General features: G+C 70.2%; 35 protein-coding genes and 1 pseudogene. 20 read left to right on the forward strand and 16 right to left on the reverse strand.

Annotation, left to right across the window (positions count from 1 at the left end; translation table 11 throughout):
• Positions 1-159 precede the first annotated feature (159 nt).
• The 9 genes from AB0M70_RS37390 to AB0M70_RS37430 all read left to right on the forward strand — a co-directional run bounded on the left by AB0M70_RS37390 (position 160) and on the right by AB0M70_RS37430 (position 13,800).
• The gene (locus AB0M70_RS37390; protein WP_365827474.1) at positions 160-2,970 is read left to right on the forward strand and encodes an AAA family ATPase; all 2,811 of its coding nucleotides are present in this window, start codon (positions 160-162) and stop codon (positions 2,968-2,970) included.
• Between the two features lie 225 nt (positions 2,971-3,195).
• A complete protein-coding gene (locus tag AB0M70_RS37395; RefSeq protein ID WP_365827476.1) occupies positions 3,196-4,254 on the forward strand; it encodes an LLM class flavin-dependent oxidoreductase in 1,059 nt (352 codons plus the stop codon).
• A 72-nt stretch (positions 4,255-4,326) separates the two neighbouring features.
• Positions 4,327-4,803 carry a flavin reductase family protein gene (locus tag AB0M70_RS37400; RefSeq protein ID WP_365827478.1) on the forward strand — a complete coding sequence of 159 codons (477 nt, stop codon included), beginning with the start codon at positions 4,327-4,329 and terminating at the stop codon, positions 4,801-4,803.
• A 46-nt stretch (positions 4,804-4,849) separates the two neighbouring features.
• Entirely contained in the window at positions 4,850-6,337 is a 1,488-nt protein-coding gene (locus AB0M70_RS37405) for an AMP-binding protein (protein WP_365827480.1), read from the forward strand.
• Positions 6,338-6,506: 169 nt separating this feature from the next.
• On the forward strand, positions 6,507-8,801 hold the full coding sequence (locus AB0M70_RS37410; protein ID WP_365827534.1) for an MMPL family transporter: 2,295 nt from the start codon (positions 6,507-6,509) through the stop codon (positions 8,799-8,801).
• A 227-nt stretch (positions 8,802-9,028) separates the two neighbouring features.
• Positions 9,029-10,363, forward strand: coding sequence for an NAD(P)/FAD-dependent oxidoreductase (locus tag AB0M70_RS37415; protein ID WP_365827482.1), 1,335 nt, complete (start codon positions 9,029-9,031; stop codon positions 10,361-10,363).
• Between the two features lie 2 nt (positions 10,364-10,365).
• Entirely contained in the window at positions 10,366-11,694 is a 1,329-nt protein-coding gene (locus AB0M70_RS37420) for a cation:proton antiporter (protein ID WP_365827484.1), read from the forward strand.
• 104 nt (positions 11,695-11,798) lie between these two features.
• Positions 11,799-13,271 carry an AlkA N-terminal domain-containing protein gene (locus AB0M70_RS37425; protein WP_365827536.1) on the forward strand — a complete coding sequence of 491 codons (1,473 nt, stop codon included), beginning with the start codon at positions 11,799-11,801 and terminating at the stop codon, positions 13,269-13,271.
• 25 nt (positions 13,272-13,296) lie between these two features.
• Positions 13,297-13,800, forward strand: a complete 504-nt coding sequence (locus tag AB0M70_RS37430) for a methylated-DNA--[protein]-cysteine S-methyltransferase (protein ID WP_363209459.1) — start codon at positions 13,297-13,299, stop codon at positions 13,798-13,800.
• A gap of 22 nt (positions 13,801-13,822) precedes the next feature.
• Here AB0M70_RS37430 and AB0M70_RS37435 read toward each other — a convergent pair whose 3' ends face one another.
• Positions 13,823-14,314 carry an NUDIX hydrolase gene (locus AB0M70_RS37435; protein WP_365827487.1) on the reverse strand — a complete coding sequence of 164 codons (492 nt, stop codon included), beginning with the start codon at positions 14,312-14,314 and terminating at the stop codon, positions 13,823-13,825.
• A gap of 63 nt (positions 14,315-14,377) precedes the next feature.
• Positions 14,378-15,439 carry an ADP-ribosylglycohydrolase family protein gene (locus AB0M70_RS37440; protein ID WP_365827491.1) on the reverse strand — a complete coding sequence of 354 codons (1,062 nt, stop codon included), beginning with the start codon at positions 15,437-15,439 and terminating at the stop codon, positions 14,378-14,380.
• 283 nt (positions 15,440-15,722) lie between these two features.
• Between AB0M70_RS37440 and AB0M70_RS37445 the strand changes: the two genes are divergently transcribed.
• On the forward strand, positions 15,723-16,874 hold the full coding sequence (locus tag AB0M70_RS37445; RefSeq protein ID WP_365827493.1) for a glycerate kinase: 1,152 nt from the start codon (positions 15,723-15,725) through the stop codon (positions 16,872-16,874).
• A gap of 158 nt (positions 16,875-17,032) precedes the next feature.
• Here the strand turns inward: AB0M70_RS37445 and AB0M70_RS37450 are convergent, their stop codons facing one another.
• Complete coding sequence (locus AB0M70_RS37450; RefSeq protein WP_365827495.1) at positions 17,033-18,232, reverse strand: helix-turn-helix domain-containing protein; 1,200 nt, start codon at positions 18,230-18,232, stop codon at positions 17,033-17,035.
• A 264-nt stretch (positions 18,233-18,496) separates the two neighbouring features.
• On the opposite strand from AB0M70_RS37450, the gene AB0M70_RS37455 reads away from it, so the two are divergent.
• The 5 genes from AB0M70_RS37455 to AB0M70_RS37475 are packed head-to-tail and all read left to right on the forward strand — an operon-like array spanning position 18,497 to position 23,381.
• A complete protein-coding gene (locus tag AB0M70_RS37455) occupies positions 18,497-19,309 on the forward strand; it encodes an ABC transporter ATP-binding protein (RefSeq protein WP_365827497.1) in 813 nt (270 codons plus the stop codon).
• Positions 19,306-20,124: an ABC transporter ATP-binding protein gene (locus tag AB0M70_RS37460; protein WP_365827499.1), complete on the forward strand. Its 819-nt coding sequence runs from the start codon at positions 19,306-19,308 to the stop codon at positions 20,122-20,124. The genes AB0M70_RS37455 and AB0M70_RS37460 overlap by 4 nt, the downstream gene beginning before the upstream one ends.
• Entirely contained in the window at positions 20,121-21,011 is an 891-nt protein-coding gene (locus tag AB0M70_RS37465; protein ID WP_363209452.1) for a branched-chain amino acid ABC transporter permease, read from the forward strand. The genes AB0M70_RS37460 and AB0M70_RS37465 overlap by 4 nt, the downstream gene beginning before the upstream one ends.
• A gap of 46 nt (positions 21,012-21,057) precedes the next feature.
• Entirely contained in the window at positions 21,058-22,119 is a 1,062-nt protein-coding gene (locus AB0M70_RS37470; RefSeq protein WP_365827538.1) for a branched-chain amino acid ABC transporter permease, read from the forward strand.
• On the forward strand, positions 22,116-23,381 hold the full coding sequence (locus AB0M70_RS37475) for an ABC transporter substrate-binding protein (RefSeq protein ID WP_365827502.1): 1,266 nt from the start codon (positions 22,116-22,118) through the stop codon (positions 23,379-23,381). The genes AB0M70_RS37470 and AB0M70_RS37475 overlap by 4 nt, the downstream gene beginning before the upstream one ends.
• A 79-nt stretch (positions 23,382-23,460) precedes the next feature.
• Here the strand turns inward: AB0M70_RS37475 and pssA are convergent, their stop codons facing one another.
• The 9 genes from pssA to AB0M70_RS37520 form a co-directional block, all read right to left on the reverse strand.
• Positions 23,461-24,315, reverse strand: a complete 855-nt coding sequence (gene pssA / locus AB0M70_RS37480) for a CDP-diacylglycerol--serine O-phosphatidyltransferase (protein WP_249586749.1) — start codon at positions 24,313-24,315, stop codon at positions 23,461-23,463.
• Positions 24,302-24,958 carry a phosphatidylserine decarboxylase gene (locus AB0M70_RS37485; protein WP_365827504.1) on the reverse strand — a complete coding sequence of 219 codons (657 nt, stop codon included), beginning with the start codon at positions 24,956-24,958 and terminating at the stop codon, positions 24,302-24,304. The genes pssA and AB0M70_RS37485 overlap by 14 nt, the downstream gene beginning before the upstream one ends.
• A 169-nt stretch (positions 24,959-25,127) precedes the next feature.
• Positions 25,128-26,333 carry an acyl-CoA dehydrogenase family protein gene (locus AB0M70_RS37490; protein WP_160508249.1) on the reverse strand — a complete coding sequence of 402 codons (1,206 nt, stop codon included), beginning with the start codon at positions 26,331-26,333 and terminating at the stop codon, positions 25,128-25,130.
• Positions 26,334-26,335: 2 nt separating this feature from the next.
• Positions 26,336-26,863: a MaoC family dehydratase gene (locus AB0M70_RS37495; RefSeq protein WP_363209449.1), complete on the reverse strand. Its 528-nt coding sequence runs from the start codon at positions 26,861-26,863 to the stop codon at positions 26,336-26,338.
• A 1-nt stretch (position 26,864) separates the two neighbouring features.
• A complete protein-coding gene (locus AB0M70_RS37500; protein WP_363209448.1) occupies positions 26,865-27,830 on the reverse strand; it encodes a CoA ester lyase in 966 nt (321 codons plus the stop codon).
• The gene (locus AB0M70_RS37505) at positions 27,827-29,854 is read right to left on the reverse strand and encodes a protein meaA (protein WP_365827508.1); all 2,028 of its coding nucleotides are present in this window, start codon (positions 29,852-29,854) and stop codon (positions 27,827-27,829) included. Before AB0M70_RS37505 ends, AB0M70_RS37500 begins: the two co-directional genes overlap by 4 nt.
• 17 nt (positions 29,855-29,871) lie before the next feature.
• Positions 29,872-31,209 (reverse strand): crotonyl-CoA carboxylase/reductase, encoded by a 1,338-nt coding sequence (gene ccrA, locus AB0M70_RS37510; protein WP_365827510.1) that lies wholly within the window; start codon positions 31,207-31,209, stop codon positions 29,872-29,874.
• Positions 31,210-31,610: 401 nt separating this feature from the next.
• Positions 31,611-32,414 carry a TetR family transcriptional regulator gene (locus tag AB0M70_RS37515; protein ID WP_237330317.1) on the reverse strand — a complete coding sequence of 268 codons (804 nt, stop codon included), beginning with the start codon at positions 32,412-32,414 and terminating at the stop codon, positions 31,611-31,613.
• Positions 32,415-32,559: 145 nt separating this feature from the next.
• A complete protein-coding gene (locus tag AB0M70_RS37520; RefSeq protein ID WP_365827512.1) occupies positions 32,560-34,341 on the reverse strand; it encodes a 3-hydroxyacyl-CoA dehydrogenase family protein in 1,782 nt (593 codons plus the stop codon).
• 346 nt (positions 34,342-34,687) lie between these two features.
• Here AB0M70_RS37520 and AB0M70_RS37525 point away from each other — a divergent pair, with 346 nt between their 5' ends.
• Positions 34,688-35,272 (forward strand): adenylosuccinate lyase, encoded by a 585-nt coding sequence (locus tag AB0M70_RS37525; protein ID WP_365827514.1) that lies wholly within the window; start codon positions 34,688-34,690, stop codon positions 35,270-35,272.
• Here the strand turns inward: AB0M70_RS37525 and AB0M70_RS37530 are convergent.
• Positions 35,269-35,661 (reverse strand): RidA family protein, encoded by a 393-nt coding sequence (locus AB0M70_RS37530; protein ID WP_365827516.1) that lies wholly within the window; start codon positions 35,659-35,661, stop codon positions 35,269-35,271. The genes AB0M70_RS37525 and AB0M70_RS37530 overlap by 4 nt on opposite strands.
• 22 nt (positions 35,662-35,683) lie before the next feature.
• Positions 35,684-36,727, reverse strand: a complete 1,044-nt coding sequence (locus AB0M70_RS37535) for an Rv2578c family radical SAM protein (RefSeq protein WP_365827518.1) — start codon at positions 36,725-36,727, stop codon at positions 35,684-35,686.
• A gap of 153 nt (positions 36,728-36,880) precedes the next feature.
• On the opposite strand from AB0M70_RS37535, the gene AB0M70_RS37540 reads away from it, so the two are divergent.
• The 4 genes from AB0M70_RS37540 to AB0M70_RS37555 all read left to right on the forward strand — a co-directional run bounded on the left by AB0M70_RS37540 (position 36,881) and on the right by AB0M70_RS37555 (position 43,347).
• Complete coding sequence (locus tag AB0M70_RS37540; RefSeq protein ID WP_365827520.1) at positions 36,881-37,324, forward strand: SRPBCC family protein; 444 nt, start codon at positions 36,881-36,883, stop codon at positions 37,322-37,324.
• A gap of 216 nt (positions 37,325-37,540) precedes the next feature.
• On the forward strand, positions 37,541-39,952 hold the full coding sequence (locus tag AB0M70_RS37545; RefSeq protein WP_365827522.1) for an MFS transporter: 2,412 nt from the start codon (positions 37,541-37,543) through the stop codon (positions 39,950-39,952).
• 149 nt (positions 39,953-40,101) lie between these two features.
• Entirely contained in the window at positions 40,102-42,528 is a 2,427-nt protein-coding gene (locus AB0M70_RS37550; RefSeq protein WP_365827524.1) for a SpoIIE family protein phosphatase, read from the forward strand.
• A gap of 93 nt (positions 42,529-42,621) precedes the next feature.
• A complete protein-coding gene (locus AB0M70_RS37555) occupies positions 42,622-43,347 on the forward strand; it encodes a class I SAM-dependent methyltransferase (RefSeq protein ID WP_365827526.1) in 726 nt (241 codons plus the stop codon).
• A 32-nt stretch (positions 43,348-43,379) separates the two neighbouring features.
• On the opposite strand, the gene fdxA is transcribed toward AB0M70_RS37555, so the two are convergent.
• On the reverse strand, positions 43,380-43,700 hold the full coding sequence (fdxA, locus tag AB0M70_RS37560) for a ferredoxin (RefSeq protein WP_365827528.1): 321 nt from the start codon (positions 43,698-43,700) through the stop codon (positions 43,380-43,382).
• Positions 43,697-44,062 (reverse strand): annotated as a pseudogene (locus AB0M70_RS37565) (2-oxoacid:ferredoxin oxidoreductase subunit beta); the annotation flags it as partial. The pseudogene AB0M70_RS37565 and the gene fdxA, both read right to left, overlap by 4 nt.

Raw genomic sequence — 44,062 nt, forward strand, 5'->3', positions numbered from 1 at the left:
TGGCTTCGGTCTTTGTCACTCGCGGTGAAGTGCTTTTGATCAACACGGCAGACTTCAGGTCACGGTGCTGGTCTCCATCCACTGTCACATCGGCCGGTCATGTCTGCCAAGAAGTGTCCAAGCCGTAGGAACGGGGGAGCCATGGGGCAAGCTGGATTGATGCTGGAGCTCACGGAGCGTGATGCTCCGTTCATGGAACTTCATCACTTACTGAAGCGGAGTATGGCGGGACAGTTTTCGGTCGCCTTGGTGAGCGGTCCGTTGAGCAGTGGAAAGACAACGTTGTTGCACACCTTCGCGGAGTACGCGGAGAGCCGCGGCGCCGCCGTCCTGAGCGCCAATGCCTCACGCGCCGAACAGTCCATGTTCCTGGGCGTACTTGAACAGATCTTCCAGGCCTGTGAAACGTGCGCGCCGTGCATTGAGCAAGCCATTGTCAGCTGGATGAAGGAGACGTCCGACGGCCTCATGCCGGACCGGGCCGCACCCGGCGGACGATGTAGCACCATGTCGCTCTCTCGCGTCGTGTGCGAGGCGCTCAGGGACCTGGCCCGCAGCCGGCCCGTCGTCATCCTCGTGGACGACGCCCAGTTCGCGGACGACGCCTCCTTGCAGTGCCTGCTCCACCTGGCCCGCCGACTCCACTCGGCCCGGGTCCTGCTCGTCCTCAGCGAAGCGGAATTCCTCGCCCCGATCCCGCGTGACGTCAGGTCCGAGCTGCTGCGTTCCCCCGGCTGCTCCCGCGTGGCGGTCGAACTCCTCACCGAGGCGGGGGTCGCGGCCACCATCGCCGGAGAGCTCCTGCCGAGCACGGCCGGCCACCTCGCAGGACCCATCCACCGGATGAGCGGCGGCAACCCGCTCCTCGTCAAGGCACTCATCGACGACTTCCAGTCCAAGCCGGACCTGATATCCGGGCTGCCCGCAGCGGGCAGCGCCCACCGACGTGCCGTACTCGACCTGCTGCACCGCAGTGACTCACGCCTGGTCCAGGAGACGGCCCAGGGCATCGCCATCCTGGGTCAGCAGGCGACACTCCCTCTGCTCGGCAGGTTCCTCGGCCAGGACCTCTCCCTGCTCGCCCAGGCCGTCGACGTCCTGCGCTCCACCGGCCTCGTGGAAGGCTGCCGCTTCCGCCACGGGGCCGCGCGCTCCGCCGTGCTCAGCAGCATGAGCGGCGGTGAACGCAAGAAACTCCATACACAGGCCGCCCACCTGCTGCACGAGGCCGGTGAAGCCGCCTCCGTCGTCGCCAGGCACATCCTGGCCTCCGGCGAACAGCAGCCCTGGTGTGCGGCCACCTTGCGCATCGCCGCCGAACAAGCCCTGGCGGAAGGCCGGTCGAGCGCCGCCGTCCGCTATCTGCGCTGCGCCCATCGCGCCTGCGGCGACCCCGCCGAGCGTGCCGGGCTCGCCTCCATGCTGATCAGCGCCGAGTGGCGCAGCAACCCCGCGGGTGCCGTCGAGCGCTATCTGCCGGAGCTCGTCGAGGCCGTCGGCGCGGGTGTGCTCACCGGCGACGACGCCGTCCGCACCTTCCACTATCTGCTGTGGGACGGCCAGTTGGACCAAGCCCTGGAGACCCTGCGCGACATACGCCGCAACGGCGAGGCGGCGACCGGGCACCCCGACGGGCTGCCCGAACTCGACTCGGCGGCCCTGTGGCTGCCGTACTTCTTCCCCGGCCTCGCCGACGAGGTGATGGGGAGCCCCGCGCAGCCGCCGCACCCGTCCTCCCCGGTCGCCTCCTCGCTGTGGGCGCCGCAGCACCAGACGGTGGCCATGCTCGAAGCCGTGCTGCGTGAGGGCCATCTGGAAGCGGCGGTGCAGAAGGCCGAGCAGATCCTGCTCACCACACACCTCGACGACAAGACGCTCCTGCCGGTCACCTCGGCGCTGATGACGATGGTGTTCGGTGATCGCCTCGACGTGGCCGCCTCCTGGTGCGACTCCCTGCTCGGCGCCACCACCGTCGAACACACCCCGATGTGGCGGGCGCTGTTCATGACCCTCAAGGCGGCCGTGCATCTGCGCAGGGGCGAGCTGGCCGAGTCCGCCCAGGTCACCCAGGCCGCCCTCGCCCTGGTGGCCCCCGAGAGCTGGGGCGTGGTCATCGGTCTGCCGTTCTCCCTGCTCATCCAGACCGCCACCGCGATGGGCCACTACGAGAAGGCCGCCACGTATCTGACGATGAAGATGCCGCCCGCCGCGTCCCAGACCCTCTTCGGGGTCGCCTATCTCAACGCACGCGGCCACTACTACCTGGCGGCCAGTCAGTTCAAGGCGGCATTACGGGACTTCAACTCCGTCGGCGAGACGCTCGCCCGCTGGCGCTTCGACAGCCCCGCGGTCTTCTCCTGGCGCACCAGCGCCGCCCACGCACACCTGTGCCTGGGGGAGACGGAGCAGGCCGTCGCCCTCCTGAAGGAACAGCAGAGCCTCCTGGGGCCCGACCAGCACGAGGCCTGGGGGCTGACCCTGCGGGCCTGGGCGGCGACCAAGGACGCACGGGCCGCCGTGACCCCGCTCAAGGAGGCCGCCAAACGGTCCCAGCACGTCGGCAACCGTCTGGGTCTCGCCCAGGCGCTCGTCGGCCTCTCGCACGCCTACAAGGCACTCGGTGAGCACGACCACGCGGAGGTCACCGCGGCGCGCGCCCTCAAGCTGGCCAACCAGTGCGGCGCGGGACCGCTCAAGGCCATGCTGATCCCCATGACGGGCGGCGCCGAACGCCCCGGTGCCGGCCCCGCCGCCGCGCCGGAGACCTCCACCGTCACCGTCCTGAGCGCCGCCGAGAAACGCGTGGCGGTCCTCGCGGGCCAGGGCCACACGAACCGCCAGATAGCCGAGAAGCTGTATGTCACCGTCAGCACCGTGGAGCAGCACATGACCCGCATCTACCGCAAGCTGTCGGTCAAGCAGCGCTCCGACCTCGGCCCCGCCCTGCAGTCGGCCATCCCGGCCGAGTAACCCCCACCTTCCCCCACCCTCTTCCCCTCACCGCCCCCCAGCCCCGAACCCCTGTGCCGCACGCGGCAGTTAAGGGGGTCCTGATTCCCCGGTAGGGGGCTGACGGGGCCACCGTGGCTGCATAGGTTCGCCTGGCGTAGCCGAGGCTTCCGCCGGCGACATGGCTGTGCCGCCCCCGACGTGCCGGCCCGCAGATCCGACACCCCGCGCCCCCAGGAGGGTTCGATGAACTACGGCATCTCGCTGCTTCCCGACTGCCGCCCGGAGGTGCGCTCGGCTCCCGAGTACTTCGCCGACGTGCTGCGCCTCGCGGAGCTCGGCGACGAACTGGGTTTCTCCCACATCAAGATGACCGAGCACTACCTGCACGCCGCGGGCGGCTACTGCCCGAGCCCCCTGGCCTTCCTCTCCGCCGTCGCGGCCCGCACCCAGCGCATCCGGCTGCTGACCGGCGGCATCCAGGCCTCCTTCCACCACCCCATTCAGATCGCCGCCGAGGCCTCGCAGGTCGACGTCATGAGCGGCGGCCGCCTCGACGTCGGCTTCGCCCGCGCCTTCCTGCCGTACGAGTTCGACGCGTTCGGCGTGAGCATGGACGAGAGCATCGTGCGCTTCCGTACGACGGTCGACTCCGTCGTCCGGCTGTGGACGCAGGAGAACGTCACCGAGAACACCCCGTACTACCGCTACGAGAACGCCAATTCCTTCCCCGCCTCGGTCCAGCGCCCCCACCCGCCGGTGTGGATCTGCGCCATCATGTCGGAGAGCAGCTTCCGCTGGGCCGGTGAGCAGGGCTACAACCTGCTCGTGACGGCGTCGCCCCAGCCGGAGACGTTCAAGCACGTCAACGGCCTGGTCAGCGCCTACCGCGAGGAGTTCGAGAAGCACCACGGCCACACCGGCCGTACGCCGCAGACCGCCATGGTCGTGCCGCTGGTCCTCGCCGACACCGACGAGGAGGCCATGGAGTCGGCCCAGCCCTACCTCCAGGAGTACATCGACGTCTGGAAGGAGGCGGCCGAGTCGGTCCTGACCGTCGACTCGCCCGACTACAAGGGCTACAGCCAGGCCCTGTCCAAGTCCGTCGAGGCCGGCGGCAAGGGAGCGGGCGGCAACGGCATCATCGGTTCACCGGAGACCGCGGCCCGTCGCGTCGACGAGATGCAGAACGCCCTGGGCATGGACACCATCCTGTGGCAGGTCGACTTCGGCGGCCAGCCCTACGCGATGATGGAGCGCACCCTGCGCCTCTTCGCGGAGAAGACCCGGCCGATGCTCGGCTGAGCCGGGCCCACGCCGCCGAGGAGAGGACCCACGTACGTGCCACAGCCGGACATGCGCGGTGCATCGCGCCAGATGACACCCGTCGTGCCACCCCCGCACCTGCGTTCCGTGCTCCGCAGCCTCGCGACGGGCGTGACCGTGGTGACGACCGACACGCCGGAAGGACCGGCCGGCGTGTCGATCAACTCCTTCACCTCGGTCTCGCTCGAACCGCCCCTGGTCCTGTTCTGCATCAGCAGGACGTCACGGACCTGGCCGGCCATCGAGGCCGCCGGCCACTTCGCGGTGAGCATCCTCGGCAGCGGCCAGGAGCGGATCGCCCGCCAGTTCTGCGCCACCGGCGTGGACCGGTTCGCCGGCCAGCGGCTGACCACCGCCTGGACCGGTGCGCCCGTCCTCGCCGACGCCGCCGCCTACCTCGACTGCACCCTCGCGCGCGTCGTCGACGCCGGTGACCATCACATCGTCATCGGTGAAGTCGTCTCCGCGGGCGCTCTCGCCGACCAGCGGCCGCTCGTCTTCGCACACAGCCGGTACGGCACCTGCTGACCTCTGCAAGTGCCGTACCCATCAAGCGGATTGGGCTGACTCGACCGTGCCGTCCCTCACCTTCCTCGCGTCCTTCAAGGAACACGCCGGGCGTACGCCGACGGCCCCTGCGCTGATCACCTCCGCCGGAGTCGTCACGTACGGCGAACTGGCCGCGCAGGCAACGGTGTTCGGGGACGCGTTGCGTGACGCGCACGTCCCCGCCGACGCCCCGGTCTGTGTGTACGCGCCCACCTCGGCGGCGACCGTCGGGCTGACCATCGCCTGCCTCGCCGAGGACCGCCCGGTGCTGCTGCCGTCCGCGGAGCTGGGCGAGGACACCTTGGGCGAGCTCGTCAGGAGGGCGGGAGCGGAGTGGATTCTCGCGCCCGAACCCTCCGGTCGCATGGGTGATGTGAACGTCCGGCAGGTGGAGCCGCAGCCGGATCATGCCGCCGGACCGGCCGTGCCCGGCGGGGTGGGTCTGATGCTCACCACGTCGGGGTCGACCGGTGTGCCGAAGGTCGTCCCGCTGCCCCGCGACGGCGTGGAGGCGTTCATCACCTGGGCGGCCCGGCGCTTCGGCATCGGGCCCGGCACCCCGGTGCTCAGCTATGCCCCGCTCAACTTCGACCTGTCCCTCCTGGAGGTGTGGGCGACCCTGGCCGCGGGCGGCAGCGTCGTGCGCGTGGACGCCGACCGGGCCGGGGACGGCACCTATCTGCGGAATCTGATCGACGGGCACGGCGTCCGGCTCGTGCAGGGCGTCCCCATGCTCTACCGGCTGCTCCAGGACGCCGAGCCCACCGCGCCCGCACGGCTCACCGCCCCGCGCCACGTCCTGTTCACCGGCGACACGATGCCGCCGAAGGTGCTCGCCGCCATGCCGGACCTCTTCCCCGAGGCCCGCTTCTGCAACGTGTACGGCTGCACGGAGACCAACGACAGCTTCCTGTACGAGGCCGACCGCACGGCCATGAGCGCGGGGGAGCCGCTGCCGCTCGGCACTCCGCTGCCGGGCGTCGACGCGCTGGTCCTCGGCGCGGACGGGCTGCCGCTCCCCGGTGAGGGCACGGGCGAGCTCGTCGTCCGTACGCCGTTCCAGGGCCGCGGCTACCTCGGCTCCGGCGCGGCGAAAGGCGGCTTCGTCACCCGTGACGACGCGGCCGGTGTGCCGCGCGTGTACTTCGCGGGCGGTGACGTCGTGCACCGCGACGCCGACGGGTGCCTGACCCTCGTCGGCCGCAACGACTTCCAGGTGAAGGTGCGCGGCACGCGCGTCAACGTCCAAGAGGTGGAGCAGGTCCTGCTCGACCATCCGGACGTGGTGGAGGCCGGGGTCGTCGCCGTCCCCGACGAGCTGGCCGGACACCGGCTGCGCGCCTTCGTCCGCGCCGTCCCCGGCGCCGGCCTGGGAGTGCTGAAGCTGCGCCGGTACTGCGCGCAGCGGCTCACCCGGGCCGCCATCCCCGAAGACCTGCGCATCGAGCGGGATGCCCTGCCCCGGGGCGCGACGGGCAAGATCGACAGGGCTGCGCTGCGGCAGCTCCCTTAGCCAGGGCTTTCCCCTTGTTCACCCGCCTCGGCGGGTGAACTCGTATGTCCTGAACCGATCATGACGGCACGTCACATTTTATTTCTTTCCTGCCTGACGCCTTACCGGGCGTCAATTATGAGAGTAGGCTCCGAAATGACTGTTCACTAGCTATCGATGGATGGGTGTTGTGTCTACCTTCCTCTACAGGCTGGGCCGCCTGTCGTTCCGGCGGCGGAAACTGGTTGCACTCGTGTGGCTGGGGCTGCTCGTCGCCGCCATCACCGGCGCCGTCACCCTGTCCGGCCCGACCTCGGAGGAGTTCCGCGTCCCTGGTACGGAGTCGCAGAAGGCCAACGACCTGCTCGCCGAGCGCTTCCCGCAGGCAGCGGCGGACGGGGCCACGGCCCGCGTCGTCTTCGCCGCCCCCAAGGGCGAGAAGCTCACGGACGGGCCGGAGGCCAGGGCCGCGATCGACGAGACCGTCGCCACCCTCAAGCGCGCCCCCGATGTCGCCAAGGTCGACTACGCGAGCGATCTCGTCTCCAAGGACGGCCGCATCACCTTCGCGCAGGTCAGCTACAAGGTGCCGGCCGGTGACCTCACCGAGAAGGACAGGGACGCCCTCAAGGCGGCCCCCGACCCCGCCCGCGACGCGGGCCTCCAGGTCGAGATGGGCGGCGACGCGATCAAGCCGCAGGGCAGCGGCCTGACCGAGATGATCGGCGTGGTGGTCGCCGCCGTGACCCTCATCATCGCCTTCGGCTCGCTCGTCGCCGCCGGACTGCCCCTGCTCCTGGCCTTCGTGGGCCTGGGCATCAGCGTCTGCGGCATCTACGCGGCGACCGGGTTCATCGACCTGACCGAGGACGCCATGGTCCTCGCGATCATGATCGGTCTCGCGCTCGCCATCGACTACTCGCTCTTCGTGATGTTCCGCTACCGCCACGAGGTGCGTTCGGGGCGGACACCGGAAGAAGCCATCGGACACGCGGTCGGCACGGCGGGCACGGCCGTCGTGTTCGCGGGCCTCACCGTGATCATCGCCCTCTGCGGCCTGTCCGTGGTCCAACTCCCGCCGCTGACACAGATCGCGCTGTCCGCCGCGGTGTCCGTCGCCATCACCGTCTGCGTGGCCCTCACCCTGCTCCCGGCCGTCCTCGGCTTCGCGGGCAAGAGGGCCATCGCGGGGCGGCGCGCGGGAGCCCGCGCGAAGAAGGCGGAGCAGAAGGATGGCGCGGGGAAGACGGTTGCCGAGACGGCGCGGGACAAGGACCAAGTCCTGCCCGGCGGCACGCTGTTCAACTTCACGCCGCCCCTCGGCAAGCGCTTCGGCAACCTGATCGCCCGGCGCCCCCTGCCGATCCTCCTGGTGACCCTCATCGGTCTCGGCGCCGTCGCCATCCCCGCGTTCTCCATGCGCCTTGGCCTGCCCGACGAGGGCACCGAACCCGCGCACACCACCCAGCGCGAGGCGTACGACCTGCTCAGCGACGGCTTCGGCCCCGGCTTCAACGGCCCGCTGCTCATCGCCATCGACAGCCCGAAGGGCACCGACGCCAAGTCCGTCGCGGACCGGATGCACGACGACGTCAAGGGACTTGACCACGTGGCCGCCGTCGACCGGGCCGTCGTGAACGAGGCCGGCGACACCGCCCTGCTGACCGTCGTGCCGACCGGCGGCCCCACCAGCGAGTCCACCAACGACCTCGTGGACGCCATCCGCGACAAGGGCAGCGCGGTCCAGGACGAGACCGGGGCGGACGTCGCGGTGACGGGCAAGACGGCTCTCAACATCGACATGTCCAAGAAGCTGTCGGACGCCCTGATGCCCTATCTGATCCTGGTGGTCGGACTCGCGTTCCTGCTCCTCATGATCGTGTTCCGGTCGGTCCTGATCCCGCTGACCGCCGCGCTCGGCTTCCTGCTCAGCGTCGGCGCCACCTTCGGCGCGGTCGTGGCCGTCTTCCAGTGGGGCTGGCTCACCGACGTCCTCGGCATGAGCTCCCTCGGCGTCACCGTCAACCTCCTGCCGATCTTCATGATCGGCGTCGTGTTCGGACTCGCCATGGACTACCAGGTGTTCCTGGTGACCAGGATGCGCGAGGAGTACGTGCACGGGGCGGGCACCAAGGAATCCGTCGTCGCCGGATTCTCGTACAACGCCCGTGTGGTGACGGCCGCGGCGGTCATCATGATGAGCGTCTTCGGCGGGTTCACGCTCGCCGAATCGACCATGGTCCAGGCCGTGGGGTACGCACTGGCGGCCGCCGTCTTCTTCGACGCGTTCGTCGTCCGCATGGCCATGCTGCCCGCCGTCATGTGCCTGCTCGGCCGCGCGGGCTGGTGGCTCCCCGGCCCGCTGCAGCGCCTGCTGCCGGACGTCGACGTCGAAGGCCGCGAGCTGCGCAAGCTGGAGCAGCTGCCACAGCAGCCCGCGCGCGCCGAGCCCGCGGTCACCTCACCGGGCGGCGGACGCGAATAACCGCACCGTCCCCACCTTGTCGGCGCCCGCCCCACATCCCCCGGGGGGCGGGCGCTTTTCATGCCCTCCCCCTAAAGGAAATGGGCGCCCATTAGGGGCGTGTGCCGAGCTGTTAGGGGCGCTCGCAGACCTGTTAGGGGCTGACGGCCCCAAGTCGCCATCCTACGATCAAGGCGTTGTCGAATAAGGGCCGTGCGCCTTCGATCCCGGGAATGGAAGCAGGTTTTATGAACGCGGATTTCGACGTCCTGATCGTGGGCGGCGGACCGGCCGGTTCTTCGGCCGCCGCCTACCTCGCCAAGGCCGGTCTTTCGGTGGCCGTGATCGAGGGAGAGAACTTCCCGCGCCCGCACGTGGGCGAGTCCCTGGTGCCGGCGACCACGGCGGTGCTCCTGGAGACCGGTGCGATGCCCGAGGTCGAGCGCGCCGGATTCCCCCGCAAGTACGGGGCGGCGTGGACGACGGCCGAGGACCGCGAGATCCCCACCAACGGCTTCACGGGAATGTCGTACGACTGGACCGCCCAGGTCAGGTTCGGTGAGCGCGCCCAGCCCGGCGTGGACCGCGAGTACACCTTCCACGTCGACCGCGGGAAGTTCGACCTCATCCTGCTCAAGAACGCCGAGAGCCTCGGTGCCAAGGTGTTCCAGGGCGTCCGCGTGACCCGCGCCGACTTCGACGACCCGGACGGCGTCAGCGTCATGTGCCGTGCGGGCGGCAAGGAATTCCCGATAACCGGCCGCATGCTGGTCGACGCCACCGGCCGGCAGACGCTGCTCGGCCGTCAGCTGAAGCTGAAGGAACCCGACCCCATCTTCGACCAGTACGCGGTGCACGCGTGGTTCGAGGGCGTGGACCGCAAGGCACTCGCCATCGACCCCGAAGAGATCGACCACATCTTCGTGCACTTCCTGCCGATCAATGACTCGTGGGTCTGGCAGATCCCCATTACCGACAGCGTCACCAGCTTCGGTGTCGTCACGCAGAAGAACCGCTTCAAGGAAGCGAACACCGACCGCGAGAAGTTCTTCTGGGACTGCGTGAAATCACGCCCCGACCTGTACGAGGAACTCCAGAAGGCCGAGCGAATTCGCCCCCTCAAGACCGAGGGCGACTACAGCTATCACCTGAAGCAGATCTGTGGCGACCGCTTCGTCATGATCGGCGACGCCGCGCGCTTCGTCGACCCCATCTTCTCCAGCGGCGTGAGCATCGCCCTCAACACCGCGCGCCTGGCGTCGAAGGACATCATCGCGGCCTTCGAAGCCGGCGACTTCTCCCACGAGCGCTTCAAGCAGTACGAGAAGGCGCAACGCCAAGGCGCACAGAACTGGTACGACTTCATCTCCATCTACTACCGCCTCAACGTCCTGTTCGCCGCCTTCGTGCAGGACCCGCGCTACCGCATCGGCGTCCTCAAGCTGCTGCAGGGCGACATGTGGGAGGAGGACCCGCAGATCCTGCGGGAGATGCGGGAGTTCGTCGCCACCGTGGAGGACGACCCCACCCACCTGTGGCACCCCTACCTGGGCAGCCTCCGCGCCTCGGCTCCGACCATCTGAGCATGCTGACCGCATCCGGCCTCGTGGCACCGCTCGGCCAGCACCAACTCGTGGTGCTGCTGCTCCAGGTGGGCCTCCTGCTCCTGCTCGCCCTGGCGCTCGGCCGCCTCGCCCGCCGTCTGGGCATGCCGTCCATCGTGGGCGAGCTCTGCGCGGGTGTGCTCGTCGGCCCCTCGGTGCTGCATCAGCTCTGGCCGGATCTGTCCGGATGGCTGTTCCCGACCGACGTGAACCAGGCCCATCTCCTCGACGCGTTCGCGCAGTTGGGGCTGGTCCTGCTCGTCGGGCTCACCGGCATCGAGCTGGACTTCGGGGTGGTGCGGAGGCGGGGCAGAGTGGCCGCGCAGATCAGCGCGGCCGGCTTCCTCGTCCCGCTCGGCCTCGGCGTCTTCGTCGGCTACCTCCTGCCCGGCGAGCTGATGCCCGACTCCACCGACCGCACGGTCTTCGCGCTCTTCCTCGGCGTGGCCATGAGCGTCAGCGCCATCCCCGTCATCGCCAAGACGCTGTTCGACATGAAGCTCCTGCACCGCAACGTCGGGCAGCTGATCCTCGCGGCGGGGGTGGTCGACGACGTCGCCGGGTGGATCATGCTCTCCGTGGTGTCCGCGATGGCCACCACCGGGCTCGCCGTGGGGGACCTGGGCCTTCCCCTGACCTTCCTGGCTCTCGTCATCGCCTTCGCCGCCACCATCGGCAGACCCGTCGTACGCAGGTTCCTCACCCTGCTCGGCAAGGGACAGGAGCCGGGCGTCAGGGCCGCCGGAGTCGTCGTGGCCATCCTGCTGGCCGCGGCCGCCACCCACGCGATGGGGCTTGAGGCGGTCTTCGGGGCGTTCGTCTGCGGCATCCTCATCCGCTCCAGCGGAGCCGTGGACGGGGTCGCGCTCGCGCCCCTGCGGACGGTGGTCCTCTCGGTGCTCGCCCCCGTCTTCTTCGCCACGGCGGGCCTGCGCATGGACCTGTCCGCCCTCGCCGACCCCACGGTCCTGCTCTCGGCGGTCGTGGTCCTCTTCGTGGCCGTCGTCGGAAAGTTCGCGGGCGCGCTGATCGGCTCGCTCGCGGGCCGGCTCAGCCGCTGGGAGGCGATCGGCATCGGGGCGGGCATGAACGCGCGCGGGGTCATCGAGGTGATCGTCGCCATGGCGGGCCTGCGGCTCGGTGTCCTGACCGAGGAGGTCTACACGATCGTCGTCCTGGTGGCCATCGTGACCTCCCTGATGGCGCCGCCCCTCCTGCGGCTGGCCATGGGGCACGTGGAACACACGGCTGAGGAACGTCTCCGTCAACGTGATATGACCCCGGTCCCGACCCGGGAAGAGGCCCCCTGACCGTACCCCGGCCCCCTGACCTCCATGTCGGATTTTCGCCAGCCACCTCCCTCCCCATGCCCGATCCTTGAGGCATGACCACGAGCTCTCCGCCGCTTCCCTCGATGCACGCCGACGCCGAGCGCTGCGTACGTGCGGTGCAGTCGAAGGACGCCCGGTTCGACGGCTGGTTCTACACCGCCGTGACCACCACCCGTATCTACTGCCGTCCCAGCTGCCCCGTGGTCCCCCCGAAGCCCGAGAACATGAGCTTCTATCCGAGCGCGGCAGCCTGCCAGCAGGCGGGATTCCGGGCCTGCAAGCGGTGCCGGCCGGACAGCAGCCCGGGGTCCCCCGAGTGGAATCAGCGCGCCGACCTCGTGGCCCGCGCGATGCGCCTCATCGGTGACGGCGTGGTGGACCGCGAGGGAGTCCCCGGCCTCGCGGGGCGCCTCGGCTACAGCACCCGCCAGGTGGAACGCCAGCTCCTCGCGGAGCTCGGCGCGGGCCCCCTCGCCCTGGCCAGGGCCCAGCGCGCCCAGACGGCCCGCCTGCTCATCGAGACGACGCCGATGCCCATGGCGGAGATCGCCTTCGCGGCCGGGTTCGCCTCGATCCGCACCTTCAACGACACCGTCCGCGAGGTCTTCGCCCTGGCCCCCGGCGACCTGCGGGACCGCGCCCCCAAGGCCGCCGGCAGGCCGTCCGCCCCCGGCGCGCTCTCGCTGCGCCTCCCCTTCCGCGCCCCGCTCAACCCCGACAACCTCTTCGGCCACCTCATCGCCACCGCCGTACCCGGCGTCGAGGAGTGGCGCGACGGCGCCTACCGCCGCACGCTCCGCCTCCCCTACGGCCACGGAGTCGTCGCCCTCACCCCCGCTCCGGACCACGTCGCCTGCCGCCTCAGCCTCACCGACATGCGCGACCTCACGATCGCCATCAGCCGCTGCCGCCGCATGCTCGACCTGGACGCGGACCCGGTCGCGGTGGACGCCCAGCTGAGCGCCGACCCGCTGCTCGCCCCCCTGGTGGCCAAGGCGCCGGGGCGCCGCGTGCCGCGCACGGTCGACGAGGCGGAGTTCGCCGTACGCGCGGTACTGGGCCAGCAGGTGTCCACCGCCGCCGCCCGCACCCACGCCGCCCGCCTGGTCACCGCACACGGCGAGCCGGTCGACGACCCCGAGGGCGGCCTCACCCACCTCTTCCCTGCGCCGGAAGCCCTGGCCGCGCTCGACCCGGAGGCCCTCGCGCTGCCGCGCAGCCGCCGCACCACCCTGACCACGCTCGTACGCCACCTCGCCGACGGATCGCTGCGGCTCGGCGTGGAGAGCGGCTGGGAGGAGGCCCGCGCCCGGCTCACCGAACTGCCCGGCTTCGGCCCCTGGACCGTCGAGGTCATCGCCATGCGGGCACTCGGCGACCCCGACGCGTTCCTCCCCACCGACCTGGGGATCCGCCGCGCGGCACAGGAGCTGGGTCTGCCGCACACCCCGGCCGCGCTGACCGCGCGGGCCGCGGCCTGGCGCCCGTGGCGGGCGTACGCGGTCCAGTACCTGTGGGCCACCGACGCCCACCCCATCAACCACATCCCGGCCTGACCGCCGCCCCGAGAGGACAAGCCCCGTGCACCGTCAGCACACCCTCATCGACAGTCCCTACGGCCCCCTGACCCTCGTGGCCACCGACGGGGTCCTCAGCGGCCTCTACATGACCGAGCAGCGGCACCGGCCGCCCGAGGAGACCTTCGGCGACCGCGACGCGGGCCCGTTCGGCGAGACGACCAGCCAGTTGGAGGCGTACTTCGAGGGCGAGTTGAAGGAGTTCGACCTCCCGATGCGCCTGGACGGCACGCCGTTCCAGCGCACCGTCTGGCAGCAGCTCCAGTTGATCCCGTACGGCGAGACCCGTACGTACGGCGAACTCGCGGCCCTGCTGGGCAAACCCAACGCCTCACGCGCCGTCGGCCTCGCCAACGGCAAGAACCCCATCGGCGTCATCGTGCCCTGCCACCGGGTGATCGGCACGGGCGGCTCCCTGACCGGCTACGGCGGCGGCCTCGACCGCAAGCAGCGGCTGCTGGCCTTCGAGGGCGCGACCACACCCCGCAAGGAGGACGCCCTCTTCTGACGCTGACCTCGACATCTCTGGTTCAGCCGACCCGTACGCCGTTCTCCAGCTCCACGGTCCCCGTCCCCGCGTCGAGCGCCTCGAGCGCGGCCCGCACCCGCAGCCCCAACTCGCCCGGCAGGAACCGGGGCAGGTCCTCGCGGGACACCAGACGCCAGGAGAGCAGCTCGTCCTCCTGGAGTCTGATCGACTTCAGCCGGTCGTCGCCGAGCACCCCGCCGTCGTACAGATAGGCGACCAGCGGCGGCCGTGCGACACCCGGCACCCAGTCCACCGCGAGCAGCGCGCCAAGATCGACGTCCAGGCCGATCTCCTCCGCGGTCTCGCGGCGCGCGCCCTGCCGCGGTGTCTCGCCCTCGTCCGACTCGACGGTGCCGCCGGGCAGGGCCCACCCGTCACGGTAGTTGGGCTCGACGAGCAGGACCCGCCCCTCGGAGTCCCGGAAGAGCGCGGCGGCCCCGGCGATGATGCGGGGCAGGCCCGCGATGTACGTGGCGTAATCCTGAATGGTCACGTGAAAAGGGTAGACGCGGCGCAGGTCCGGCCCCGCGCCGACGCGCCCCCCGCGCCCCCCGGCCTACTCCTGCACCAACTCCACGGTCCGCGCGGCCAGTTCACTGATCCGCGCCCCGTCGAAGCCGAACACCGCGCTGCGCACCCGGTCCTCCAGGGGGTCCCGCCACTGCGCCGGGATGGCCTTGGCCCCGCACAGCACGCCCGCGACGGACCCGGCGGTCGCGCCGTTCGAGTCGGTGTCGAGTCCGCCGCGCACCGTGAGGGCGATGGTGCGGGTGAAGTCCCCGTCGCCGTACAGGAGTCCCGCGGCCAGGACGGCCGAGTTGGGCACGGCGTGGATCCAGCCGAGTCCGGTGGTCTCCGATTCGGCGGTCGCGAGGGTCTCCTCCCAGCTGAGCCCGGCCTCGTGGAGCGTGACGACCCGGCGCACCGTACGGGCGAGCCGGCAGCTGGAGGGGATCACGCCGAACGCCGTGTCCAGGGCGGCGCGCGCGGTGGCGGCCGTGAACGCCGCCGAGACGAGCGCCGCCGCCCACATCGCTCCGTAGACGCCGTTGCCGGTGTGCGAGAGCACCGCGTCGCGGCGGGCGAGGGAGGCGGCGCGGCGCGGTGCTCCGGGGTTCGTCCAGCCGAAGATGTCGGCACGGATGAGGGCGCCGATCCACTCCTGGCAGGCGTTCTCGTACGTCGCGGTGAGCGGCGGCTTGAGTCCGTTGGCCAGATTCCGGTACGCGGCGCGCTCCGCGGTGAACGTCTGCAGATAGGGCAGGCGCAGCAGCCACAGTTCGCCGACCTGTTCGGTGCTGAACGTGAATCCGTGTGTCTCCAGGAGGTGCAGTCCGAGGATCGCGTAGTCGATGTCGTCGTCACGGCAGCTGCCGTGCACCTTGCCGCGCACGCACTGCTGCCACTCGGGCCGCAGCTGGAACTCCTCCACCCAGGAAGGGGGTTCGGGCAGATAGTCGGTGAGCGGCATCGCGTCGGCCTGCCGCAGATAGCGCGCGATGCGCTCGCGCGTCCAGTAGTCGCCCCGCTCGATGGGTTTGCCGAGCATGTTGCCCGCGATCCGCCCGATCCAGCCGCCGAGAACACGGTCGGCGAGTTCCGTATGTGCTGGGGTCATGCGTCCGGTCTACCGAATCCGCGGCGGATGTGCGCGGTCAACGTGACGGGTTCGGCGCGGAGCGTGACACGTTTGTCTGGTTCTCGAAGTCGACCGCGCGGCCCTGATCGATCATTCAGACGAACTCAATGGCACCCTATCGACCTTTTTAGGCGGATATAACGATGGGGTTGGGGGCTCCGATATGCGGACGGCCATGGGCAGGCGGCCCCTCCTGCGGTTATGGTCGCAGCGGCGCGACTGCCTTGACTTGAGCAAGGCCCGGAAAGCAAGGGGATGCAAGGTGGCGGACGCTGCTGGGACGGCGGGGCATGTGCTCATCGCCGCGGACAAGTTCAAGGGATCACTCACGGCCGTGCAGGTCGCGGAGCGGGTGACGGCCGGGCTGCGCCGCGTCGCGCCGCAGGTGGAGGTCGAGGCCCTGCCGGTGGCCGACGGCGGTGACGGCACGGTCGCCGCGGCGGTCGCGGCCGGTTTCGAGCGCCGTGAGGTACGAGTGACGGGGCCGCTCGGCGACGAGGTCACCGCGGCGTACGCGCTGCGGGACGGCACCGCGGTGGTGGAGATGGCGGAGGCGTCCGGCCTCCAGCTGCTGCCCGAGGGTGTCTTCGCACCGCTCACGTCCACGACGTACGGCTCCGGGGAACTGCTGCGGGCCGCGCTCGACGCGGGCGCGCGGACCATCGTCTTCGGCGTCGGGGGCAGTGCGACGACGGACGGCGGTGCCGGCATGCTGGCCGCGCTGGGCGCGGTCTTCCTGGACGCGGCGGGGGCGCCGGTGGCGCCGGGAGGCGGTCCGCTCGCCACGCTGGCCTCGGCGGATCTGTCCGGGCTCGACGAGCGCTTCGCCTCGGTCGACCTGGTGCTCGCCAGCGACGTGGACAACCCGCTGACCGGGCCGAAGGGCGCTCCGGCGGTGTACGGCCCGCAGAAGGGGGCGTCCCCGGAGGACGTCGCCGAGCTGGACGCGGCCCTCGCGCACTTCGCGCAGGTGCTGGCCGAATCGGTGGGTTCCGCTGCCCTGAAGCACGCGGAGTCCCCGGGAGCGGGGGCGGCGGGCGGCATCGGCTACGGGGCCCTGGTCGGGCTCGGCGCGAGCTTCCGCCCCGGGATCGAGGTCATGCTGGACGTCCTCGGCTTCGCGCCGGCGCTTGCGCGGGCGTCGCTGGTGATCACGGGGGAGGGGTCGCTGGACGAGCAGACCCTCCATGGCAAGGCGCCCGCGGGCGTCGCTTCGGCGGCTCGCGCGGCGGGCGTCGAGGTGGTGGCGGTCTGCGGCCGCCTGGCCCTTCCGGCGGAGGCACTGGGCAAGGCGGGCATCCGCCGCGCCTACGCCCTCACCGACGTGGAGCCGGACGTGGCCCGCTGCATTGCCGAGGCGGGGCCCATCCTGGAAACGGTGGCGGAGGGTATCGCCCGCGACTTCCTGGGCTAGCGGTTCTGCTGGGGCGCGGTGGGGGCTTGTCGCGCAGTTCCCCGCGCCCCTGACGGGGGCCGGGGATATTCAGCCCGTCCGGCGTTTGAGGACGAGCTCGGCGGAGCCGGTGAGTTTTTGGCGCGCGCCCCCCGGCCACGGGGCGAGGGAGAACCGGTCTAGCCAGGCGCCAGCCGATACGCGTCGAGGGCCAGCGTCATCTCCATCAGGTCCCGTGGCCGCGCGAGCGACCGCGAGGTCAGTTGTTCCAGGCGCCGCAAGCGGTTGAAGACCGTGTTCCGGTGGCAGTAGAGCCGCCCCGCGGCCCGCCCCGCCGACCCCTCGCACAGCAGCCACGCGTCCAGTGTTTCGAGCAGAACCGCCCGGTCCGCCGGCTCCAGGGCCAGGACCTCCCCGAACACGTCCGACACAAGGCGCCCCGCCAGCTCCGGCTGGCTCACCACCAGCGCGGTCGGCATCCGCTGGTCCAGCCGTACGATCCCGGTCGCGTCCGGCGCACACGTACGCAGCGCCAGCTCGGCAAGCCGCCGCGCATGGCCGAGTTCGGAGAGCCCCGCCACCACGGGGCTGATGCCACCGGGCCCCGGGCACCGCCCGTCGAGCGCCGCGGCCAGCTCGTCCAGGCCCTCCTCCGCCCCGAGGGCCACCACCCCCACCTCCCGGTCCGTCCGCATCCGCCAGACGAAACGGAACCCGGCCCGCTGGATCTGCCGGTGGAACGCCGCCCGCCCGTCCCGCCGCTCGGCGCGCAGCACCACCACCGCGTACGGCCCGCGCTCCGGCAGATCGAACCCCGCGGCCACCTGCGAGGCGAGGCCGGGAGCGGCCTGCCCCTCCAGGAGCGCGTCGAGCAGCGCCTGCAGCTGCTCGTCGGTGCGCCGCCGCAGCTCCATCTCCGTGGCCCGGTAGGCGTCGGACGCGGCCGCCGCCTGCGCGTCGACCGCCGCCCACACCATCGTCGCCGACCGCATCAGGACGGCGAGCTTCTCCGGGTCCTGCCCCGCGGAGCCCTCGAGCAGCGAGTCCCAGACCAGGTAACCCGCGTTGCGATACGAGTGCACCACCAGGTCCAGCGGCAGCCCCTGCTGGGCCCGGCGCCTGCCCGCCTCCTCCGCGTACTCCAGATCGCGGCGCGGCGACGCGCGCGGCGCGCTGATCGTCTCGATGCCGATGCGCATCGCCTCCTCCGCCTCCCGCCACTGCTGGTCGTGCGGGAGCACCCGCGCGTACACCGGGGAGTGCTCGAAGAGCTGCCGCAGATGTTCGTCCACCAGATCGGGGATGCGGGGCTTGAGCGCCACGCACGCCTCCTCGAGCACCTTCCAGTCATGGCCCGTCCGAGGCCTGCGTCCGCTCATGGATTCCTACCCCCGTCACCGCTGTCCGCCGTGCCCTGGTGCTGGGGAGGATGCCACCGCTCGGGCACCCCTGGCAGGCCCCTGACACGGGGTGTTGTGCCCGTGCACAACCGGCGGCCGGTCCCGCTGGTCACCCGCAGCGATTCGGACACAGGCCGTGGACGGGCGGACGCGGCGGTGCTGGGCTGAGCGCCACGCGGCGGGCCGAGCGGTACGGACGGCCGAGCGACACGAACAGGGCAGGCAGAGGACAGGGGGTCCCAGGTGGGTGGTTCCGGACTGGTCGTAGAGGACGCGTCGGTCGGATACGGACCGGTACGCGCACTGCGCCAGGTGTCGCTCGAAGTACCGGACGGCGCCGTGGTCGCCGTGCTCGGCGGCAACGGCGCGGGCAAGTCGACGCTCCTGCGCGCCATTTCCCGCACGCTCGCCTTTCACCGGGGAGCACTCACCACCGGCTCCGTCCACTTCGGCGGTCGGCGCATCGACCAGCTGCACGCGGACCGGGTGGTCGCCGCCGGGGTCTCACAAGTGCCGGAAGGCAGAAGGGTGTTCGCCCGGATGACCGTCGCCGACAACCTCCGGTCGGGCGCGCTCGGGTCCACCGGAAGCCGGGCCGCGAAGGCCAAAGCCCTGGAGCGCGTCCATGAACTCTTCCCGGTGCTCGCCGAGCGCGCGGGCCAGCGGGCCGGGCTCCTGTCGGGCGGCGAGCAGCAGATGCTCGCGGTGGGCAGGGCCCTGATGGCCTCACCGAAGCTGCTGCTCCTCGACGAACCCTCCCTGGGGCTGGCCCCGTTGATGGCGGCACGCATCGCCGACACCATCCAGGAGATCAACGGCCAGGGCACCGCGGTCCTCCTCGTCGAACAGAACGCCGCGCTTGCACTGCGCCTCGCCTCACGCGCGTACGTCCTGGACGTGGGCGAAGTGGCACTCTCGGGCGCCGCGGACGAACTGGCCGCCTCCGACGAGGTGCGCCGCCGCTACCTGGGCGTGGTCGACGAGACCGCGGCGGCCGACGCCTCGCGCGGCGTCAGCGCGCTGCCGGTCCTGAACCGATGGGCGGGCCGACGATGACCGAGGACCATCCGGCACCGGAGACGACACCGCCGGACGACGACGTACCCGCCCTGGAGGTACGGGAGTTGACCGTCCGCTTCGCGGGGCTCACCGCCCTCGACGCCATCAGTTTCACCGTCAGGCCAGGCACCGTGCACGCCGTGATCGGCCCCAACGGCGCGGGGAAGTCCACCTGCTTCAACGTCCTGTCCGGCGTGTACCGGGCCACCGGCGGCAGTGTCCGCTTCGGTGAGCACGACCTGACGACGATGCCTCCGCACCGCATCGCCGACCTCGGCGTCGCGAGGATCTTCCAGAACCTCGCCCTGCCGCCGCGCGCGACGGTCGCCGACAGCCTGATGCTCGGCCGCCACCGGCTGACCCGCACCGGGTTCCTGGCCGCCGGCCTGCGCCTCCCGTCGGCGGCGCGCGAGGAGCGCAGCCATCGCGAACGGGTGCGGGAGATCGCCGCGTTCGTCGGCATCGAACACCAACTGCACGCCCCAGCGGGCTCCTTGCCGTACGGGCAGCAGAAACTCGCGGAGCTGGCCCGCGCCCTGTGCATGGAGCCACGGCTGCTCCTGCTCGACGAGCCCGTCGCGGGCATGACCGCGGACGAGCGGCAGCGCACGGCCGCCGTCATCGCGGGCGTCCGCGACAGCCTCGGAATCTCGATCGTCCTGGTGGAACACGACATGGGGGTGGTGATGCGGCTCGCGGACGCGGTGACCGTACTCGACTTCGGCCGGCGCATAGCGGACGGCGCTCCAGCGGCCGTACAGAACGACCCCGCGGTCGTACGCGCCTACCTGGGGGAGGGGACGACCTCGTGAACACCTTCGTCGAGCTTCTCCTCAACGGCCTCTCGATGGGGTCCGTGTACGCCCTCATCGCACTCGGCTTCGTCGTCATCTTCCGGGCCACCGAGGTCGTGAACTTCGCGCACGCCTCGCTGCTCCTGGCCGGCGGCTACTTCATCGCGTCCCTCCACGACGACATCGGCTTCTGGCCCGCGGTGCTCGTCGGCATCGCGGGGGCCGCCGTCGTCGGCGCCGCCATCGAGTTCCTCGTCATGCGGCGCTACCGCGGCTCGGACCACAGCGTCCTCGCCATCGTCACGATCGGCGTCGACATCCTGCTCACCACCGAGCTCACCCGCCGCCTCGGCACCGACGTGCTCGCCCTCGGCGACCCCTGGGGCGACTCGGTGCTCACCATCGGGTCGGTCTCCATCGCCCACACGCGCATCGCCGCGTTCGTCGCCGCCGCGCTCCTCATCACCACCTTCCTGCTCGCGTTCCGCTACACCTCGTGGGGCGTGGCCATGCGGGCCGCCGCCGAGAGTCCGGAGACCGCCGCCCTGATGGGCGTGCGCCTGGGCCGGGTCTCGCTCGGCGCGTGGGCGGTGGCGGGCGGACTGGCCGCGGTGGCGGCGCTCTTCCTCACCGTCTTCCCGACGCCGGGGCTCGAACGGGCCACCTCACTCGCCGCACTGAAGGCGTTCCCCGCCGCGATCCTCGGCGGCCTCGACTCGACCACCGGCGCGCTCGTCGGCGGCCTCGTCGTCGGGGTCACCGAATCCCTCGCCACCGGCTACCAGAGCGAGCTCACCTTCCTGGGCCGGGGTCTCGGCGACCTCGCGCCCTATCTCGTGATGACCGTCATCCTCCTCATCCGGCCCGCCGGACTCTTCGGCACGAAGGAGCTCGCCCGTGTCTGAAGTCCTGGCCCGTGGACGGGAGCTGCGCTCCCGAGGCCGTACGAGGCTGCCCCGCCCCCGCAGGTACCTGTGGATCGCGGGCGCCGTGATCCTGCTCGCCCTGCCCTTCTACCTCGACCGCTTCTGGCTCCAGGCCGGCCTGTTCGCCATGGCCGCGGCGATCGGCGCGATCGGCCTCAACCTCCTCACCGGCGCGACCGGCCAGCTCTCCATGGGGCACGCCTTCTTCCTCGCGATCGGTGCGTACGGCTACTGCGTCTTCGCCGGGGACGGTGAGGACGGCCTGACCGGTCTCGGCCTGCCCACCTGGATCGCCGCCGCCCTGGCCGTCGTCGTCGCGGGGGTCGCGGGCGGGCTCTTCAGCCCCATCGCGGGACGCCTGCGCGGCGCCTACCTCGGCATCGCGACCCTCGCGCTGATCTTCATCGGACAGCACGTGCTCTTCAACGCGCATGACCTGACGGGCGGCTCCAACGGACGCGACGTGCCGCCCCTGAGCGTCTTCGGCATCACCTTCGACGACAGCGAGCTGGTCGTGGCGGCCGTGCCCTTCGGGGCCTCGGAGAAGCTCTGGTACGCCGGCCTCGTCCTCCTCGTCGGCTGCGGGCTCTTCGCCCGCGGCGTGCTGCGCGGACGCCCCGGACGTGCCATGAACGCCATCCGCGACCACCGCATCGCCGCAGGCGTGATCGGGGTGCCGGTCGCCCGTTACCGCGCCGGCGTCTTCGTCCTCTCGTCGATGTACGCGGGCCTCGCGGGCGTCCTGCTCGCCCTGGTCTTCCAGCGCACCGTGCCGGACTACTTCGGCATGACGCTGTCCCTCGAATACCTCGCCATGATCGTCATCGGCGGCCTCGGCTCGGTCGCGGGCGCGGTGGCCGGTGCCGCCGTGGTGTCCCTGCTGCCGCAGCTCCTGACCCGGTACAGCGACGCGCTGCCCCTGGTCGCGGCCCCCGGCAGTGGCGGGATCACACCGGGCGAGGCATCCCGGTATCTGTACGGCGCCGCCGTCGTGGCGGTGGTCCTTTTCCTGCCCGGCGGCCTGGCCAGCATTGCCGCCCGGCGCTCCAGGCCGACGTCAGGCCACACTCCAGGGGAGGAACGATGAGTTCACGCAGGTTCAAAAGGGCCACCGCGACAGCGACGGCGGTCGCCGCACTGCTCGCGGTGGCGGGTTGCAGCTCCAAGGCGGGGGACGACGAGGGCGACAAGGAGGGCGCGGGCGGGGTCAAGTCCGGCGTCGGGGTCTCCGCCAAGACGATCGAACTCGGCGTGCTCACCGACATGACAGGGGTCTACGCGACCCTCGGCAAGAGCGTCACCCAGGCCCAGCAGCTCTACGTCAAGCAGACCAACGCCGACGGCGGCATCTGCGGCCGCAAGCTGAAGCTGACCGTCCGCGACCACGGCTACGACCCGCAGAAGGCGGTCGCCGCGTACACGGAGCTGGAGCCGGACGTCCTCGGTTTCGCCCAGTTCATCGGTTCCCCGTTCGTCGCCGCCGTCAAGCAGCGGATCGACAAGGACAAGGCGCTCGTGCTCCCGCAGGCCTGGTCGGCCAACCTCCTGGGCAGCCCGTACGTGCGGGTCGTGGGCTCGACGTACGACCTGGAGACGATCAACGCGATCGACTTCCTGATGAAGGAGAAGGGCCTCAAGAAGGGCGACAAGCTCGGTCACGTCTACTTCGAGGGCGACTACGGCGAGAACGCCCTGAAGGGCTCGCAGTACATGGCGAAGAAGTCGGGCCTGACCGTCGTGGAGCAGAAGATCAAGGCGACCGACAACGACATGACGGCGCAGGTCGCGGCCCTGAAGAAGGCCGGGGTGAAGGCCGTGGTGATCAGTGCGGGCCCGCGGCAGGCCGCCTCGCTCGTGGGTGTCGCGGCGGCGGGCAAGTTCGACGTCCCGATCATCGGCAACAACTCGGCGTTCGCACCCCAGCTCCTGGGCACCCAGGCGGGCCCGGCCCTGGCGAAGAACTACTACGTGGCCTCACCGACGCTCCCGATCGGCGCGGACACCCCCGCGGCGAAGAAGCTGGTCAGCGACTACAAGGCGGCCTACCCCAAGGACTCCCTGGACAACGGCGTGACGGCCGGCTGGACCGCGGCGTCCATCTTCGGAGAGGCCCTCAAGAAGGCCTGCGAGAGCAAGGACCTCACCCGCGAGGGCGTCGACAAGGCTCTTTTGACCATCGACTCCTACGACACCGGCTTCGGCGTCACCCAGGACTTCAGCGACCCCAAGGCGCCCTCCTCGAAGGAGAGCGTCATCCTGCGCCCCGACAAGGGCGTGACGGGCGGCATGAAGGTGGCCAGGGAGCCGGGAGCGGCGACGGCGGCCGAGGGGTACGCCCCCGGCGCCTGAGCAGTTCCGCAGGGCATGCACAACCAGAAGGGGCCCGAACCAATCGGTTCGGGCCCCTTCTGGCAACGTACAGAAGCAACTACGGCAACTGCGCCGCACGCGCCTCGCGCCGGTTGTCCCGGAAGTTGTTCACCCGGCGGGCCGTGGCGAACAGCGGGATGACCGCGCCGAGCACCAGCTGCAGCGCGCAGCCGGTCTGCAGCAGCAGCTGGCCGCCCGGTGCCTCGAAGGCCCAGGCCGCGAGCAGCCCCATGGCCGCGACGATCCACGCGAGCATCGCCACCGCGAGGGGACCCCGCGGCTTGGGGTACTCGACCCGGCTGACCATGAGCCACGCCGTACCGATGATCGCCAGGAGCGTCGCCACGAAGGGCAGCTCGAGGAGCACGATCGAGACGACGGTGAGCGCGCCGAAGGGCGAGGGCATGCCCTGGAAGGTGCCGTCCTTCACGGTCACGCAGCTGAACCGCGCAAGCCGCAGCACCACCGCCAACAGCACGACGATCGCTCCGACCGCGGCCACTCTCTGGTGCGCGTCGTCGGCGACCATGCCGTAGACGAGCACGAAGTACGCGGGGGCCAGACCGAAGCTGATCAGGTCCGACAGGTTGTCGAGCTCCGCGCCCATCGGCGAGGACCGCAGCTTGCGCGCCACGAGCCCGTCGAAGAGGTCGAAGACGGCCGCGCAGAGCATCAGGATCACGGCGGTGGCGGCGGAGTGCCGGGCCATGCCGCTTTCGTTGCTGCCCTGCAGGTGCGGGATGAGGATGCCCGTGGTGGTGAAGTACACCGCCATGAATCCGCACGTGGCGTTACCGAGGGTGAGGGTGTCCGCTATCGAGAGGCGGAGTGAGAGAGGCATCTCCTCGTCGGCCTCGTCCTCGGCCGCCTCCGGCACCCAGCCCGCTTGTGTCTCAGGATCAACCACGGTCAATGCGAGTCACCCCAGCCACGGTCTTCTGACCGACCTCGACGTCCGTCTCGACACCCTCGGGGAGGTAGATGTCGACGCGGGAGCCGAAGCGGATCAGGCCGATCCGTTCACCTTGCTCCACCTTCGTGCCCTGGGGCACGTAAGGAACGATGCGCCGCGCGACCGCGCCCGCGATCTGGATCATCTCGATGTCACCGAGCTCGGTGTCGAAGTGCCAGACAACGCGCTCGTTGTTCTCGCTCTCCTTGTTGAACGCCGGGACGAACCCGCCGGGGATGTGCTCCACGGACGTCACCGTGCCCGCGAGGGGCGCGCGGTTGACGTGGACGTTCAGCGGGCTCATGAAGATCGCGACGCGGGTGCGTCCGTCCTTCCACGGCATGATGCTCTGCACCACACCGTCGGCCGGGGAGATGACCCGGCCCTGGGCGATGTCGCGCTCGGGGTCGCGGAAGAACCACAGCATGCCCGCCGCCAGAGCGGTGGTGGGCACGGCGATGGCCGCGGCGCCCTTGGAACGACGCGCACGCACCAGGCTGAGTGCCGCGGTGGCGACAGTCGGCAGGAGCCACGGCGATGCTCCGCGCGCAAGGCGTACGCCAGCGAGGCTGTCGCGTGGTGCAGAGGTTTGGCTGTGGGGCATGGATGACCTTCGTAGCGGATGATGCCGCGCAGGAACGGGGGACGGCGGCTTTTTCCGGATGGTATCGGTTGCGAGCCACAACTGGGCAAGCCAGGAAGCGGAGTCGACGGCCGAAGAGTGCTGACAGGGTGTGACCTTCTTCTCGAAGAAACCGCCCCAAAGCGGACATTCAGCCCTGGAATCGATACTCTTCGAGCAGTCGTCGTCCAATGATCATTTTCTGGATCTCGGCGGTACCTTCGCCGATCAACAGCATGGGTGCCTCACGGTACAGACGCTCGATCTCGTACTCCTTCGAGAAGCCGTAACCGCCATGAATCCGGAACGCGTCCTCTACGACTTCTTTGCAGTATTCGGACGCGAGGTACTTCGCCATCCCTGCTTCGAGGTCGTTTCGTTCCCCGGAGTCCTTTTTGCGTGCTGCGTTCACCATCATCGCATGGGCGGCCTCGACCTTGGTAGCCATCTCGGCCAGCTTGAACTGAATCGCCTGGTGCTGAGCGATCGCCTTGCCGAAAGTGTGGCGTTGCTGGGCATAAGAGACACCGAGCTCAAATGCACGCTGAGCGACACCACAACCACGAGCCGCGACATTCACACGGCCGACTTCGACGCCGTCCATCATTTGGTAAAACCCTCGGCCGGTGGTCCCGCCGAGCACACGATTGGCTGGAATTCGCAGTCCATCCATGATGAGTTCGGTGGTGTCCACCCCCTTGTAACCCATTTTGTCGATCTTGCCCGGGATGGTGAGGCCGGGGCGGACCTCTCCGAAGCCGGGCTCCTTCTCGACGAGGAAGGTCGTCATCGACTTGTGGGGCGCCGTGCCCTCCGGGTGTCCTTCGTCACTCCGGCACAGAACGGCCACCAGCGTGGACGTGCCGCCGTTGGTGAGCCACATCTTCTGACCGTTGAGGACGTACTCGTCGCCGTCCTTGACGCCCTTGGACGTGATCGCGGACACATCGGAGCCGAGAGCGGGCTCCGACATGGAGAACGCGCCGCGCACCTCGCCGGCCGCCATGCGCGGCAGGAAGGTGTCCTTCTGCTCCTGCGTCCCGTGCTGCTTGAGCATGTAGGCGACGATGAAGTGGGTGTTGATGATGCCGGAGACCGACATCCAGCCACGCGCTATCTCCTCGACGCACAGGGCGTACGTGAGCAGCGACTCGCCCAGACCGCCGTACTCCTCAGGGATCATGAGCCCGAAGAGGCCCAACTCCTTGAGGCCGTCCACGATCTGCTGCGGGTACTCGTCACGGTGCTCCAGCTCCGTGGCGACCGGGATGATCTCCTTGTCGACGAAGTCCCGGACCGTGGACAGGATCTCCTGCTGGATGTCGGTGAGACCTGCGGTCTGCGCGAGTCGGCTCATGGCTACTTCTCCTGGCCCTTCTTGGGGATGTCACGCAGCTCCGGGCGGCCGGGCTGCTCGCCGCCGCGCTCCTTGATGTACGTCTCGGTGGGAACCATCACCTTGCGGCGGAACACGCAGACCAGCGTGCCGTCCTGCTTGTAGCCCTTGGTCTCCACGTAGACGATCCCGCGGTCAGACTTGGACTTCGACGGTGTCTTGTCCAGGACCGTGGTCTCGCCGTAGATCGTGTCGCCGTGGAAGGTCGGCGCCACGTGCTTGAGCGACTCGACCTCCAGGTTGGCGATCGCCTTGCCCGAGACGTCCGGCACGGACATGCCCAGAAGCAGCGAGTAGATGTAGTTGCCCACGACGACGTTCTTGCCGAAGTCCGTCGTCTTCTCCGCATAGTTGCTGTCCATGTGGAGGGGGTGGTGGTTCATCGTCAGGAGGCAGAAGAGATGGTCGTCGTACTCGGTGACCGTCTTTCCGGGCCAGTGCTTGTAGACGTCCCCGACGGTGAACTCTTCGTAGGTGCGGCCGAACTGCATCTCAGGCCTCCGGGATCTCGAACTTGGAGGTCCGGGTCATGCCCGCCGCGCGCCCCTTGCCGGAGATGACGAGCGCCATCTTGCGGCTCGCCTCGTCGATCATCTCGTCGCCGAGCATCGCCGAGCCCTTCTTGCCGCCGGCCTCGGAGGTGCAGTAGTCGTACGCGTCCAGGATCAGCTCGGCGTGGTCGAAGTCCTCCTGCGAGGGCGAGAACACCTCGTTCGCGGCGTCGACCTGGCCGGGGTGCAGGACCCACTTGCCGTCGAAGCCGAGGGCGGCGGCGCGGTTCGCGACCTCGCGGTAGCCGTCCACGTTCTTGATCTGGAGGTAGGGGCCGTCGATCGCCTGGAGGTTGTTGGCGCGGGCGGCCATCAGGATCTTCATCAGGATGAAGTGGTAGGCGTCGGCCGGGTAGCCGGGCGGCTGCTCGCCGACGACCAGGGACTTCATGTTGATGGAGGCCATGAAGTCCGCCGGGCCGAAGATGATCGTCTCGACGCGCGGGGACGCCTGCGCGATCGCGTTCACGTTGTTCAGGCCCTGCGCGTTCTCGATCTGTGCCTCGATGCCGATCTTGCCGACTTCAAAGCCCATCGTCTTCTCGATCTGGGTGAGCAGGAAGTCGAGCGCCACGACCTGGTCCGCCGTCTGCACCTTCGGCAGCATGATGCAGTCGAGGTTCTGGCCCGCGCCCTCGACGACCGTGACGACGTCGCGGTACGTCCACTCGGTCGTCCAGTCGTTGACGCGCACGACGCGCGTCTTGCCCGTCCAGTCGCCCTCGTTCAGGAACTTCACGATGGTGTGCCGGGCCTCGGGCTTGGCGAGCGGCGCGCAGGCGTCCTCCAGGTCCAGGAAGACCTGGTCGGCGGGGAGGCCCTGGGCCTTCTCCAGGAAGCGCGGGTTCGAACCCGGGACCGCGAGACAGGAGCGTCGCGGGCGGAGACGGTTGATAGGCGCGGTCATGCGGGGACCTCCAGAGGGTCGAGCTTGTTCGCTTTCCGGATCTCGTCGACGATACGGCCGATGATCTCGGTGATGCCGAAGTCCTTGGGGGTGAACACGGCGGCCACACCCGCCGCCTTCAGGTCCTCGGCGTCGCTGTTGGGGATGATGCCGCCCGCGATGACAGGGATGTCGGGCGCGCCCGCCTCCCGCAGGCGCACCAGGACGTCCGGCACGAGCTGCGCGTGCGAGCCGGACAGGATGGACAGGCCCACGGCGTGCACGTCCTCGGCGAGCGCGGCGTCCACGATCTGCTCGGGCGTGAGCCTGATGCCCTGGTAGACCACCTCGAAGCCGGCGTCACGCGCACGCACCGCGATCTGCTCGGCCCCGTTGGAGTGCCCGTCGAGGCCCGGCTTGCCGACCAGGAAGCGCAGCTTGCCGGTGCCGAGGTCGGCGGCGGTCTTGGCGACCTTGTCGCGGACGAGGGCCAGCGGCGTGCCCGCCTCCGCGGTGACGGCCACCGGAGCGCTGGAGACGCCCGTGGGCGCCCGGAACTCCCCGAAGACCTCCCGCAGGGCCCCGGACCACTCCCCGGTCGTCACACCGGCGCGTGCGCACTCCAGGGTGGCCTCCATGAGGTTGCCGGTGCCCGCGGCGACCTCCTTGAGCCTCTCCAGGGCCTTGCAGGGGCGCGGGTGGTTGAACGGCGGCTGGTAGCGGGTGTCGCGCCAGTGCTTGAGGGCGTTCACGACGCGGTTCTCGACCGCCGGGTCCACCGTCATGATCGCGGTGTCCAGGTCGGCGGTGAGCGGGTTGGGCTCGGTCGACTCGTAGGCGTTGACGCCGACGATCTTCTCCTCGCCCGACTCGATGCGTGCCCTGCGCTCGGCGTGCGAGGAGACCAGCTGCGACTTCAGGTAGCCGGACTCGACGGCGGCCATCGCGCCGCCCATCTGCTCGATGCGGTCCATCTCGGCGAGCGACTCCTCGACGAGGGACTCCACCTTGGCCTCGATGACGTGGCTGCCCTCGAAGATGTCCTCGTACTCCAGGAGGTCGCTCTCCAGGGCGAGCACCTGCTGGATGCGCAGCGACCACTGCTGGTCCCACGGCCGCGGCAGGCCGAGGGCCTCGTTCCAGGCGGGCAGCTGCACGGCACGCGCGCGTGCGTCCTTGGAGAGCGTGACGGCCAGCATCTCCAGGACGATGCGCTGCACGTTGTTCTCCGGCTGCGCCTCGGTCAGGCCGAGCGAGTTGACCTGCACGCCGTAGCGGAACCGGCGCTGCTTGGGGTTGGTGATGCCGTACCGCTCGCGGGTGATCCGGTCCCAGATGCGGCCGAACGCCCGCATCTTGCACATCTCCTCGACGAAGCGGACGCCCGCGTTCACGAAGAAGGAGATACGGGCGACGACGTCACCGAACTTCTCCTCGGGGACCTGCCCCGAGTCGCGCACGGCGTCCAGGACCGCGACGGCGGTGGACATCGCGTACGCGATCTCCTGCACCGGAGTCGCCCCGGCCTCCTGCAGGTGGTAGCTGCAGATGTTGATCGGGTTCCACTTGGGGATGTGCGCCACCGTGTAGGTGATCATGTCGGTGGTCAGGCGGAGGGAGGGCCCCGGCGGGAAGACGTGCGTCCCGCGCGAGAGGTACTCCTTGACGATGTCGTTCTGCGTCGTCCCCTGGAGCTGCGTGATGTCCACGCCCTGCTCCTCCGCGACCACCTGATAGAGCGCCAGAAGCCACATGGCCGTGGCGTTGATCGTCATCGAGGTGTTCATCTGGTCCAGGGGGATGTCCTGGAACAGCCGCCGCATGTCGCCGACGTGCGAGACGGGGACGCCGACCCGGCCGACCTCACCGCGGGCGAGGATGTGGTCCGGGTCGTAGCCGGTCTGCGTGGGCAGGTCGAACGCGACCGAGAGGCCCGTCTGGCCCTTGGCGAGGTTGCGCCGGTACAGCTCGTTGGACGCCTCGGCCGTGGAGTGACCGGCATAGGTCCGCATGAGCCACGGCCGGTCCTTCTGACGCTCTGTCATGTGCGAACCCTCAGCCCTCAGACGTTCCGGAAGCGGTTGATCGCGTCGATGTGCTTGGCCCGCATCTCCGGGTCGCGCACGCCGAGGCCCTCCTGGGGCGCGAGGGCGAGCACGCCGACCTTGCCCTGGTGGAGGTTGCGGTGCACGTCGTAGGCGGCCTGTCCGGTGTCCTCGAGGGAGTAGACGCGGGAGAGGGTGGGGTGGATCTTGCCCTTGGCGATGAGGCGGTTGGCCTCCCAGGCCTCGCGGTAGTTCGCGAAGTGCGAGCCGATGATCCGCTTCAGGGACATCCACAGGTAGCGGTTGTCGTACTCGTGCATGTAGCCCGAGGTCGAGGCGCAGGTGGTGATCGTGCCGCCCTTGCGCGTGACGTAGACCGAGGCGCCGAAGGTCTCGCGGCCGGGGTGCTCGAAGACGATGTCGATGTCCTCGCCGCCGGTGAACTCGCGGATGCGCTTGCCGAAGCGCTTCCACTCCTTCGGGTCCTGGGTGCGCTCGTCCTTCCAGAACTTGTAGCCCTCGGCGTTGCGGTCGATGACCGCTTCGGCGCCCATCGCCTCGCAGATGGCGGCCTTCTCCGGGCTGGAGACGACACAGATGGGGTTGGCGCCGCCGGCCAGGGCGAACTGGGTGGCGTACGAGCCGAGCCCGCCGCTCGCGCCCCAGATCAGGACGTTGTCGCCCTGCTTCATGCCGGCGCCGTTGCGCGAGACCAGCTGGCGGTAGGCGGTGGAGTTCACCAGGCCGGGGGAAGCGGCCTCCTCCCAGCTCAGGTGGTCCGGCTTGGGCATGAGCTGGTTGGACTTGACCAGGGCGATCTCCGCGAGCCCGCCGAAGTTGGTCTCGAAGCCCCAGATGCGCTGCTCGGGGTCGAGCATCGTGTCGTTGTGTCCGTCGGAGGACTCCAGCTCGACGCTCAGACAGTGCGCGACGACCTCGTCGCCCGGGTTCCAGGCGTTCACGCCGGGCCCGGTGCGCAGCACGACGCCCGCCAGGTCGGAGCCGATGATGTGGTACGGCAGGTCGTGGCGCTTGGTGAGCTCGCTCAGCCGGCCGTAGCGCTCCAGGAAGCTGAACGTGGAGACCGGCTCGAAGATCGAGGTCCACACGGAGTTGTAGTTGACCGAGGAGGCCATGACGGCCACCAGGGCCTCGCCGGGGCCGAGTTCGGGGACCGGCACGTCGTCCAGGTGGATCGACTTGCGGGGGTCCTTGTCGCGGGACTCGAGCCCGGCGAACATCTCCGCCTCGTCCTTGTGCACGGTGATCGCGCGGTAGGACTCGGGGAGCGGAAGAGCGGCGAAGTCGGCGGGAGTGGAGTCCGGCGACTGGATCGCGTCCAGGATTTCCTTCACGGTGATGCCTCCGGCGAAGTGCGGGCCCCCTTTGAGGGGAGCACGCTCTTGAGGGTTACGTCGGGTGCTGCTGGTGCAGGTGGGGGTGTGCCGTCGGTTCGGCGAAGGTGATGCTCGGCAGCGCTTGGTGTGGCGCGGGAGGTTGCCTGTGACGCAGGCGTCCGGGCGCACGAGCCGTGGCTTGTGGGGACAGCCGGCGTACGAAGGTTCTCTGCACGCCGGCCGCCCGGACAACATCAACGTATGACACCGCGTGCCAGTCGGCAAGACACTGAGTGCCAGCAATTTTTGATAGATGATCGATCAGTGCAGGTCAGAGGGTGTGACGACATGACGGAAGGGGCGCTACCCGTGGGTAGCGCCCCTTCAAAAGTCGAGGACGAATGGGTGGAAACCGGGACTTACGACTCCCGCAGAGCCTTCTCGATCGTCCGCATGATCTCGTCCAGCGGTGCGTCCGTCCGGGCCACGGTGACCAGCACATCGCCCCCGGTGCTCACCGAGGCCGCCGGAGCGGTGGTGGTGTCACGCCCCGCCCCGATGCCCGAGCCGAAGGTCCGGCGGACGATGGCGAAGGCGTGGTCCAGCTGGGTCTCCACGTCGCCCTGGCCGCCCGCACGCAGCCACCGGCGAAGGACGTGGTTGTGCGCCGTCACCACCGCCGACGCGGCCACCTCCGCCAGGAGCGGGTCGTCGTTCCCGTCGTGATGCGCCTGCTCGTCGAAGTGGCCCAGGAGATAGCGCGTGAAGAGCCGCTCATAGCGGGCCACCGAGGCGATCTCCCGCTCGCGCAGCGTGGGGACCTCGCGCGTCAGGCGGTAGCGCTCGACGGACACGGCGGGCGAGGCCGCGTACATCTTCATGACTTCCTTGATGCCCCGGCACACCGTGTCGAGCGGGTGCTCGTGCGGAGGCGCCGCGTTCAGGACCGCCTCCGCCCGGATCAACGTGTCGTCGTGGTCCGGGAAGATCGCCTCTTCCTTGGAGCGGAAGTGCCGGAAGAAGGTCCGGCGTGCGACACCGGCCTGCGCGGCGATCTCGTCGACCGTCGTCGCCTCGTACCCCTTGGACGCGAAGAGTTCCATCGCGGCGGCCGCCAGCTCCCGGCGCATCTTGAGGCGTTGGGCGGCGGCGCGGCTGCCCGCCGCGCTCTCCGGAGCGTCGGGCGTAGCGGGCGTACGTGAGGACTTGGCGGCCTTGGGCATGCCCCGAACGTACTGCATACGCACAGTCGAGTGCTCCCGCGGGACGGGGCTGAGCGGCGGCGGGACGGGGCCGCCCGACGGTTCGAGCAGCCCGCCCCAGTCCGTGCGCGGTCTGCCGTCGGGCGCGCTCCCGTCCGCTCCAGGCCTACCGTCGGGCATATTCGCGGAAGCCGCGGCCGGTCTTGCGGCCGAGGCAGCCCGCGGCCACCAGGTGTTCGAGCAGCGGAGCGGGGGCCAGGCCCGGGTCGCGGAACTCGCGGTGCAGGACCTTCTCGATGGCGAGCGAGACATCCAGGCCGACGACGTCCAGGAGCTCGAAGGGGCCCATGGGGTAGCCGCCGCCGAGCTTCATCGCGGCGTCGATGTCGTCGAGCGTCGCGTAGTGCTCCTGGACCATCTTGACCGCGTTGTTGAGGTACGGGAACAGGAGCGCGTTCACGATGAAGCCGGCGCGGTCGCCGCAGTCCACCGGGTGCTTCTTGATCGTCGCGCAGACCTGGCGGACCGTCGCGTGCACGTCGTCGTCCGTGAGGACCGTGCGGACCACCTCGACCAGCTTCATCGCCGGTGCCGGGTTGAAGAAGTGCATCCCGATCACGTCACCGGGACGCGAGGTGGCACGGGCGCAGGCGACGACCGGCAGGGACGAGGTCGTGGTCGCCAGGATCGCGCCCGGCTTGCAGACCTTGTCGAACGCCGCGAACAGCTGCTGCTTGATCTCCAGGTCCTCGGCGACCGCCTCCAGGGCCAGATCGACGTCGGCGAACGCGTCGTACGTACCGGCCGGCGTGATGCGGTCCAGGGTCTTGGCGGCGGTCTCCGCCGTCATCCGCCCCTTGTCGACGGAGCGCGAAAGCGACTTGGCGACACGGGACTTGGCCTTCTCCGCCTTCTCCTCGCTGCGCGCGGCGAGCACCACGTCGTAGCCGGCCTTGGCGAACACCTCGGCGATCCCGGAGGCCATGGTGCCGGAGCCCGCGACACCGACCGAGCGGATGGTGCGCCCGCCGCCCTGCCGCCCGTCCTCCGGCGGGGTCAGCGCGTCCCGCACGACCACCGAACTGCCCGGCTCCTCGTACGAGTAGAAGCCGCGGCCCGTCTTGCGCCCGGTCAGGCCCGCCTCGCTGAGCTGCTTGAGGATCGGGGCGGGTGCGTGCAGGCGGTCCTGCGACTCGGAGTACATCGCGTCCAGGACCGTGCGGGCGGTGTCGACCCCGATCAGGTCGAGCAGCGCGAGGGGGCCCATCGGGAGGCCGCAGCCAAGACGCATCGCGGCGTCGATGTCCTCGCGGGACGCGTACTTCGCCTCGTACATCGCCGCGGCCTGGTTGAGGTAGCCGAACAGCAGGCCGTCGGCGACGAATCCCGGCCGGTCGCCGACCGCGACGGGCTCCTTGCCGAGCGCGTACGCCAGGTCGGTGACGGAGGCGACGGCCGCGGGCGCGGTCAGGACGGACGACACGACCTCGACCAGCTTCATCGCCGGGGCCGGGTTGAAGAAGTGCAGGCCGAGGACCCGCTCGGGGCGCTGCGATTCGGCGGCGAGACGGGTCACGGAGAGCGCGTTCGTGCCGGTCGCGATGATCGTCTCGGGGCGCACGACGCCGTCGAGCTCCCGGATGATCTGCTGCTTGATCTCGTACGACTCCGGGGCGACCTCGATGACCAGGTCGGCGTCGGACGCGGCCTGCAGGTCGGTGAAGGTGCGGATGCGAGCGAGCGCGTCACGCCGCTCGTCCTCGGTGAGGTGCTCACGGCGCACGGCCCGCGCGGTGGACGACTCGATGGCGGCGACGGCCTGGGCGCCCGCGGCCTCGCTGATGTCGATGCCGATGACCTCGCGTCCCGCGCGGGCCAGGACTTCGGCGATACCGGTGCCCATGGTGCCGAGACCGATCACGGCGACGGTGTTCAGGGGAGTGTCCATGCGTGGACTCCAGGAAGTGAGTGACGACTGAGGGGCGCACGGTGCGCGGCAACGGCGGCGCGGCGTACGGAGGGTGAGCTGCTGTGTCGTGACCGGGCGGCATGAGGCACACGCCCGTGAGGAGTCGACCGGCCCTGTCCCGGAGCCATGCCGTACTGGGTGGAGCTGAGGTGCTCGAAGCACCGAACCGACAAACACTCGCTCGCACCGGCTGCGTCACCAGGCCGCTGCGAGGTTCAGATACTGCTGACGGGGAGTGTGCCCCGCTCACATGAGATTAACCGGCGAGTAACGAGCGCGCCAGTCCCCAGGGTTTGTGATCTACATCGCGGATAGGCTCCCCGTCATGGACGTGGAGTTGCGCACGGTGACGGAACGCTTACGCCGCGAGGCGGGAGTCTCGGAGAGTTACGAGAGGCTGGTCGCGACCGGCGATGTGGAGGAACTGGCGGAGGTGCTCGCCGCGGCGGGTCAGCCACTGTGGGCACGGGAGCTCGCGGCGGTGCGGCTCGGCACCGCGGGGGACAACAGGGCCTTCGAGTCCCTCGTGCTGCTCCTCAACCACCGGGACCCCTCCCGCTGCGCGGCCGCCGCGTACGCCCTGGCCAGGCTGGGTGATCCGCGTACGGCACGCGCGGCAGCCGCCCTGGCCACCAATGAGCTGCGGGTCGCCTACGCCCTGTACCCCGTGCGTCTGCTCACCGAGCTGCGCGCCCCCGAATCCGCGCCCGCCCTCATCACCACGCTGAAGCGCAGGCTCGCCCCGCACGACCCCTACGGAAAGATCGCGCTGGCGTGCGTGGAGGGCCTCGGCGCCCTGGGCGACCCACGGGCCCGCCCGGTCCTGACCCAGGCCTGCAACTTCCCCCGCCTGGCAGCGGCAGCCTCCGCGGCCCTCGCGCGACTGCCTGACCAGGTCCCCGGCCCCTAGAGGACGGCGTACGCCTCGATCTCCATCAGGAACTGCGGCGCCACCAGTCCGGCGACCTGCACCGCGGAGGACGCCGGGAGTCGTGCCGGATCCATGTGGAGGTCCCGCGCGGCCCGGATCGCGGGCATGTGCGCCATGTCCGTGACGTAGTACGTCAGTTTCACGACGTCGCCGAAGTCGCCGCCCGCCGCCAGCAGGCAGCGCCGCAGATTGTCGAAGACCTGCCGTGCCTGGGCGCCCGGATCGCCCTCGCCGACCAGCTCTCCGTGCTGGTCGAGGGGGAGTTGCCCGGAGATCGCGACGAAGCGGCCGGTGCCCATGACGACGTGCGTGTACGCGGTGGCGGGGAAGACGCCGTCAGGGGCGTTGATGTGGGTCAGTCGGCTCATGTGCCCATCGTGGACCATGGGTTCAGAGCAGCGTGAGTTGCGTGACGCCGGGCGGGGTGGGTTCGGGGGGTGGGGGCTGAGGGGTGCGGATGCGGCGGGGGGTGTCCGCGCGGGTGGGGCCGATGCCGAATTCCTCGGCCAGTTCGTGCACTTGGCGGGTGATGCGCCGCTGGTACCACTTGGGTGCGTAGGCGCTTTCCGCGTACAGCCGTTCGTAGCGCTGTACGAGATACGGATGGTGCTGCTGCAGCCAGGCCATGAACCACTCGCGCGCCCCGGGCCGCAGGTGGAGGGCGAGCGGCGTCACGGACGTGGCCCCCGAGGCGGCGATGGCCCGCACGGTGGCCCGCAGTTGATCGGGGCGGTCCCCGAGGAAGGGGATCACCGGCGCCATGAGCACCCCGCACCCGATGCCGTGATCGGTCAGCGTCCGTACGACGTCAAGGCGCCTCTCCGGGGCGGGTGTGCCCGGCTCCACGGTGCGCCACAGCTCCTGGTCGATGAAGCCCACCGAGACCGAGACGCCGACGTCCGTGACGTCGGCGGCCTGCCGCAGCAGGTCGAGGTCCCGCAGGATCAGCGTGCCCTTCGTGAGGATGGAGAAGGGGTTCGCGTGATCGCGCAGGGCGGCGATGATCCCGGGCATGAGGCCGTAGCGCCCCTCCGCCCGCTGATAGCAGTCGACGTTCGTGCCCATCGCTATGTGCTCGCCGTGCCAGCGGGGCGAGGCGAGCCGGCGGCGCAGCAGGTCGGGGGCGTTGACCTTGACCACGATCTGGCTGTCGAAGCCGAGCCCCGTGTCCAGGTCGAGATAGCTGTGCGTCTTGCGCGCGAAACAGTAGACGCACGCGTGCGTGCAGCCCCGGTACGGATTGACCGTCCACTCGAACGGCATGCGGGAAGCCCCGGGCACCCGGTTCACGATCGTTCTGGCCCGGATCTCGTGGAAGGTGATCCCACGGAACTCAGGTGTGTCGAAGGTCCTGGTCGTGACCGCGTCCGCGCCGAACAGCGCGGCATCCGCGACACCCCGTGACGGCCCGTCGGCGAGGTTCTCCCAGCGCATGACGCCTCCTCGGTAGCACTGACCACAGAATAGAACACATGTTCCCTTGATCGTGCGAGGGGATACCTCGGCGACCCCGATTTGGGGGCCCGGCACGCAGGGTGGTTGGCTTCCGGGGATCACCCTGAACAACCGAGTGCTGGAGGAAGTGCCATGGCGCAGGTCGAGGCGACCACGGAGCGGATCATCACGGCGCAGCCGGAGGACGTCTTCGACGCGCTCGCCGACTACGAGGGCACGCGTCCGAAGATCCTGTCGGAGCACTTCAGCGAGTTCGAGGTGCGCGAGGGTGGCGACGGCGAGGGGACGCTCGTCCACTGGAAGCTGCAGGCCACCAGCAAGCGCATCCGGGACTGCCTCCTGGAGGTCAGCGAGCCGACCGACGGGGAGCTCGTCGAGAAGGACCGCAACTCCTCCATGGTCACCACCTGGCGGGTGACTCCGGCGGGGGAGGGCAAGGCGCGCGTGGTCGTCTCCACCGTGTGGAACGGCGCGGGCGGCATCGGCGGCTTCTTCGAGAAGACCTTCGCCCCCAAGGGGCTCGGGCGGATCTACGACGAGGTGCTCGGCAAGCTCGCCACCGAGGTCGAGAAGTAGTCGACGCCCGGTGGGACCTCAACTCCGGTAGCCCGACAGGGTTGTTGTCACGCTCACCGTTTCGAGTGGTTTTCTGTTCGGGCCAATTGTACGGCGTAGGGCTCCCACCGGCACATACGCGTGCCGGACCCCCGACAGGGGCGACTCGTCGCGCTTGCTCGCAGTTGTCGCGTAATGCGAGAAATGCGGCGCAGGCGCAGACGAGGGGAGCAGGACGTGGGCGGCACGACGCTGGTGAAGGGCGCCGAGCAGGGGGACTTGCCGGTGGTGGCGGTGCCTCCCGGCATCGAGGAGCCGCCGCCACCCCAAGAGCACGTGTCGGCGACGGCGGGACTGAGCCCCGGACGTGTCCGGATGGTCTTCGTCGGCCTCATGCTCGCCCTGCTGCTCGCCGCCCTCGAGCAGATGATCGTCGCCACCGCGCTCCCCAAGATCGTCGGTGAGCTGCACGGCCTGGACAAGATGTCCTGGGCGATCACCGCCTATCTGCTGACGTCCACGATCGGCCTGCCCATCTACGGCAAGCTAGGCGATCTCTTCGGACGCAAGGGCGTCTTCCAGTTCGCGATCGTCATCTTCGTCATCGGCTCTGCGCTCGCCGGCTGGTCGCGCACCATGGACCAGCTCATCGCCTTCCGCGCCATCCAGGGCATCGGCGCGGGCGGCCTCATGATCGGCGTACAGGCGATCATCGCGGACATCGTCCCGCCCAGGGAACGCGGCCGCTACATGGGCCTGATCGGCGCCGCCTTCGGCCTCGCGTCGGTCGCGGGACCCCTGCTCGGCGGCTTCTTCACCGACCACGTCACCTGGCGCTGGTGCTTCTACTTCAACGTGCCCTTCGGGCTCGTCACCCTCCTCGTCGTCAGCTTCGGGCTCAAGCTCCCCAAGCGCGCGGTCAAGGCCCGACTCGACGTACTGGGCGCCCTGTTGCTCGCCTCCGCCTCCACCTGCCTGGTCCTCCTGACCAGTTGGGGCGGCACCGAGTACGCGTGGGGCTCACGCGCCATCCTGGGACTCGCGGCCGGGGCCCTCGCCTCCGTCGTGCTCTTCGTGGTCGCCGAACGCTTCGCCGCAGAACCGATCATCCCGCTGCGCCTGTTCCGCGACTCGGTCTTCAACATCACCGCGCTGGTCGGCATGGTCGTGGGCATCGCCCTCTTCGGGGCGGCCAGTTACCTGCCGACGTTCCTGCAGATGGTCGACGGGGCCAGCGCCACGGAGTCCGGACTGCTCATGCTGCCGATGATGGGCGGCGTCGTCGGCGCCTCGATCCTCTCCGGCCAGCTCATCAGCCACACCGGGCGCTACAAGATCTACCCGGTGCTCGGCGGCATCCTGTCCGTCATCGGCATGTGGCTGCTCTCCCGCCTCGAGGCCGACACGCCCCGGCTGCACTACAGCATCTGGATGGCCGTGCTCGGCGCGGGCGTCGGCCTGGTCATGCCGGTGCTCATCCTCGCGGTGCAGAACGCCGTACGCCCCTCCGACCTGGGCACCGCCACCAGCGCCAACAACTACTTCCGGCAGATCGGCGGCAGCGTCGGCGCCGCCATCTTCGGCACGCTCTTCGCCGACCGCCTCGCGGACTCCCTCGCCGACCGCATCCCGGCCGGGGCCGGTCTTCCGGACCCCGAGGCCATCACCCCGCAGCTCGTCCACGCGATGCCCGCCCCGCTGCGCGAGGGCTACATCCAGGCGTACGCCGACGCGATGCCCCGGATCTTCCTCTACCTGGTCCCGGTCCTCGTCCTCGGCATGCTGATCACCTTCTTCCTCAAGGAGACTCCCCTGTTGTCCAGCGCAGCGTCCCAGGACGCCCCCACCACCGAAGCCACGCCCGTCCCGCAGGCCCGTACCTCCTACGCCGCCGGTGTGCCCGTCTGCGGCACCGTGCAGCACCCGGACGGCACCGTCGTGCCCCGCGCCGCCCTGACCCTCATCGACGTCGGGGGCCGGCAGATCGGCCGCGGCGCGAGCGGCGACGACGGGCGGTACGCGCTCTCCACGCCGGGCTCGGGATCGTTCGTCCTGATCGCGGCCGCGGGCGGCCACCAGCCGCAGGCGGTCACCGTCACCGTCGGCGAGCGCCCGGTGGAACTGGACGTGGTGCTCGGCGGCGCGGGACGCCTGGCCGGCAGCGTGCTCACCGCCGACGGGACCCCGGTCAGGGACGCCGCGGTGACCCTCACCGACGTCCGCGGCGAGGTCGTCGCCACCACCCGCAGCGGGCGCGAAGGCGGCTATGTGATCACGGAGCTGGTGGCCGGCGAGTACACCCTGGCCGCCAGCGCACCCGCCTTCCGCCCGGCGGCCCTGCCCGTCAGCGTGCAGGCCTCGCGCGAGACACGCCAGGACGTCGAGCTCGCCGGCGGCGCCGTCCTGCGCGGCACCGTGCGGGCCACCGGCGGCCGACCCGTGGAGGACGCCCGCGTGACGCTGCTCGACGCGGCGGGCAACGTCGTGGACACCCTCACGACCAGTCAGGACGGCACCTTCCGGTTCATCGACCTGTCCTCCGGCGAGTACACGGTCATCGCCGCCGGCTACCCGCCGGTGGCGACCGTGCTCCAGGTCGCGGGCGGCGGACGCACGGAACGGGATCTCCAGCTGGGCCACGAAGACTAGGGCCCCCTGACGGGAGGGCGAGAAAATACCCGCCGGAGGCGCCCCCACGGGGCCCAATTCCGTTATTGCACCGCATGGCAACCGGTGCCGGTCGTACGGTGGTTGGGGCGGCGCAGGCCTTCGCGGTGCCGCCGGAAGGAGCGTTGGCCATGGAATACGGCACCCCGGACGGGCCGGTGGCGCAGCATGCCGTGGCCGGCCGGATCCCACTCGCCGTGGTCGTCATCGACGGCGCGGGCCTCGTGTCCCACTGGAGCACCGGCGCGCGCAAGCTGTTCGGGTACGCGAAAGAGGTGGCCGTCGGCAGCCCGGCGGGCGACCTGCTCCCGGTGGCGGGCGCGATCCCCGAGGGCCACGCGCACTACGGCGAGTACGACGGCCTGGGCCCCGACCTGGAGACCTCCCTCGACGGACGCATCTCGTACCCGGCCGCCGGACGCGCCCGCCTCTCCGTGCCCGGCGGTGAACGGAACCGCGTGGACGTCCTGTGGTGGGCGTACCCCCTCGTCGGCCCCGGCCCCGAGCGGCTGCTCGTCCTCGCGGCGGACGCCGACCGGCTGGCCGACGAGGACGAGAGCGAACCCGGGCAGGTCGAGCGGATCGCGCCGGGTTTCGCCCTGCACACGGACTTCCCCGGAGCGGACGAACTGGCCGGCCGGCTGCCCGAGATCCTGCCCAGCATGAGCGTGGGAGAAAGTTCCCGCATCGTGGCGCAGATCCTCGAACTGGGCTATCCCGTCCTGGAGTTCAGCAAGCAGGACCGGGTGCCCGTCACGCCCGACTGGGGCGTGCCCCGGCGCGCCGAGCGCAAGGCACGCAGGCTGCGCGCCCAGCAGGCCGCCGCCGACGGCCGCACGCCCGAGCCCGGCACCCGCGACGAGGGCGAGGACCTCGAGTACGCGGCGGTGCGCGAACACCTGGAGTTCCTGAACGAGGTCAGCGGACGCATCGGCTCCTCGCTCGACCTCTCGCGCACCATCATCGAGGTCAGCCGCGCCGTCGTGCCCCGGTTCACGGACGTCGCGGGCACCTATCTGCGCGAACAGGTCGTCGCGGGCGAGGGCTTCCCCGAGGGGCCACCGGACGAGACCACCATGTGGCACCGGGTCGCCGTGGAGCACACGGACGAGCCGGGCCGCTGGGACGACGTCGTGCCCGTCGGCGAATCCATGCCCTTCCCGTCGCACACCCCGTTCTTCCAGTGCATGACCTCCGGCGATCCGGTCCTCGTGCCGCGCATCACCGAGGAGATGGGCAACGCCATCGCCTCGCAGTTCGAGAAGCGCGACATCCGCCCGCTCATCAACCACCGCTCGATGCTCGTCGTACCGCTGAAGGCCCGCAATGTGGTGCTCGGATTCATGATCCTGCTGCGCCACCGGGAGCGGCCCGTCTTCAACGACATGGACCGCGTCACCGGCGCCGAACTCGCCGCCCGTGCCGGCCTCGTGCTCGACAACGCCCGCATGTACACCTACCAGGAGAGCGTCGCCGACACTCTCCAGGACAGCATGCTGCCGCACATCGAGCCGCGCATGACCGGCTGCGACATCGCCACGCGCTATCTGCCGGGCACCCTCCTGGGCCGGGTCGGCGGCGACTGGTTCGACTCCGTGAAGCTGCCCGGCTCGCGCACCGCGCTCGTCGTCGGCGACGTGATGGGCCACGGCCTCAACTCCGCGGCGATGATGGGTCAGTTGCGTACGGCCGTCCAGACCATGGCCGCCCTGGACCTGCCGCCCGCCCAGCTCCTGCGCAACCTCGACGACCTGGCGCAGCGCCTCGGCGAGCACTACCTCGCGACCTGCCTGTACGCGGTCTACGACCCCATCGGGAGCGCACTGCACCTCGCCAACGCGGGCCATATCCCGCCCGTGCTCGTGCGCGCCGAGGACGGCCGCAGCGAACTCCTCGACCTGCCGACAGGCGCCCCCATCGGCGTGGGAGGCGTGCCCTTCGAGGCGGTCACCGTACGGGTGGCGCCCGGAGACCGGCTCCTGATGTGCACCGACGGCCTTGTCGAGGTCCGCGGCGAGGACATCGGCGTCGGCCTCGCCACGCTCACCGAGTCCGCGGCCCACCCGGCCGCCTCCATGGACGCCGCCTGCGACACCATCATCCGCGCGCTCAACACGCGCGGCGGACGCAAGGACGACGTGGCCCTCCTGATGGCACGCCTGAACGGCATCGCGGACGAGGATGTCGCGACCTGGGGGCTCGCACGCGACCCGAGCGAGGTGAGCAGGGCCCGCGACCTGGTCCGCGACCAGCTCCGCACCTGGTCCCGCGGCTCCCTCGCCGAGACCGCCGAGCTCCTGGTCAGCGAGCTGGTCACCAACGCCGTACGGCACTCGCGCGGCGGCCGTGTCGAGCTCCGCCTGGTCCGCTCCGGGGCCACCCTGATCTGCGAGGTCGAGGACGACGACCACACCCTGCCCACCTTGCTGAACGCGGGCCCCGGCGACGAGTTCGGGCGCGGGCTGCGGATCGTCAGCGTGCTCGCCAAGGAGTGGGGGACCAGCCGTACGGCATCCGGCAAGACCGTGTGGTTCGAGCTGGGGCCGCCGCGCAATTGATGGCGCCGGTGACTTGTCCCTCAACCCGGGGCGCGATAGACCGATCTTGCCGTCGGCTTCGGCGGTCGTCGTCGCAATCCTGGGGAGCTGGGCATGAGCGTCACGAGTCGGTACAGGGAGGCGTGGGAGGGGTTCTGGAGAGACGCCCCCGCTGAGGAGGGGGCCGTTTTCTGGGACGCCGAACCCGCGCTCACGGTCGGCATCCACCTCGCCCTCTTCGAACCGCACCTGGCGGCCGCGGGCCTGCCCCTCCTGGACCTCGGCTGTGGCAACGGCACCCAGACGCGGTTCCTCGCCGATCGCTACCCGCGCGTCCTGGGCGCCGACCTGTCCGCCGCCGCGCTGCGTCACGCACGGGACGCCGACCCGGCGGGACAGGTGGAGTTCCGGCAGGTCGACGCCGCGGAGAAGGCCGAGGCGCAGCAACTGCACGCGGAGATCGGCGACGCGAACGTCTACATGCGCGGCGTGCTCCACCAGTGCGATCCCGACGACCGCCAGCCGCTCGTCGACGGCATCGCGACGCTGCTGGGCGAGCGCGGCAGAGCGTTCATGGTGGAGCTCGCCGAGGCGGCGGGCCCGATCTTGCGCGGCCTCGCCCAGAGCCCCGAGGGCCCGCCGCCGAAGCTGGCGCCGGTGTTCGCGCACGGCATCGCGCCGGGCGAGGTCGCCGACGCCGCGGTGCCGGAGTACGTCACCGCGGCGGGCCTGACGGTGCTCGCGAAGGGTGAACTGCCGCTGACGACCACCGAGTTCGCATCGGACGGGACGCGGATCGAACTGCCGTCGAGGTGGCTGGTGGTGGGGCGGGCGGGGTGACCCTGTCGGACACGTCGGGGGGGCGGCGAGTGTCAGACGGACGGGGCGGGCAGCGCGGCGACGACCGGGTGATCGCGGTCGAGAGGCCCGAGCTGGGACGCACCGCCCGGGGAGCCGAGCTCGGCGAAGAACTCCAGGTCCGTCTTGCGGTAGTCCTGCCACTCGTCGGGAGTGTCGTCCTCGAAGAAGATGGCCTCGACCGGGCAGACGGGTTCGCAGGCACCGCAGTCGACGCATTCGTCGGGCTGGATGTACATCTTCCGGGCGCCCTCGTAGATGCAGTCGACGGGGCATTCGTCGACGCAGGCCTTGTCCTTGAGGTCGACGCAGGGCTGGGCGATGACATAGGTCATGAGGATCGCTCCACGGTCCAGGTGTCGTTGCCGGCGAGGAGGGTGGCGAGGTCGCCTTTGCCGTTCTGTTCGATGGCGGTGTCGAGTTGGTCGGACATGAGGGTGTCGTAGACGGGGCGTTGGGTGTTGCGGAAGACGCCGATGGGGGTGTGGTGGAGGGTGTTCGGGTCGGCGAGGCGGGAGAGGGCGAAGGCTTGGGTGGGGGAGGTGGTGTGAGCGTCGTGGATGAGGATCTGTGACTCGGTCTCAGGTGTGACCGGGACAACTTTGAGGTCGCCGGTCGCGGGGTCGCGTACGACGCCTTTGGCGCGGTCGGCGCCGAAGCGGATCGGCTGCCCGTGCTCCAGGCGGATCACGGCTTC

Origin of the sequence: Streptomyces sp. NPDC051214 (assembly GCF_040682375.1) — a bacterium.
Taxonomy (GTDB): domain Bacteria; phylum Actinomycetota; class Actinomycetes; order Streptomycetales; family Streptomycetaceae; genus Streptomyces.

What these genes read in the sequence shown, in the direction of transcription:
- AB0M70_RS37495 (WP_363209449.1), bottom strand. Translation starts at nt 26,863, where the DNA reads ATGCAGTTCGGCCGCACCTACGAAGAGTTCACCGTCGGGGACGTCTAC.
- AB0M70_RS37515 (WP_237330317.1), bottom strand. Translation starts at nt 32,414, where the DNA reads ATGCCCAAGGCCGCCAAGTCCTCACGTACGCCCGCTACGCCCGACGCT.
- AB0M70_RS37525 (WP_365827514.1), top strand. Translation starts at nt 34,688, where the DNA reads ATGGACGTGGAGTTGCGCACGGTGACGGAACGCTTACGCCGCGAGGCG.
- AB0M70_RS37530 (WP_365827516.1), bottom strand. Translation starts at nt 35,661, where the DNA reads ATGAGCCGACTGACCCACATCAACGCCCCTGACGGCGTCTTCCCCGCC.
- AB0M70_RS37485 (WP_365827504.1), bottom strand. Translation starts at nt 24,958, where the DNA reads ATGCCCCACAGCCAAACCTCTGCACCACGCGACAGCCTCGCTGGCGTA.
- AB0M70_RS37555 (WP_365827526.1), top strand. Translation starts at nt 42,622, where the DNA reads ATGAGCGTCACGAGTCGGTACAGGGAGGCGTGGGAGGGGTTCTGGAGA.
- AB0M70_RS37500 (WP_363209448.1), bottom strand. Translation starts at nt 27,830, where the DNA reads ATGACCGCGCCTATCAACCGTCTCCGCCCGCGACGCTCCTGTCTCGCG.
- AB0M70_RS37400 (WP_365827478.1), top strand. Translation starts at nt 4,327, where the DNA reads ATGACACCCGTCGTGCCACCCCCGCACCTGCGTTCCGTGCTCCGCAGC.
- AB0M70_RS37490 (WP_160508249.1), bottom strand. Translation starts at nt 26,333, where the DNA reads ATGAGCCGACTCGCGCAGACCGCAGGTCTCACCGACATCCAGCAGGAG.
- fdxA (WP_365827528.1), bottom strand. Translation starts at nt 43,700, where the DNA reads ATGACCTATGTCATCGCCCAGCCCTGCGTCGACCTCAAGGACAAGGCC.
- AB0M70_RS37460 (WP_365827499.1), top strand. Translation starts at nt 19,306, where the DNA reads ATGACCGAGGACCATCCGGCACCGGAGACGACACCGCCGGACGACGAC.
- AB0M70_RS37415 (WP_365827482.1), top strand. Translation starts at nt 9,029, where the DNA reads ATGAACGCGGATTTCGACGTCCTGATCGTGGGCGGCGGACCGGCCGGT.
- AB0M70_RS37395 (WP_365827476.1), top strand. Translation starts at nt 3,196, where the DNA reads ATGAACTACGGCATCTCGCTGCTTCCCGACTGCCGCCCGGAGGTGCGC.
- AB0M70_RS37535 (WP_365827518.1), bottom strand. Translation starts at nt 36,727, where the DNA reads ATGCGCTGGGAGAACCTCGCCGACGGGCCGTCACGGGGTGTCGCGGAT.
- AB0M70_RS37505 (WP_365827508.1), bottom strand. Translation starts at nt 29,854, where the DNA reads ATGACAGAGCGTCAGAAGGACCGGCCGTGGCTCATGCGGACCTATGCC.
- AB0M70_RS37440 (WP_365827491.1), bottom strand. Translation starts at nt 15,439, where the DNA reads ATGACCCCAGCACATACGGAACTCGCCGACCGTGTTCTCGGCGGCTGG.
- AB0M70_RS37550 (WP_365827524.1), top strand. Translation starts at nt 40,102, where the DNA reads ATGGAATACGGCACCCCGGACGGGCCGGTGGCGCAGCATGCCGTGGCC.
- AB0M70_RS37390 (WP_365827474.1), top strand. Translation starts at nt 160, where the DNA reads ATGCTGGAGCTCACGGAGCGTGATGCTCCGTTCATGGAACTTCATCAC.
- AB0M70_RS37450 (WP_365827495.1), bottom strand. Translation starts at nt 18,232, where the DNA reads ATGAGCGGACGCAGGCCTCGGACGGGCCATGACTGGAAGGTGCTCGAG.
- AB0M70_RS37520 (WP_365827512.1), bottom strand. Translation starts at nt 34,341, where the DNA reads ATGGACACTCCCCTGAACACCGTCGCCGTGATCGGTCTCGGCACCATG.
- AB0M70_RS37425 (WP_365827536.1), top strand. Translation starts at nt 11,799, where the DNA reads ATGCACGCCGACGCCGAGCGCTGCGTACGTGCGGTGCAGTCGAAGGAC.
- AB0M70_RS37420 (WP_365827484.1), top strand. Translation starts at nt 10,366, where the DNA reads ATGCTGACCGCATCCGGCCTCGTGGCACCGCTCGGCCAGCACCAACTC.
- AB0M70_RS37540 (WP_365827520.1), top strand. Translation starts at nt 36,881, where the DNA reads ATGGCGCAGGTCGAGGCGACCACGGAGCGGATCATCACGGCGCAGCCG.
- AB0M70_RS37475 (WP_365827502.1), top strand. Translation starts at nt 22,116, where the DNA reads ATGAGTTCACGCAGGTTCAAAAGGGCCACCGCGACAGCGACGGCGGTC.